The organism is Saccharibacillus endophyticus (genome assembly GCF_013185185.1).
GTDB lineage: Bacteria > Bacillota > Bacilli > Paenibacillales > Paenibacillaceae > Saccharibacillus > Saccharibacillus endophyticus.
Map to the genome: position 1 here is coordinate 173,015 of NZ_JAAZWE010000005.1, position 57,671 is coordinate 230,685.

The following is a 57,671-nucleotide window of genomic DNA, read 5'->3' on the forward strand; positions in this document are numbered from 1 at the left end:
CGCCCGTACGCGCGTTTCCATTCGACGTTCCCCAAGCAAGGATATAAGAGATTCCTGCCGTTGTATCGGATTTGGCCACGCTGACCACTGTTCGGGCTTTTTTGCCGAGCGGAAGCTTATTCACATTCAAATTCAGATAATTGCTGGCGAAATCCAATACCGGATTGAAATTGATATTGTGTGCCGCGTCGTCCCAATAGGTCGGCTGCGCGGCTTGGATCGGCTGGGACGCATCGTTGGCGAAAAGACTGAGGTCTTTCCACTCCGATACCTTTTCGCCGCTGTTTTGTTGAATGCCCCGGTCGGATCTCATCCATAATGTAGGCGAAGCGACGCCTCCCGGATCATGACTCGCGGTACCGGCAAAAGTGAAATACATGCCGTTTTTCAGTTCGTCGCTGTTCAATGTAACCTCACCGTCAGAATTTAACGGAAGCAACAGCTTAAAATCGTTCATATTCGGCGTTTCGGAAGCGACCAGATAATACTGTCGGCCCAACTGTCGATTTCCGCCGTCCAATTTTAAAGTAATGGCCTGATTGGTCCAAGCACCGCTTGCTTCCACTTTATGAATACGCGGCATTTGCTTCAATTCTAGCATGGAAGAATCCTTAGCAAGGTTCAGGTCAAGCAAATAACCGGCGCTTTCTCCGTTATCGCTGAACGTGTAGAACGATTTGTCGGATGCGAAATCCGAAGCATTGGCTGCGTTGGAATCCTCGACCTTATCTCCCAGCGCGATGGTTAAGATCGCGTTCGCATCCTGCGCTTTGGACTGCTTCTGCTCCAACCCGCTCGCGTCGTCTCTGCCGATTCCGGTAATCCGGTATCCGTAGCCCGGGTTCTCGCTTGCATCCCAGATCAGGCCCGAATCGCTGGCAAGATAATCGATGCTCGCTTGAGCGTCATCTTTTAAGGTGATGCCGTATTTGATAGCCAGGTAACTGTTGACCTTTTGTCGATCTTCGTCCGAAAGTTTATGATCGAACACGATCATTTCCGGTGTGGGGGCGTCAAGCACCGAATTATGTCCCGCGCCGAAATAATAGAAATTCGTCGTATTGACCGGACTCACGAGATTTACGCTATTATTGTTATCCTTGAGAACTTGACGGCCGCTGATATTCATGACCCATTCGCCCGAGATGCTCGACATATTGAGTATGTTCGCTTTCTTCAAGTCCACATTGCCGGAAGCATTCGAAAACGTACGGTATGCGGTAGAGCCGAAATAAGAAGATATTTCGGTAGAAAGATATTTACTCGAAGCCGCATACGTGCCCCCAAGTTCCCACGGGTACCCTTTCGTGCCTGCGGCCTGAACAGAAAATACTTCTCTTTCATTAGTTCGATCTGCTGCAAATTCTTCTGTTGCCAAACTTGTAAAGTAATCTGCGCTTGCGGACGGACTTTCATAAGCCGGATTAAAATTTAACGCAGAGGCTTTATAAGTCGCGCTATTACGAACATTCGTCCATGTCCGGTTGATCTGCGGCGCCAAATCCGTCAGCGTCGCGATTTTCTCGCCTTCCTGCTTATCCGTGCTTTTTCCGACGTCCACCCACGAAATCAGTCCTGTTCCGACCCCGCCCGGAACAGGCTCCGGTCCTGCCGCTTCCACGGCTTTCGAGCCTAGCCCCGTCAAACTTCCCAAGGCCAGCATGCTCACCATCGCGAGCTTGAACCCCTTCATGCCCACGCCTTTTCTCATTTTAAACAATTCATTACCCCTCCCGTTAAAATGGTCTGAAGCCTTGCCTGCCATGCCACCTTGGCGACTCTGGAAAAGCATACCAGAGCCGCATCTACAAAAAATATACAAGCCTGCATCTCTTCTCTCGCCCAACAAAAAAAGCCCTTCGCACCCGAGTGCAAAAGACTTTTCGGAACCTGTATGATTCGGGTCAAAACTGTACGCTGAACCTTTCGAACCGATGCCTGCCCGCACCAGAATATCCGGGCGAATCTGTTGAAGCGTCAGGTCCGTGCTCCCTTTTTCCAACCAATCCCGATCCAATTCATGCACGTAAAGACGTTCGAAGCGTCCATGACTGCCGATATGATCGGTATGCACATGCGTCGTCAGCACGTCGATCGGCAGGTCCGTCAACCGATCCGTGATCCGTTTGATATTGTCGATGCCCAGGCCCGTGTCGATCAACGCCGCCTTGTCCTGCCCGAGCAGCAAAAAAGAATGCACCTTCTCCCAGTGCCCGTATTCGCTGATGGCATAAGTCCGGTCGTCGATGCGCTGCACCGTAAACCAATGATCTTGAAGCATGATCGCAAATCCTCCAAATCGTAAACTACTTCTCATTATACCCTTCGCGCCTTTGAAAAAACGAACCGAAAGCCCCTTGCGCCAACCCGTTTAAACCAGAACGCAAAAGGTCGGGTCGGTACGGTCGATTTTTGTTAACTTAAGAAACAAGGAGGGACATGCCGTGGATTCTTTGAAAAAGATGAATGAAGCGATGACTTATATCGAGGAACATTTGAACGATGGCATCGACTTAAAAAAAGCAGCACGGATCGCCGTTTGCTCGGAGCATCATTTCAAGCGAATGTTCTCATTTCTGGCGGGCGTGACGCTGTCCGAATACATTCGGCGCAGAAAGCTGACGTTGGCTGCATTCGAGCTGCAAAGCGGAGCAGAACGTATACTCGATCTCGCGCTCAAGTACGGATACGATTCGGCTGACGCATTCACTCGGGCATTCAGGCAGCTGCATCACGTCACGCCGTCCGAAGCGCGCCGGGGCGGACATCTGCTCAAAGCCTATCCGCCTATGACTTTCCGATTAACGATAGAAGGAGGAAATCAAATGAATTATCGCATTGCGGAAAAGGAAGCTTTTCGGGTTGCGGGGATCATGAAGCGGGTGCCCGTTGTGTTCAATGGGGTTAACCCGGACATTGCGGCGATGTGGCAGAGTCTGGATGCGGAGAAGATCGGGATCATGAAAGAATTGTCGAACACGGATCCGATCGGTCTCGTCAGCGCATCGACGAATTTCTCCGAGGAGCGCATGGAGGAGAAAGGCGGGCTGGATCACTACATCGGAGCCGCCACCACCCTTTCGGCTCCGGACGGATGGGCTTCGCTTGAAGTTCCGGCATCCACCTGGGCGGTATTCGAATCAGTCGGCAAGTTCCCGGATACTTTGCAGGATATTTGGGGCCGCATCTATTCGGAATGGTTCCCGTCGTCTGCTTATCAGCAGGCTGAAGGACCGGAAATGTTGTGGAACGAACAGCGGGATCAGAGCGCGCCGGATTATCGGAGCGAGATTTGGATTCCGGTGTCGAAAAGGTTCTAATCCAAAAGCTGCCCTTCGTCAAAATCCGCTTCATTTAGAGTCTTCGACATACTCCTACAAAAATCATCTTGAAGGTTTACGCCTTTCGGATGATTTTTTGTTGGAATCAAACCTTGAAAACCTTCAAAAAAAGCCAGTTCCGACCGAAGTATACTTTACATTTGTTTCTCTATTTGAATAGGAGGCTTATTCGTTCCCATGTTAATCGGCGTTTACCATCGCAGCGATCCATTCGAATCCGTCGGCCGCAATCGCATCGATGCTCTCATCGCGGAGGCGGAGCGTCAAGGCATCGAACTCTGCTTTTTCGGCGTCAACGGAATCGATACGGAACGAGGGACTGTTACGGCGCTGCACGCCCATAACGGCCAACTCCATCAACGCGAGACGCCGTACCCGGATGTTGTGCTAAACGAATCGCCTGAACTCTCCTCCACACGTCCCGAACAGGAAAAAGTTCTCCGTACCCAGGTCCCGTTCGCCGTTCATTTGATCGGAAACAAAGAGAGCGTCACCACATATCTGCAAACCGAATACGCCGAGTTTTTGCTTCCTACAGAAAAACTCGAATCTCCGGCCGCTGCCGAAAACATGCTGAAGTTGTACGGCGACATCATTCTGAAGCCGTCCGACGGAAGACGGGGCGGCGGAATCGTCCGCGTCAAAACCGAAGCGGGCAGCCGTTATCGCTTCGAAGAAAGCAGCGGCGCTTCCCGTTTGAAGGATTTGCGCGAGCTGCGCAAATCGCTTCGCAGTTTAATCGCCAAGCAAACCTATCTCGTTCAGCCTTACCTTCCGACACTGACCGCTCAAAACGAACCCGTTGATTATCGGGTGCATATCCAGCGTGACGGCAGCGGCGAATTCCAGGTTACGCGTACGTATGCACGAGTCGGGCGTCCGGGCGGATTCGTCAGCAACCTCGGCGCAGGCGGCCGAAGCCCTGATTTGGAAGAAACGCTTCGATCTTTGTACGGAAACGAAGCTGACGCTATGCGGATCAAGCTGGAACAAACGGCTCTTCGGTTGGCGGAAGCCGTCAACCGTCCGTATCCTTTTTTATGCAACGAGTTGGGAATTGACTTGTTAATGAACGAGCAAGGCCGCATTTATTTTCTTGAAGCCAACGCTTCGCCGGAAACCCGCGATCACGAGGAATTGCGCGCGGTGAGGATTTTCCATTTCTGCCGCCATCTGCACGAGGTCCGAAGCGCTCTTGTCCGCAACCGTCGCTCGATCGGAATGCTCGTTGCCGAAAAGGATGAAGATTTCCGTCTGCACGACGCCATGGCTTTTGCCAGCGCCGCCCACGAAACCGACTTCTTCTGGTTCCGTCCCGTCGACGCGGCTTACGATTCTCCGCTGATTCGAGCCACGGGTTTTCAGGGCGGTCGTTGGGCGGCGCAGTATCGGCGTCTGCCGGACGTCGTGTACGATCGCCTCAAAGAGCGCGGATTGCGACGTTCGGAAAAAGCTTATGCCCGACTGCAAGGCATTCCCAACACGCACTCGCGACCTGCCGGGAGTTTCAACAAAGTGAAAGCGTACGAGATGCTGGCAGGCGACCCGGCGGTAGAACCGCACTTGATCCCTTACATGGCGCTGGACTCGGCGGAGCGTGCGTTGGAGTTTATCGCGGCGCACGGTCAAACGGTGATCAAGCCGAGCGGCGGGACGAAAGGCTCCGCCATCATCGTGGTGCAAAAGGAAGGCGAGCATTACCGAGTCGACGATCCGGTGTACAGCCACATGCTCGGCGCCGAGCAATTGTCCGCCCTGCTTGCGGGCTTGGCGGAAAGCAAAGATATGGTTCTGCAAAAATTTATCGACAGCGTCACCCCGGAAGGCTTGCCGTTCCATATACGCGTCCATCTGATTCGCGACGCGGAAGGAGTCTTCCGGATTATCGGTCATATGCCGTACATCTCGACGCAGCAGCGGCATAAAGTCGTGAATCATCATTCCAACCTGCGCGCCTTCACCCAGTGGCACTGGTTCTTGCCCTACCAGTTCCCCGGACGCGAAGAAGAGATGGACGCGAAGATCGATCGCTTTGCCTATGCCGTAGCTGCCCGGATCGAAGAGCGTCTGGAGCATCGCCTGTGGGAGATCGGACTCGATCTCGGGATCGAACAGGACGGTTCCATCTGGTTGTACGAAGCAAACATGAACAAGGTCGGCGTCATCAATCGGGAACTGGAAGCCTCTGCTTTACTGGTTCCTTCCTGCATTCGTCTGATGAATCCGACTCCCTAACTTGAAGATCAGGAGCGTGCCTTATGAGCAAAAAGAAAAATGCAGCCCGCAAAAACAGCAAGAAGAAAGTCATCCTTCGCTCAGCCGTATTGACCACCGGCCTTACTGCACAGCTCCTGTCCGGCGCTCCGGCTATTTCCAATGCCGACCCGGCAGCCTACGACGGCGATTCCTTCACTTATTTGAGCCAGTATTTGGGCATCGGCGCGGCATACGCCGAAACGATCGATAATCCGAACGCCCAGCTTGAAGAGCATGAAGGCGAGACGGGCGGAGGAGGCAGCCCGGGCATCGAGGACCCTGCTTGGCAAAGCCTGAAAGCGCAGGCCGGCGATACCACGGTAACGCTTGATTATACCAAACCCGAAAATATCAATGACGGCGTGCTTGAGATCTCTCAGGACGGCGGGACGACGTTCATTAAGGTGCCGCAATCGAGCATTTCCAAATTTACGCACAGCTCCCTGACCGTGATCGGATTGACCAACGGGCAAACGTACCATTTCCGCTTCAAAGTGACCAAAGGTTCGCATGTGGGCTATTCCAACTTGGTTAAAGCTACTCCGACAGGGCCTTTGGTTTCGGCACCTGCCGATAACTCTTCAGGGAGTTTCGTACCCGCAAATCCGGCGCCTTCGGCAGCCAGTGCCGAAGAATCGATTCAAGTCCTCGCCGTATCCGCGGGCGATCTGACGGGCAGATCGGCCAGCCTGATCCGCTCGACCGGGCAAAACGGCACGCCAAGGGCGGAACTGCGCCTGAACGCGGAAGGCCTTACTCTGGCTTCGCAACAAGCCAAGCGCGGAGAGACTTTGGCCTACCGCCTGCCTCAGTTGAAAGCCGCCGACATGCAAATCGTATTCGACGGCAAAACGCTGGCACCGTTGGCGAACAATACGAATAAGCTCTCCGTCAGTACCGTCGACGTCGGCATCGCGTTCCCGGTTGACCGGCTGCGTTTGGGTCAGGCGGCCGAGCGCTTGGGCGTTTCTTCCGACCAGGTACAAATTCGTATTCAGATCGAAAAGTCGGCGGTTCTAACCGGCGAGGCTGCATGGAGCAAAGTTGCCGGAGCCGTTCCGATAGGCAATGCCTATACCTTCCGCATGCTGGCAAGCAGCGGCACGAAAGCTACCGAAATTACCGGCTACGACAAGCGTTACGGACAACAAATGATTCCGATTCCGGACGGGGCCGATACCAGCCGACTCGGTGCCGTTATGTGGGTCGACGGCAAATATGTACCGATTCCGGTTACCTTCAAGGACGGGCAAGCGGTTCTGCATACGACAGGCGGCAATCCTGTTTTGTTGGTTCGATATGAATTGCCGGCCGCGTCGGGCAAATGGTTCGACAGCGCCTTGGGCGAAGCTTCCGTCAAAGGCATTCTTGAAGAGCGCGAGCCTTCCGCGGCGCTGGACCGCGAATCTTTCGCACGCATGACGGTGAGGGCGCTCGGTCTTGAGGCTTACGGTTCGGGCACTTCGTCGCTTTCGGCGCTGCGCAGTGCCGGTCTGCTGGACGGACTGCCGGATAACGCCCAGACAGGCGGGGCCATTACCCGAGAAGAAATGATCGCGATTCTGGTAAACGCCAGCCGACAATTCGACCTGCCGCTGGATACACCGGGAACATCAAGCGGTAAAAGCGCGCAGGATGCCTTCCCGGATTCCGGAAGCATCTCCGATTGGGCCAGCTCGTATGTCGAAGCCGCGTACGCGGCGGGACTATTCCAAGGCGACCGCGGCCAGATTGTGGCGCAGCGGCAGGGCACGACCGGAGAAGCGGCGGCTTTGTTGGTGAACCTGTTGCACCGTACGGGGTTGGGCGACGTCTCTACGAAGTAGAGTCTTTGATCGACTTAGCTGATTAACATAAAGAAGAAGCGAGGGCGCAATGCCTTCGCTTCTTTTTGTAGTTCCTATTCGTTGATTGGCTTCGCGGACGCTGCGGAAGGAATTCGTTAGCGGATGCTTACGAAGTGCCTTTCTACGAAAGGCTTTAGGTCGCGTGTTGCATTTAAGAAGCTTGATTGGAATTTTTATAGGGGAGCTTCTTAAATACAAAGGCGATCGCTAACGCTCCTGCACTGAATTCCTCCCTCCGCTATGGCTTCGCCTTCAAAATAGAACCTTCTAAAACTTTCATCCTCTGAGATGGAACGCTTGTACTTTAGAGAAACAAAAAGAATCGTCGCTTTGGGTTGGGGTAAGTTGTCGGCTTCTTGTTAGGAAGCCGACCGGGATATTGTTATCCCTTACCGTATCGAGAAAGCCCAACGTAGCTGGAAGCGAGAAGACGGAGAGAGAAATTCAGGTCAAGGCGCCTTTGAACTTGGAAAACTTCAACTAAAAATTTCAATCGACTTTTCCAAGTGAGACAGCGAATTTACCGAATTTCTCTCGCAGTCTTCTCGCTTCCCCCGCCTAAGTGACTTTCTCTACGCCCGCCACTTCATGAAGCGGTGTTCGAACAGGTCGACCAGAACGAACAGCAGGAAGCCGACGCCGCTGAACAGGAGGATTCCGGCGTACATGCCGGGATAGTCGAGTCTTAGCCAAGCATCCATGATAAAGTAGCCCATGCCGTGTTCGGTGCCGTAGATTTCGGTGAAGAACAGGACCGAAAAGGCCGTGCCGAGCGAGATTCGGATGGTGCTTAGTATGGAAGATAATGCGCCGGGCAGGGTGATTTGAGTGAACTTCGCCATGCGGCCCGCGCCCAAGCTGGTCAGGACATCGTACGTGTTAGCCGGGATGGCTTTGACGCCGTCGCGGACAGAGATAATGACCTGGAAAACCAGAATCAGGGCGATCATGACGATCTTCGAAGCTTCTCCGAGTCCCAAGAAGAGCATGGCGACCGGAAGCAGCGCGATCTTCGGGATGGGATAGGTCAGATAGACGACCGGATCAAGCAGCTTGTTCCAACGAGGGGAACGTCCCATGAGCAGGCCCGACAGCAAGCCGACGATCAAGGCCAGCGCGATTCCGGCAAAGACCCGGCCCATGCTGGTTCCGATATTCAGCAGCATTTCTCCGCCGTCCAGCTCCAATAACGCACGATAGACGACCAGCGGAGAAGGCAGCATGTCGCGCTGCAATAGCGCGGCGATCAGTCCCCATAGGACATGCAAAACGATGAAGACCGATAGCAAACGAAGCAGCATCGAGCCTGGGCTGTTTTTTGGGCTGCCGTTTACGCCGGTTTTCCCTGTCTTTTTCTCGGCTTTCACTTCCATCACCGTCTTTCCCGCATGATTCGGCGAATATGACGGGTTTGCTCGTGAAAAGCATCATGGTCGCGCTTGTCTTCATCCGCCAGGGAAAAGACGGCTTCGTTGTCGATCAGCACGGGAGGGCCTGCGGCAGCCGTCAGCATGACGATCTTTCGGCCCAACAATATCGCTTCTTCGACGTCATGCGTGACGAACAGCATGGTCGAAGGCTGCTGACGCCAGCTTTCCAGCAGCAGACGCTGCAGATCTTCGCGCGTGACCGCATCAAGCGCGGAGAACGGCTCATCCAACAGCAGCAAATCCGGCCTGATCGCAAAAGCGCGCGCAATCGCCACACGCTGCTGCTGCCCGCCGCTCAATGCGCGCGGATAGCGTCCTTCCAGTCCGGACAGTCCCGTCAATGCCAGCCAACGAAGCGCCGCGGCTCCACGCCGGGCTCGCGATTCATCCGGTCTGGCGATTTTCAACGCGGTTCGAACATTCGCGATCGCGGTCTGCCACGGAAGCAACCCGTAATTTTGCGGAACAAGACCGATGCGGATATCGGCGCCGGCAACCCCTGCGCTACCGATCGGACGTCCGCCATAACTCAGACTTCCGCCGAAATCCGGCAGCAAGCCTGCCGCCGCCCTCAGCAAGGTCGATTTCCCGCTGCCGGAGGGACCAAGTACGGTATAGATGCCGCGCTCGGGCAGATCAAGATCAAGCGGTCCCAATACCGGCCCTTCTCCGTAGTCGACGGTCAGCGCGCGAGCAACCAGACCTTGACCTTCCTTTTCAGCAGTATGACGGGAATCGATCACAACACCTTTTTCCATTCTTCCCCCTCCTTTTCTAGCCTTATGCCTTGGTGTGCCGGATTATCGATCTTATTTGAATTGCACGTCGGAAATCACATCCGCCGCATGCAGGTCTTTGTTCAACAACCCTTTTTCGCGCGCCCAATCCAAAGCCGAATCGACCTGCGCCGGATCAGCCTGGTTGGCGGGCACATAGTCCGGAACGTCGATTTGATCTTTCAAGGTTTCCGGGTATCCGACTTCCTTGATGATCAGGTCGATGTATTCGGACTGATCATGCGTCTTCATGTACTCGACAGCCTGATCGTACGCCGTGTACATATCGCGGATCGCGTCGGCTTTTTCATCAATCACGCTCTGCGGGAAAGCCAGCACGAACGGGTTGATTTCTGCCGTGTGCGTGGAGCCCAAGATGTTCAGTCCGGCTTCCTTGCCCATCGTTACGAAAGGCTGCGGCAGAACGGCGGCATCCGCCTTGTTGTTTTTGAGCAATTCCAGACGGGTCGGGATTTGCGGAACTTCCGTTACGGTAATATCGTCTTCGGTCAGGCCGGCTTGTTTCAGCATCATGGCCATCGTGTATTGGGTCGAGGTGTTTTTGGACAGAATCACGGTTTTCCCTTTCAGGTCTTCTACGCTCTTCACGTCCGGATTGCCTGTCAATAGATCGAATTCGCCGAAGGTCGTGCTGGTGATTTTCACGTCTTGGCCCGCTTCGTTATAGATCGAAATCGCAACCAGATCGGCGCTCAGGCCTTCGACTTTACCCGCCTGGAACGCGACGTCGCGATCTTTCGCGCTTTTGAACGTCTGGATGTCCAGATTGACGCCTTGCTCGGCATCGAATCCCTGCTCATGCGCCACGATGAACGGAATCGCATCAATCGACGGCAGCAGTCCCAATGTGATCGTCTCGGTGGCCGCGGCATTCTCGGTCTCCGTATGTGCAGCCGCGGTTGTATCGGATTCTGCCGCGTTGCCGCAGCCGGCCAGCGCTACTCCGAAAGCAGCGGTCAGCATCATCCATATAACGGGACGTTTCCCGCGGAAAATCCGTTTGGTTTGGCGAGTGTTCTTCATTTCTTTTCCAGCCCCTATTCTTTTTATCATTCAATTTCTATAGATAAGATTGTTCATTCATTCACAATCTTATTCAACCGTCCTTATTCTACTCTTGTCCTCCCATTTTGTATATTCATAAATTTAAATAAGAGAAACTGCCGTATGACATTTGTCACCCGCGTCATCTGACGTTTATGACTACGCAGCGCAAGCGCTTTTTTCTATACTGGGTATAACAGAGATGCCCGAGCGGCGTCCGCGAAAGGGGATTACATTGATGAACCCGTCCACGAAAACCGCATCCGCCAACCCGATTGCGGAATTGAAAAAACATATGAAGCCTTACGAAAAGACCGATTCCAAAGCCAGCATCCTTCAAATGGTCAATACGCTCGTCCCGCTGATTCTGCTGTGGGTCGGCGGTTATCTGAGTCTGTCCGTCTCGTACTGGCTCGCGCTGCCGCTTCTGCTCGTAGCATCGGGCTTCGTGATCCGAACGTTCATCATTTTCCACGACTGCACGCACGGCTCTTTTTTCAAAAACAAAAAAGCTAACGATATCGTCGGTACGATTACCGGAGTCATCACCATGATGCCGTACCGCAAATGGAAATACAGCCACACCCGCCACCATGCGACCAGCAGCAACCTCGACAAACGCGGCGAAGGCGACATGTGGCTGCTGACGGTCGAAGAGTATGAGGCGGCTTCATTCTGGACGCGCCTGTCGTACCGCTTTTACCGCAATCCCATCGTGATGTTCGGCCTCGGCCCGATCTTCGTGTTCCTGATCGAGTCGCGTTTCAACCGCAAAGGCGCGAAGCGCCAAGAGCGTATCAACACCCACCTGACCACCGTGCTGATCGCGGCGCTTTACGCGGCGCTGATCTGGGCGATCGGCTGGCAGGCGTTCCTGCTGGTTCAGGTGCCTGTCTTCTTCTTCTCGGGACTGTTCGGCATCTGGCTCTTCTACGTGCAGCATCAATTCGAAGACTCGTACTTCGAACACGAAGAAGAGTGGAGCTACGTGAACGCGGCCGTCGAAGGCAGTTCGTACTACAAGCTGCCGAAGCCGCTGCAATGGATCACCGGGAACATCGGCTTCCACCACGTGCATCACCTGAGCCCGAAAGTACCGAACTACAATCTGGCAAAAGCGCACGACTCTTCCGTCCCGCTGCAAAAGGCGACGACGATCACGCTGCGCACCAGTCTTCAATCGTTGAAGTTCCGTCTGTGGGACGAAGAAACGAAAAGCTTTACCGGCTATGGTCGAAAAGTACGCAGCGGCCTGCCGAAGAACGCGGTGCAAGCCGTCGCGCGCGAGTTGAAACCCAAAGCGCCCGCACTGCCGAAAGACTGATATTCCGTTTTCAAAAACCCCGGTTTCCCGCATTCCGGGGTTTTTGGCATGCAGCTTTTACAAAGCCAGGTTTGGGAAAAAGGAGGTTGCGGGTTATAATGGTCACAAAAAATCAAGCGGCGCACGCACCGGGAAGGCTCGTATCGGTTCCGGCAAAAAGCCGCGGAGGTCAGTCGATCATGCAGAAGTGGTATCAGATTTTTCAACGCAGTACCGGGCTCAATCCTTATGTATGGGTCGTCTTTTATATTTTGCCGTTTTATTTCATTTTTCGTTCGTCCACGCCTTTTCATGCCGTGACCGGCATCTTCATGGTCGTCGGGTTCTTCGTATGCTACCTGCTGGCCTTCGCGTCCAAAGGACAACTGCGATATTTTTGGACGAGCATGCAGATCGTGTTCTCGGTGTCGATGACCTTGATGTTCGGCTATATTTATTTCGCGGTATTTCTGGCTTATTTCGTTGGGAACATCCGCAGCAAAAGCGGCTTTTTCACTTTGTATTCCATCCAGCTCGCCGCGGTGCTCGCTTCGGCTTACGTCGGCTACATCCATCTGAATCCGCTGATGCTCAACCAATGGCCGTTCGTCGCGCTCACCGTCATCGCCGTCATCCTGCTGCCGGTCACGACGTATAACCGCAACCGCAGCGAGCGGCTCGAAGGACAGCTTGAAGACGCCAACAAACGCATCTCGGAACTCGTCGTCATGGAAGAACGCCAGCGCATCGCGCGCGACCTGCATGATACGCTCGGTCAGAAATTGGCGCTGATCGGACTCAAAAGCGACCTGGCCGCCAAGCTGGTCACGAAAAATCCGGATCGGGCCGAAGAAGAAATTCGTGACGTTCAGCAGACGGCGCGCGTCGTGTTAAAAGAACTGCGCGAGCTGGTGACCCAGATGCGCGGCACGCATGTGGAGGACGAAATTCACCGACTTCGGCAAATACTGAAAGCGGCGGAGATCGAGTTCACTTTGATCGGCGATCCGGCAGAAACGCGCACGTCGCTGCTCAACGAGAATGTGGTCAGCATGTGCCTCAAGGAAGCGGTCACGAACATCGTGAAGCATAGCGGAGCTACTTCCTGCCTGATCGAGATCGAGCCGCTTCCCGCCGAACTGGTCGTGCGAGTCGCCGACAACGGCAATGGTCTGAAAGACGGCGTGAATGCGCGAGGCAGCGGGCTTCGGGGCATGCGGGAACGGTTGGAGTTCGTGAACGGAAGCCTCGATATCTCCGCGGCTCCTCCGGAAGGACGCGGAACGCTGCTGACGCTGCGCATCCCGAACGTGTTGGCGCAGCGCGAACCTGAGATCGCGGCTGAACCCGCTGCGGACAAGGAGGGATAACGAATGATCAGAATCGTCATTGCGGAAGACCAGCGAATGCTGCTCGGCGCGCTGGCTTCGCTGCTTGACCTGGAGGACGATATGGAAGTGGTCGGACGGGCATCCGATGGCGAGGAAGCCGTACGGCTGGTCAGGCTGCACAAACCGGATATTTGCGTGATGGACATCGAGATGCCGAAGAAGACGGGACTTGAAGCCGCCGAAGAGTTGAAAGGTTCCGGCTGCCGCGTGCTGATTCTGACGACGTTCGCCCGTTCCGGCTATTTCGAAAGAGCGATCAAGGCGGGCGCCCACGGCTACCTGCTGAAAGACAGCCCGAGCGAAGAACTTGGGGAAGCGATCCGCAGCGTCATGTCCGGCCGGCGCATCTACGCGCCCGAGCTGGTCGACGACGCGCCTTATGCCGAAACCAATCCGCTGACCGACCGGGAAAAAGAAGTGCTGCTCCTGATCTCCGAAGGGAAAAACACGAAGGAGATCGCCAGCGAACTGTCGCTGACGAACGGAACGGTGCGCAACTACGTATCCGTCATCCTCGACAAGCTCGGCGTAGGCAATCGGATCGAAGCCATCACGAGGTTCAAGGAGAAAGGCTGGTTCAAGTGAACCGGCCCAACGTGTCGAGAAAGCCTGACATAGCTGGAAGTCAGCAGGCGGAGAGAGAAATTCAGTGAAGGAACGATAGTGATCGCCTTTGAAATCGGGAAAATTCCGCTAAAAATTTAATCCTTTTTCCCGATTTCAACACGCGACCGGAACGAATTTTTCTCGGAGCCTGATGACTTCTCCCGCAACCGTGACTTTCTCGACAGCCTGAGCCAGTTCAAGTGAACCGGCTTTTTGTTTGCGTCTGCAACCTGTACACCCGGCCCCTTTTGCGATATGGTAAACAGAGTATTTTCCCCAACCAGAAAGGTGTGCGTAACCAGTGCGAATTAACAAATATATCGCCGAGTCCGGCTTCACGTCGCGACGCGGGGCGGACAAGATCATCGCGGAAGGCAAAGTCACGATCAACGGCGAAAAAGCCGATCTGGGCAGCCAGGTCGAGCCGGGCGACGACGTTCGGGTAAGCGGCAAGCGGATCAAGGAAAAGGCCGCGCAGGAGAACGTTTATCTGGTGCTCAACAAGCCTGTCGGCATTACCAGTACCACGGAAAAAAGCGTCAAAGGCAATATCGTGGACTTCGTCGGCCACTCGCAGCGGATCTTCCACGTCGGACGGCTGGACAAAGATTCCGAAGGCCTGATCCTGCTGACGAACGACGGCGATATCGTGAACGAGATTCTGCGTGCGGAAAACCGCCACGAAAAAGAATACATCGTCACGGTCGACCGTCCGATTACCCCCGAGTTTTTGAAAAAGATGGCGGCGGGCGTGGAGATTTTGGATACGACGACGCTGCCGTGCGAAGTCGAACAGCTGTCCAAGTTCATTTTCCAGATCACGCTGACGCAAGGCCTGAACCGCCAGATTCGCCGCATGTGCGAAGCGCTGGGGTATAACGTGCGCGCGCTCAAGCGTATTCGTATCATGAACATCCACCTGAACAGCCTTCCGGTCGGCAAATGGCGCGATCTGACGGCGAAGGAGCTGGATCGGTTGTTCAAAGATCTGGACTATACGCCGCGCAACAGCTAAATGATTTCAACGGAAAGACGAACTTTTATCGGTTCGTCTTTTTTGTGTTGGGTAGAAATTTGTGTACCACTCAACAAATTACAAAAAGTAATTGACGAACTTAAGTTAACTAGTTATATTATAATTAGTTAACAACTTACCTTTACATAGAACCTTGCGAGGAGCGATTGAAGATGGCGATGAAGTGGACGGCGACCGGGATGCGGCTTGTGTTGGGGATCATCTTTTTGGGGCATGGAATTTCGAAACTGATCGGAGGAATCGGGAATACGGCGGATTGGTTTGTCGCGCTGGGACTGCCGGGATTCCTCGCTTATATGATTGCGATGCTGGAATTGGTCTGCGGCACGATGATGATTCTCGGTTTGCTAACTCGCTTGTCCGCCGTCGGATTCATCGCGGTGATGATCGGCGCCATCGTCACGGTCAAGCTGCCTGCCGGACTGCTCGGAAATAATGGTTCTCCGGGTTACGAATTGGATCTGGCCCTGATGGCGTTGGCCGCCTACTTTATCGCTTCCAAAGAAATCGGCGTAGGCGTGGATAGCCTGCTCGCTGCCCGCGACGGAGATGCTGAATTGGCTGCCGCCGCTTCGGAGCGTTCCGTGTCTTCGCAAACTTCAAGCGCTGCATGAATTTTGCTTTTCGACAGCATGTAGATTTTAACGATATTTGGGCCGGGAGAAGAACGGGTTCAAGGTTAACGGATCGTATGTCCTTTAGAGCCGCGAAATAACCATTGGCGCGATTTTAACGGATCTCATATCCTTTAGACGCACGATTCGCCTTTTTTCAGACCCAAAAACAGCACGATTTCATGCTAAGCGTCGGCTGAATCCGTTAAAATTTCAAGACTCCTCAAAATGCCCGCTAAGCGCCGCCTCGTTCCGTTAAAATCCGACACGCGATTCGGCACGCACAAAAAAGCCGTGCTTGCTTCGATTCATGACTTTCTCGCCGATCAGACCTCCTAGAAAAGGTCTGATCTTCATAAAACCCGGCTCTCCTTGGAGAACCGGGTTTCCCGAAATTCCGAATTCCGAGACGAACCTTCCAAGGTTCGTCTTTTCGTCTTTCGCCTTTTCCATCTTTATGTTCGCTTTCCTTGTTCGCGTTTCAATCCAAGCACGGACCCGTTTCTACAAGATCCCGAAATAATCGATTGCGTACACCGCTAGAAATATGACAACAACGGTAACCGCAACCGTGATCAAAGTCCGTTTAAGCGATGTGTTTCTCGTTTTCTGCGCCTGATACTCGGCTCTTCGCTTGGCCGCTTCTTCGTCGGCCCCGTTCAAATTTCTGGGTAACATGTCTATCTCCCTCCTTTTCTAATTATTAGTACCCGTTTTTCAAACAAGTGTCCAAGCCTCTCTTCGACATATGAAACAACTTACACACCTTGTCAAAACGTAATCATTACGATATTATAAGATTCGTTGTGTTAATGATAATTGTTACGAATTAGAGAGGGGTATCACCTTTGAATAAAAAAATGTTTCCATTATTGGCGTCTTTGGTTCTTGGAGCCGGACTGCTGAGCGCCTGCGGATCTTCCAACCCGGAAACCGCCGCGCAATCGCCCGATTCCGCCGCCACAGCCAAAAACGTTCACTTCCTATATAATTTCGCCACCAGCTCGCTCGATCCGCATGTCGATTCCAGCTATGTGCCGCTGCGCGCGGGCATCACGGAAACGCTGGTACGTCTCGACGAAGAGAACCTCACCGTCGCGCCGTGGCTGGCCGAGAGCTGGGACAGCGAAGACGGACAGCATTGGACGATCGACCTGCGCGACGACGTAACCTTCCAGAACGGCAAACCGATGACCGGAGACGCCGTAAAAGCTTCGCTGGAACGCGCCTTGACCGAAAGCGTCGCCATCCAAAACGCGCTCAAAATCGATACGATCGAAGCCGACGGCGACAAGCTGTCGATCACGACGACCCAGCCTTTTCCGGAATTCGCTTCCGAGCTGGTCAATCCGAACACGTCGATCATCGACGTGAGCGAGCCGGACATCGTGAACAAGCCGGTCGGTACGGGTCCGTTCTCCCTGACGTCGTTCACGCCGGGCAGCAAACTCGAAGTAAGCCGCTACGACGGGTATTGGGACGGCGCTTCGCCGCTGGATACCGTGACTTTCTCGTTCAACGAAGACGCCAACGCCCGCTCGCTCGCGCTCAAATCCGGACAGGTCGATATCGTGTACCGTCCGGAAGTGGAAAGCCTGGAATCGCTCAAAGCCATCGACGGCATGGTCGTGGAATCCGCCTCGACATTCCGCGTGCATCAGTTGACGATGAACATGGAACGCGAAAGCATCAAAGACCTGAACGTGCGCAAAGCGCTCGACGCGCTGATCGACCGTCAAGGCATCGTCGATACGATCCTGCTCGGCCACGCCGAAGCCGCGATCGGACCGTTCCTGCCTTCCCTGCCGTTCGCGCCGAAGTATGACAACAAGGCGACCGAGTCCGGTTCGGAAGCGGCCGTGAAGCATCTGGAAGCCGCAGGCTACAAGTTGGAGAATGGCGTCATGGCAAAAGACGGCAAGCCGCTGAAGCTTACGCTGCTGACCTATTCCGCCCGCGCCGACCTGCCGCTGATCGCGCAGGTGTTCCAATCGGACGCCAAACAGATCGGCGTCGACGTGGAAATCCGCCAGATCGATACGCCGGAAGAATACATGGCCTCCAATCGGGATTGGGACATCGCGACTTACAGCAACCTGACCGCGCCTCGCGGCGACGCCGGTTACTATCTGAACGCGACGTACCATCCGACGGGCGCCCTCAACTTCAGCGGCTCGGAAGACCCGGAATTGACCGCGATCATCGACGAACTGAACTTGACCGTCGCTCCCGAAAAGCGCGCCGAGCTTGCCGAACAGGCCGCCAACTACGTGCATGACAACGTGTTGAATTCGTTCGTGCTGCACCCGTCCACCATCGTTGCCTACAACGGCAAAAAGGTTAAAAACTGGGTCAGCTCGCTCAGCGAATACTACATGATTACCAATAAGCTGGACGTGATGTAATGTTTCGCATTTTACTTCGCAAGTTTTCGGAAGTGTTCATATTCCTGCTGTTCATCATGTTCGTCAGTTTCCTGTTCATCCGGCTTGCGCCGGGTGATCCGGTGCTGACGATTTTGAACGTTGACGAACTTTCCGTCAGTCAGGAGCAGGTCGAAGCCATGCGGGAAAAAATGGGCTTCAATGACCCGCTCCTCGTCCAGTTCGGCAGCTGGCTGCTTGATTTCGTGCGTCTGGACTTCGGCAATTCCTACTCTACCGGACAGCCTGTGATGCAAACTCTGATGGGCGCGCTACCTGCAACAGTAGAGCTGACGCTTGGCGCCCTGCTGGTTATGCTGTTCATCGCGGTGCCGCTCGGCTCCTTATCCGCCGTCTATCGCGGCAGTTGGATCGATACCGTCAGCCGAATGCTGTCGATCGTCGGCGCGGCCGTTCCGAGCTTCTGGTTGGGTTTGATCCTGATCGACCTGTTCGGCGTCCGCTTCGGCAATCTGCCGACGATGGGCCGCGACGGCTTCGCTTCATTGATTCTGCCCTGCGTTACGTTGGGGCTTGCGATCTCCAGCGTCTACGTGCGTTTGCTCCGCTCCAGTCTGCTCGACTCGCTCAGTCAGGAATTCGTGCGTTCCGCACGGGCGCGCGGACTGTCGGAAGGACGTATCTTTTGGCTGCACGCGCTGCGTCATAGCCTGCCTCCGGTCATCACCGTGTTCGGCGTCAGCCTCGGCAGCCTGATCGGCGGGGTCGTCGTGATCGAAGTGCTGTTCGCGTATCCTGGAATCGGCAAGCTGGTCGTCGACGCGATCCGCCAGCGCGATTATCCGTTGATCCAGGGCTATATCCTGATCATGGCGGTCGTCGTGTTCATCGTGAATACGGCCGTCGACCTGTCGTACCGCTATTTGAATCCCGAAATGAAACTCAAGGAAAAGGAGGCCCACCGATGAAAAGCATGCCTGTGCGCGTTCGCACGCGTCCGTCCAAATCCAAAAAGCACAGCGTCCAGGCGATTGTCGCCGCTTTGTTTGCACTGCTCGTCATCGCGGCCTCCGTTTACACCTTTTTATATTTGAAGCATGATCCGACGTTGACCGACCTGCGCGGGCGTTTGCTCGGCGCGAGCATGCTGCACCCTCTAGGCACCGATCATCTGGGACGCGACGTGCTGACCCGCTTGCTGCTCGGCGGAGGTCAGACACTGGGCTACAGCCTGCTCGCACTGGGCGCGGCATTGGTCATCGGCATTCCGTTCGGCCTTATCGCCGGCTACAAACGCGGCTGGGTCGACAAACTCTTCATGCGCATCGCAGACGGCTTTCTTGCTTTTCCCGATACGATCGTGGCGATCGTGCTCAGTGGTCTTCTCGGCGCGGGTATTAGCAATCTGGTGCTGGCGATCGTCATCGTCAAATGGGTCAGTTATGCCCGACTCGTCCGCAGTACCGTATTATCCGAATCGCAAAAAGACTATATCCGTATTGCCCGCACCAACGGATTGTCCGACGCGCGCATCATGATCAAGCACTTGCTGCCGCATATTGCGGGGCATGTGCTGGTACTCGCCAGCCTCGATCTCGGTAAAATCATCCTGCTCATCTCGTCGCTGTCCTACATCGGACTGGGCGCGCAGCCGCCGACGCCGGAATGGGGCGCCATGCTGAACGACTCGCGTCCTTACTTCCAATCCCGTCCCGAACTGATGGTCTACCCGGGCCTCGCGATCGTATCGGTCGTGCTGCTGGCGAATATGCTGGGCGATTATCTGCGGGATCGGTTCGACGTGAAAAAGGAGGTGCAGCCGTGATCCTGTCCATTGAGGAATTAAGCATAGCCGGACGCGACCGCACCATCGTGGACAACGTCTCCCTAGCGGTACGCGAAGGCGAGTTCATGGCGCTGGTCGGACAAAGCGGCAGCGGGAAAAGCCTGCTGTCGCAGTCGATCGGGCAGCTCTTGCCGCCGAATCTCCATGCGTCCGGGCAAGTCGTATTCGAAGGCAGCAATCTGCTGGAACGTACCCCCAAAGAAATGCGTGCCCTGCGCGGCAGCCGGATCTCTTATATTTTTCAGGACTACCAAGGCGCGTTCACCCCGTTTCGCAGTATCGGCGGACATTTCGACGAATATCAGAAGGTGCATGGCGAAAAATCGGCAAGCGTGCGCAAAACCAAAGCCGCCGCAGCGCTGGAATCGGTCGGGCTGGATGCCGCGCTGCTGCGCCGTTATCCGTTTCAACTGAGCGGAGGGCAGCTGCAGCGGGCAGCGATTGCCACGTCGCTGCTGCTATCGCCTCGCCTGTTGATCGCCGACGAAGCGACCACCGCGCTCGACAGCGTATCGGGTCATCGGGTGCTGGAACTGCTTGTCGCCAAACAAAAAGAAACCGGATGCGCGATTCTGTTCATCACGCACGATTGGCGCCATGTTCGGCGCTACGCCAATCGCTTGTCCGTTATGAAGGAAGGCCGGATCGTCGAATCGGGCGGCAAGCACCGCATCCTCGATCATCCGCAGCATGAATATACCCGTCAGTTGATCGATGCGGCGCCCGTGTTAAGCCGTTCGTTGAAGTCGGGGCTTGAGGAGGAGACGCCATGATCGGACAAACCTTGAATCGAATATTATTTTCGGGAGGAAACGGCACTTCGGCAGATCTTTCCCATACGAAACCGACCTCGGCCACCCTGTCCGACGCCGCCGCGCTGCATTCAGCGACAAAACGCGGATCTGACGGCACGCCGACGTTGCCGCAAAACTCGCCCGTCCTGAGCGTTAGTCAACTCTCCCGCACTTACGCAGGCGCCGATCTCCCTGCGGTCGACAGTGTGAGCTTCGATCTGGAACGCGGCGAATGCCTCGGCCTTGTCGGCGAAAGCGGCTGCGGGAAAAGCACGCTGTCCCGCTGCCTGCTGCGCATCGAGGATGCGGATAGCGGCTCAATCGTGCTCGACGGTCAGGATATCGCCCGCCTGAACGCCCGTAAATTGCGACCGCATCGCCGCAGTATCCAGATCGTTTTTCAAAACCCGTCAGCCGCGCTGAATCCCAAGCTCAAGATCGCCGACTCCTTGATCGACCCGTATGAGCAGCTTGCTGGCGGCGCTCAATTGAAGCACTTTTCTTACACATCGCGCGAAGCCTATATCCGGCAGCTGCTCGAGGCCGTCGAGCTCCCTGCCGAGCTGGCGAGTCGCTATCCGCATGAACTCAGCGGCGGGCAGCGCCAACGCGTCACGATTGCGCGCGCGATCGGCATCGAGCCGGACGTCGTCGTGCTCGACGAGCCGACGGCAAGCCTGGACGTCATATCGCAAGGCGCGGTACTCGGCCTGCTGACCAAGCTGCGAACCTCGCTCGGCTTGTCTTACCTGTTCATCTCCCACGACCTGGCTGCCGTTCACCGGATGAGCCAGCAGATCATGGTGATGCAAGAAGGCCGGATCGTGGATCGCTTCCGCGCCGATGAACTCATGGCCGAAAACCGGCATGCGTACACGAAGGAATTGATTTCGATTTTTTGAGCCGTCTCAGGATGTGCCGTTCATCGCTTTACCACAAAAAGAAGCCGCCCCGTGCCGAGGCGGCTTCTTTGCTTTTAGGCTCTATGCGGCTTAGCCTTTTATTAACCTTTGAAAACCGCTCCCGCCGCACTCTTCAGCGGCGTATAAGCATCTCCGATCAGGTCAACCAGATCGTTCGAAGGATGGGCGAATTCGCCGCGTTCGATCGCGCCGTCGATCACGTGGATCAGGAAGCCAGCGCCGCCTTCCGGCACGCCTGCGGATACCAGCGTGCTGACGGCTTCAGCAGCAGGCAAGGCTTTATGAGCGACCGGCTTGCCGGATACTTCGGACAATACGGCTGCATACTCGTCGTACGAGAACGGCTGAGGAGCCGTCAGCTCGTAGATTTTGTTGGCGTGGCCTTCCTTCGTCAGCACGACAGCGGCCGCACGGGCCAGGTTGTCGCGAGTCACGTAGTTCAGCTTGCCTGTCGGCGCAGCGGAAATGACCGCGCCGCTTGCAGCGATCCCCGGCGTACCTTCGTTCACCAGCAGCTCCAGATAGAAACCGTTGCGCAGGAACGTATAATCGGCACCTGTCGTGCGAATCATGTATTCGGTCGCCAGGTGGACGTTTTCCAATCCGATCGTCATGCGCTCGCCGAACGCGATGCCCGTGTACGCGATATGCTTGATTCCCGCGTTGCGTGCCGCTTCGACAACCGTCGCATGCTGGCGAATACGCAGCGTGTTATCCATCGAAGACGCCGAAACGAACAGCAGCTTTTCCCCGCCTTCGAATGCTGCCGGCAGCGAAGCCGCATTGTCGTAATCGCCAAGACGAAGCTCTACGCCCAGCTCGGCGAGAGGCGCCGCTTTTTCTTTGTCGCGCACGATGCCGACAATGTCTCCTGCCTGCACGCCCAGATCGATCAGATGACGGATAGCCGCCGAACCCAGATGACCGGAAGCTCCGGTAACGATAATTTTGCCCATGTATATTCGCTCCTTCGAGAATAAGGTTAAGTAAAACATTGAATTGTAACCATTATAGTTTCAGGAAAGAACGAAGTCAACTCTCTTTTTGTTAGCGCTTAGTTCCCATCAGTTCCAGGACCGCATCCGCGACGGCTTGAGGATCGTACGCTTGAATGGAGTGAGCGGAATTTTGCACGACGGACGTCTGGGATTGCGTCGACCATGACTCTCCGAATGCGCGCTGCGCATCCAGCCAATCTTCGGCCACCTCGCCGAATCGGTCAGCGACAAGCTGGGTCATCGGGATGTCGAGCCGTGTTTTGTCGTCGATGACTTTTTGCGCGTTGACGTGCACGTTTCGGATCTCGTCCGTCACGTTGTCGTTGATCGCGACAAGCAGCGTGGCCAGCCGGTCCTGTTCTTTCATCTCGGGCGACAGCAGGCGAAGACCGTTGCGCTGTCCGTTCAGATATTCCGCGAAACCGTTCACGTGATACAGCGCGCGCACGATACCGGACTTGATCGCAACACGTTGCAACTGCATGTTCCGCTCGGGGAAAGTCAGGTAAAACTCCGGCGAACCCGAATCGATCGTCACGATCCCGGCGACTTCGTCCGGATATCGTTGCGCGAACCTAATCGCTTCCAGACTGCCCAGCGAGTGCGCCGTCAGGACGTAAGGCGGCTTCACCTCGGCTTGAATCAACGCTTCGCGAAGCTCTTCGGTAATCCGGTCGATATTGCGCTTCTCGTCGGTGACGTCGCTATACCCGTAACCGAACCGCTCCACGACTGCAAATGATGCCTGTTCCCGCAGCAGGGCATACAGCGGCGAGAAGTCCGCGTACGGACTCGCCGTACCCCATCCCGAGATCAACACGACCGTCGGTTCGCTTACTCCTTTTCCCGGCTTGTCTTCCTTGTAGACGTGCATGCGATGCCCTTCCACGTCCACCAAAGCTCCCGGCGCGACGTAAGCGGCACGATCGTTATGCTCGCCGACCGCTTGATAAACGAATCCGGCCAGCAGCACGCCCAAAATCGCGATCAGAAGCCAGCCCATACCGGAAAAGATCCGCCGGAACATGCTTTTCTTTTTTCGTGCAGGTTTCCCCGGTTTCTCAGGACCTTCCGCACCTTCCGTTTCTCCGGGATCGACCGGCTGCGCCGGCAGCCCGGCATCGGCCTGGGCAAGAATCTGCTCCATCGCAGCCCGTCTTTTTGCGCGTTCGTCTTGATCCATCGTCGATTTTCCTCCATCCTTATTGGTTGATCATCGGCTGCCGACTTCGCTTGATTCGGCGAGCTCGCGCACCATATCAAGCATCGCGTCGGCTATGGCCCGAGGCTGATAAGCAGCCATGGAGTGGCCGCTGCCTTGCACGAGCAGCACCTGCGTTCGGGAATCGCCCGACCATGATTCGCCGAACTGCCGCTGAACGTCCATGCGTCCTTCGCCGACTTCCCCGAGGTGATCCGCGACGAGAATCGTCATCGGCAGATCAAGCTTCGCTTTGCGTTGGACCACTTTGCGGGCATTGGCATGCATCTCGCGCATTTCGTCCGTCACGTTTCGGTTGTTTGCCACGAGCAGCGTAGCCAGGCGGTCTTGTTCTTTCATTTCAGGCGTCAAAAGTTTGAGCCCGTTTCGCCCTGCAGCCACCTTTTCGGCAAATCCGTTCACATGGTAAAGCGCACGCGCGATCCCCGACTTGATCGCGATCCGCTGCAGCTGCGACTGCATCGCGCGCGAAGGGAACGTCTCGTAAAATTCCGGCGAGCCGGTATCGATCATGACCATGCCTTTGACTTCGCCGGGATACAATTGGGCAAAACGTATCGATTCCAGCACCCCTAGCGAATGCGGCGCAAGCACGTAAGGCGGTTTCACGCCCGCTTTGTCCAATGCCTCATGCAGTTCTTCCGCGATCCGGTCGACGTCCCGCTTTTCGTCCGTCACGTCGCTGTACCCGTACCCGAACCGTTCCACCACGGCGAAGCTGGCTTTTCCTCCGATTTCTTCGTAAATCGGAGAAAAATTCGCGTACGGATTCGGCGTTCCCCAGCCCGCGATCAGCACGACCGTCGGTTCCCCGGCGCTTTTGCCCGGCTTTTCTTCGCTGTACACATGCATCCGATGTCCGTCCACGTCCACCAGCATTCCCGGGGCCGCATAGGCCGCGCGATCGCTCCGTTCGCCGACCGCCTGATAAATAAAGCCGATCAGCAGCAGCGCCAACAGCACGATCAAAAACCAGCCCGCGCCCGACAAAGTCCGCCGGAACGCGCTTTTCTTTTTTCGCGCGGGCAGCCCCTTTTCCGCTTGGGCCGTTAGCTGCTCCGTCTCCGCTCGCCTTTCGGCCCTTTCGTCTTGATCCATCTTCGCTTTCCCTCCATCTATAACGAAAACGAAAAAGCGCGTTTTTCGCGCAAAACTTTGCCGATTCCCCGCTGATCGCGTACCTCTGCAAATTTTTCGCGAAAACGCGCTTTTCGAACATTTCCGTTCTTTGATCGACGTCGTGCTTGCTTCGAACCCTGCAGGTCGCAGAGTTCGGTTTAGTCTTCGTAACCTGCCAGACCTTTATCGATCAGGTAAGCCATTTCGGCATCAAGCACGTTCTCGACTTCGAGTTCGTTCAGCTTGACGTCCTTTTTGCCCACCACGTAATCCACCAGCTCGTCTCCGTCGAATTCGATCGTGTCGCCCGGCTTTTTCGCCGCGGCCGCGATAAAGTCCTGCTCGTGCTTCAGCACGGTTTTGATGCCTGCCTCGCCGGCTCCCGTTTTATCCGCGATATAGGCGATCATTTCGCTCTCGTTCACTTGTTGTTCGCTCATTTTCGTCATCCTTTCACTTGCCGTCGTCCCGGCGAATGTAACGTTCCCATTGTAACACAAGCGATTTGCGGAGTGGACATCGAAGCGCGCTTCCCGGCCTTGAAAAGTTGTTTAGAATTTGTTCAGAACAAGAGTGTATAATAAAAAAACTTTCGACGAAAACAAACATTATTCGTCAAGAGACAATTGATCATGAGGAGACGCGCCACCGAAGATGAATACCACCAGATCAAGATTAAAAAAAGCCGGCTTCGCGCTGGCATGGCTGTCTACGCTCGGCGCTTTATGGCTCGGAACGGGACATGACGCCCATGCCGAAGGAAGCCGGGATCTCGTCGAAAGCGGAAAAGGAGAACGCCCGTTCATGGAATGGGCGCCGGGTACGCATCTGGCCGGGATCGAACGAATAACGTCGCTGCAAACGTACGTTAAAGCAGGAGAAACGATTTATCTCGGGTCCAGCGTGCCGGCGTCTTACGCTGAAAGCGGCGGGGATATCGTCGTGACCAAGCCGGACGGCAGCAAGCTCAGCTTGGACGTGCTCGCAGACGGAACGGGACTGATCGATACCGTTGCCAAGGAACGACTGGGTCCGTCTTCGCCTTCCAATACGGGCGGATACCAGCCGCTGACCGTACAGGCCGAGCAGACCGGATGGTGGACCGTCCAATTTCATGGCCCCATGGCCAAAGACAATCCTCTCCCGGTCGCTGTGGATTCAAACAATTTTTACAGTTCAACGTCCTCCGCGAATGCCACCAACCAGAAAGGGACCGTAGCCGCTTGGGACATCACCGTCAAAAACGCGGCCGGCGAGATCAAGGACGGGCGGACGTACACGAATTATTTGTCGCTCAACATGGGAGGCGGCTCCAAGTACGCGTACTCCAAGCTGTACGTCCTGACCAAAGACGGGTATCAGTACGAAACGGACCTCAACGGCATAGACCCTTTCGGTTTCGGCTTTTTCTCGAATAACCGCGGATTTCTGGACGGATCGAACGCTACGCTGTATCGGTCCGTCAATTTGGTCAACAACCTTCCGGTCGGCGGCGTAACGGTACAAAATCCGACCAAACCGGATACGGCGACGGATCAGACGCACCGAATCTTTTTCAACAAACCGAGCTCGGACCTTCCGGCGGACGTTCCGACCGAGCCGCGACCGCTGGCGCAGCTTCAAAAAGACAGCTTTAAATTCGTCGGCGCCGGCAGTTCGAATTCGACGGCCGCTCCGGCGGCGGGCGGCACGTTCTCGTTCACGGCCGATAAAGCCGGCAGCTACCAGCTCGTCATCGATACCGACCTGAACGGCAAGTTCGACGCCGCGGTCGATCGCGTGCTGGAAAATACGTTCGTAATCGGGAATAACGCAGTCGTTTGGAACGGTCTCGACCGTTCCGGAGCCGTTTTGCCCGAAGGCCATTATCCGGCCAAGCTGACGGTCAAAGGCGGCGAATACCATTTCCCGATGTTGGATATCGAGAGCGCGCCGAACGGTATCAAGATTAAAGCGCTGAACCAACCGGACGAGCCGGCGCTGCCGAACGGCGTCACCGTCAGTACCATCTATTGGAACGACAGCAATTACAAAACGTCCAACGGCACGAGCATCTCGCTCGATCCGGCCAACGGCGAGACGCCGCCGAATCCGCGCGACGCGTCCGGCGGCATCGACAGTTCCGCGGGAGCTCGCGGCTTCAACAACAACTACGGCAACGACAAGGGCATCGATACATGGACGTACTTCCCGGGACCGTCGTACACGACGACGCTGAACGTGAAGCCGAACGCGTCCGGCACGGTATTCCTTGATAAGGACGGCAACGGCCAAAAAGGCGCCGGCGAACCGTTTTACGAAAACGTCATGTTGACCGTTACCGACGACAGCCTGATGGAATACAAGGTATGGACCGATTCCGAAGGACGGTTTTCCTGGCCTTCCGGTTCGGGCAAAGTTACCGTTCGCCTGGATCGGGCTTCGTCTTACGAGGTCACGACCCATAACGCCGTCCAGACGATCACGGTAGCGGCGAACGCGTCCGGAACATTCGCTCCGATCGGACTGAATCCCAAAACGACGGCAACGCCGACCATCCTTCGTTTATCGCCGGCAAGCGACTCGGGTCCTTCTTCCACGGACGCTATCACCAACGCGAGGACTCCGCAATTGATCGGCACGGCGGAAGCGTATAGCCAGGTCACCCTTTACGACAGCGACGGAACTACCGTACTGGCTAAAACAGATGCCGACCAGCAAGGAACTTGGGCGGCAACCTTAAGCGCGCTCTCCGAAGGTTCGCATACGCTGACCGCCAAAGCTTCGGCTCCGCCGAAAGAAACCAGCCCGGCTTCGAGCCGCTTTTCGCTCGTGATCGACAGAACCCCTCCGGCGAACCCAACCGTTTCGACGCCGCAGGACGGTTCCGAAATCCAACGCGATTCGCAGCCGATCGTATTCGAAGGAACGGCCGAAGCCGGAAGCCAAATCGAATTTTCGATCGACAACGGTAACACTTACACGTCTGTCGCTGCAAACGGCTCGAGCGGCGCCTGGAAGTACGAGCTTCCTCCCGTACTGGAACCGGGAACCCACGGCTTCCTGATCGCGGCTTCGGACCTCGCCGGCAACCGCAGCGCGGCACGCACGATCTCGATTAAGGTCACAACTCCTCCTTCCTTCGGAGAACTGGACGTGTACGGAGCTTCGTCCGTGACGATCCCGGGCACGAACGAGCCGGAAGCGACGACGGTGTACCAAGCCGTTTACGGCGAAGAAAACTGGCCGGTATCCGAACCTGTCTCCTGGAGCATCGATCCTGCATCGCCGCAGGGCGTATCAATCGATCCCGATACGGGCGAGCTGAAGGTGTCGCCGGCGGCTTCCGAAGGGTTCGTGAACGTCAAAGCGACGCTGGCAAGCGATCCGACGATATCGGGCAGCAAATCGGTGGAACTGAAAAAGACGCCGGTTCCCGTCGTGACCGGTTCCGTCGAAGGCATCGTCTACAGCCCGACCGGCGAAGCTTTGCCCGACGTTACGGTCTGGGCGGGAACGGTAGGCGACGAGCAGGCCTACAACGTATCGTCCGACGGACAAGGACATTACCGCTTCGATGCCCTTCCGGCAGGCAGCTATGTCATATCCGTACGCTCTTCCGAGCGCGTGCTGGACAGCGGCGGCGTCGCGATCTCGGCGGAGCTCAAGCAGTTCGACCTGCATCTGGCCGAAGTCGCCAAGATCGTGCTGTCGGCCGATCCCGACCGCTTGATCGGCGACGGGCAATCAACAGCCAAACTTAACGTTCGCGTCGTCGACAGCTTAACGGGGCAGCCGATCGAAGGCGTGCGCGCCGTTATTTCGGCGGACGCCGGCAAACTGAACGAAACCGAAATTCGGACGGATGCGGACGGCACCGCCGAAGCAATATATACCGCGCCGAAAATCGACAGCGACCAAGCCGTGCAGGAAACGGTAACGCTGATCGTCCGCGAACCGAAGTCTGGCATCTATGCGGAAAAACGGCTCACGATCGCGCTGCTGCCTCCTTCGATCAACGGCGTCGTGACAAGCGGCGGCAAAGCGATCGCCGGCGCGGTCGTCAAAATCGCCGAAGACTTCGACGGGGACGGCATAGTCGATTTCACGGCCGAAGTCCGCACGGCGGCCGACGGCACGTATCATATTCCGGTTCCGCGCGGCAATCGGACGTACACGCTGCACGTGGAAGCGCCGATCGAAATCGGCGGCGTCGTGCGCACCGTCAAGATGACGCAGCGCAGCGAAGTCGGCGCGTTGAACCGCCCGGGCGAAGAAGTGGCGGCGATCCGCCAGATCAGCGGTCAGCTGTTCGTCCAAAAAGACGAAAACGTCAGCTCGCCGTTCGAGCATTTCGTGCGTGACGGAAGCGTCAGCGGAACGCTGCTCGACGTCTCCGGCCATACGCTTTCTTCGGAAGTAAAAATCGATGCCGAAGGCGGTTATCAGGTGGACGACGTGCAGCCGGGAACGTACCGCCTGCTGTTCACGTTCCAAGGACCGTCCGGCGAAAAGCTGGCGGGCGTGTTCAAAGACGTGACCGTCGATCAGGAAGGCCAATTGACGATCGAACCGGTGCTGATCGACCCTTACGGCATCGTGAGCGACTCGGCGACCGGAAAAGCGATCGAAGGCGTCGATATGCGGCTGTACTGGGCCGATACCGCTTTGAACCGCACGCAAGGCCGCGTGCCGGACACGGAAGTATCGCTGCCGGAGCTGGCGGACTTTGCGCCGAACCGCAACCGCAACCCGCAGATCACGGTTGCCGACGGCAGCTACGCGTGGATGGTTTACGCCAACGGCGACTACTATATCAAAGCCTTCAAATCGGGATACGACGCGTACGACAGCCGTATCGAAAAGCGCAATCGCGCCGTCATTCCGGGAGAAGACAGCTGGATCGACAACGGCATCATCCATGTCGGCAGCGCGATCGTCGAATACGATCTCAGCATGAAGCGAATCGCGTCCGAACCCGCGCCGACTCCGGTTCCGTCCGCTCCCGTCGCTACGGTTCAACCGCCGGCGACGGCAACCGTCGTTCCTTCGGTTCCGTCCGAACCGTCGGTCGCCAACGCGACGATCGGCGGCTATAAGCTGACTTGGAAACCTTCGACCGGAGCGGCATCGTACCGCGTCTATATCGACGGCCGCCTCGTCGCTTCCGACGTCAAGCTGAACGAATACTGGTTGAGCGGCCTGCAAGCCGGAAGCGGCTATCGCCTTCAGGTTTCCGCCGTATCCGCCGCGGGAGAATCGGCGCTCAGCGAAGCGGTCGAATGGACCTCGCCGGAGCAGGGAACGCATATCCATTATATTTTCGGCTATCCCGACGGCACGTTCCGGCCGGAACGTTCCATCTCCCGCGCCGAAATGGCCGCGATCATGACGCGGATCATGATCGGCAATGACGTACCGCAAGCGGCAAGCAGCCGCTACTCCGACGTTCCGTCCTCCCATTGGGCGGCGGGATACGCCGATAAAGCAGCCGAATTGGGCGTCATGAACGGCACGCAGGGCGGCAAGTTCCAGCCGGAGCGAGCCATCACGCGCGGCGAGCTGGCCGTCATCATGGCCCGGTTCCGCAACCTGGAGCCGATCGCCGGAGCGGGCTTCTCCGATACGCAAGGCCATTGGGCCGATGGTTATATCCGCGCCGCCGCCGAAGCCGGCCTGCTCAAAGGCTACGTCAACGGCACGTTCCGTCCCGACGAGCCGATCGCCCGCGCCGAACTGGTAACGGCGGTCAACCGCATGCTGGGTCGCGGCCCGCTGCTGGGCGAATTGAACGTTCGCTGGCCGGACGCTCCCGCAAGCTACTGGGCGTTCCGCGACATTATGGAAGCTTCCGTCGATCACGATTACGTTCGCGACGACGGCGGCGAATACTGGACCGAGCGTTAAGCGCGGTCCTCGGCCCGAAACAAAAAGACTGTCCCGAACGCCGCTACCCGGCTTCGGGACAGTCTTTTTTTATATGCAAACCGTTTGTCTCAAACGACTCCTTAATGATACTGAACCATCTTGATCCGCGCCTCTTCCTGATACGTGATCGGGCTCGGAACCTGCGGCGTGTGCAGGTGGCGTTCGACCGAGAACTCCAGTCTGCGATATTCGTCGTCCCCGAGAGTCTTCTCCGATTGGCGCGCGCCGGTGACCCAATTTTTGAATTCTTTCAATGCTGCTGCCATGTCTGCCATCCTCCTTGGATGATAAAACTAAGTGCGATTTGCGATAATTGGTTACGCTTACATTATATCGGTTTTCAAATGTGCTGAATATAGTGTCCGCCTTGAAAAGGCATGATTTCATCGTGAACATTGTGTGTCATTGCGTTTTCGTATGCACAAAGAAGATCGCAGTCTCCCCTATGCGGACATACCTGAAATTTGATCTGTTTTTGCCCATAAAAGCTGTGTTACACTCCTCTCATCACGAATCGGAGGTGCTTCATGTTCGCTGCCGCCATGACCCTGCTCGGAATGTTGGCGTATGCCGCCGGAATCGGAAGTTACGTCGGCGCTGGACGGATCGGACTTGGCGGCGTTTGCGTCAAGACCCGATCCGTCGCGCAAAAAACCGCCGAACCTGTTCGTTTCAGCCGATCGGCCGAAGCGCACGGATTCAAGCGGTTTTTTCGATGCGGCAAATTTCTTTTTAATACGTCGGCTTTACCGGTTCTCGCCCCGTACCACCTTCCGAATGTCCTCCAACGGCACTTTCGGCACCCGATCGTAGGTCACCAGTCCGTTGATCTCCTGCTCCACGTCGGTCAGCTGGGTGTAGCAGAAGCCCTGCACGACGCCGGAAACGGTCAGCGGACGGATCACGGCGCCGAGGCGGGCCAGGAAGTCCTCGTCGTTGTCCGCGCCGGAGTAGCCCCAACCTTCCTGCTCGCTTTTTTTGTAGGCGATGCCGCCGAATTCGGTCACGAGAATCGGCTGGCCTTCGTAGGCGCCGTCCCCGACGAAAATGCGCCGGTTGGCCGGCATGGCGTTCGTCGCTTTTTCCGCGGACGAATAACGCTCGGTCAGGATCTCTTCCCTCCACTCGTAATCATGGATCGCGACGATGTCCGTCTTCACCATCTCCCAACCGTCGTTGTAGATGACCGGGCGGGTCTCGTCGAGCGAACGCGTCAGATGATACAGCGTCAAGCCGTGCTCCTGCTGGCGGCGGTCGATCTGCACGTTCGGAATGCCCCAGCTTTCGTTCATCGGCACCCAGGCCACGATGCACGGATGGTTGTAATCGCGGTCCACCGCTTCCTGCCATTCACGGGTGAACTTGCGGACGTACTCTTCGGAATACGCGTAAGCGTTCGCCGCTTCGCCCCAGACGAGCAGTCCCATCCGGTCGCACCAGTGCAGAAAACGCGGATCTTCCATTTTCTGATGCTTGCGCACGCCGTCGAAGCCCATTTCTTTGGTCAGCCGGATATCGCGCACGAAATCTTCGTCCGACGGGGCGGTCAGGATGCCTTCCGGGAAATAGCCTTGATCCAGCACCAGACGCATATAATACGGACGGTTGTTCAAGCTCAGCCGGCCGTTTTCGATCGAAACCTTGCGCATGCCGAAGTAGCTGCTCACGACATCCACCGTCTGACCGCCTCGGATCAGTTCCAGCTCGACATCGTACAGATTCGGCTTCTCCGGCGTCCACCAGCGGCCCAGCCCGTGATCGTTGAAATCGTTCAGTCCGATCGCGCGCGCTTCTTCGGCATGCAGCACGGGGAACCGGTCTTCCGCGATCGTTTTTCCGTCAAAAGAAATCCGCAGCACGGCCGTGACAGGCTCCTGTCCCGCATCCGCTTCGTACGCGCCGCGCGAGAAGAACGCCCGCACGCGCACTTCGTTCCGGTCGATATCGGGCGTGAACTTCACCTTTTCCGCATGCGCGTCTTCTACCGGCTCCAGCCATACGGTCTGCCAAATCCCGGTCGTTCGCGTGTAAAAGATGCTTTCCGAGCCTTCTTTCCAAAACTGTTTGCCGCGGGGCAGCGTCACGTCGCGGCTGAAATCCTCGGCGCGCACGGTCAGCGTGTTGCCGCCTTCCGTATTCAACAGGTCGGTAATATCGGCGTGAAAAGGGGTATGTCCGCCTTCGTGCGACGCCGCCCAGCGGCCGTTGACCCAAACGGTGGAGGCATAATCGCACGCGCCGATATGTAACACGACGCGGCGGCCCGTCCACTCTTCGGGCACGTCGAAGCCGCGGCGGTACCAGACCGCATCATGGAAACCCGGATCGCCGATGCCGCTGAGTTTGCTTTGAAAAGCGAACGGAACATGAATGCGCCGATCGAAGGCTTCCCCGCCGCCTTCGAACCAACGCTCGCGGTCGCCGCGGCGCGCGCCGTCGAACGCGAAATCCCATTCGCCGTTCAGGTTCAGCCATTCGTCGCGCCGGAACTGCGGACGCGGATACTCGGGGCGGGGCAGATGGTTTTCGTTTGAAATCGTCATAAATCCTCCTTGGACGGAATCGACGGCGAGTGCTTCCCGCGATTGCTCGACGGGAGCGCCGGCGCGTCGTCCTTTTTACATGATTAACCTGAGCGGCAAGCGTAACGTGCACTTTGCTACATTTCTTTGCCGCCCGTGAACGCGATGCCTTTGATGATCTGCTTTTGGAAAATCAGGAACACGATCAGCACCGGAATGGCGGCGAGCGCGTTGGCGGTCATCGGCAGGGCGTATTCCTGATTGTACGAACTTTGGAACATCGGCAGGCCGAGCGTGATCGTCATATACGCTTTGTCCGAGATGGAGATCAGCGGCCAGACGTAATCGTTCCACGAACCGATAAAGGTGAAGATGCCGAGCGCGGCAAGCGCCGGACGCGACAGCGGCAGGAAGATGCGGTACCAGATTTTGAAAAAGCCCGCTCCGTCGATCCGCGCCGCTTCTTCCAAGTCTTTGGGCAGTCCGTCGAAAAATTGCTTGAGGATGAAAATGCCCATCGGACCCGCGATCGCGGGCAGGATCAGCGAAACTCTCGTGCCGAGCAGGTCGACGTCGCGCATCAGCAGGTACAGCGGGATCAGCGTCGCTTCGCCGGGAATCATCATCGCCGACAAGAACAGGATGAACAGCACCTTGCTGCCGGGAAACCGGATACGGGAAAAGGAATACGCCGCCATGGACGCGAGCAGCAGCACCAGCGCCGTCGTGACGACCGACACGACCAGGCTGTTGCCCATCCAACCGAAGATCGGGGCGCGGCTCAGCACGGTCTTGTAGTTGTCGAGCGAGACGTTGAACCCGCCTGCGAACAGGCTGCCGCCTTCGGGCGTCAGCGAGAGCGACAGCATCCAGAAGATCGGCGTCAGGAACATGAGCGCGAACAACAAGGCCGCGATGCGGACGACATACGGATAAATGCGATCAAGCATGGGAACTCCCTCCTTTTTCTTTTCCGATTATTCGCCGAATCTGCGCATCAGCAGCGTTTGCAGCAGCGAGATGACCAGAATGACCAGCATCAGCACGAACGCGATCGCCGAAGCGTAGCCCATCTGGAACGTCTGAAAGCCGTTTTCGTAGATCGAGAACACGACCGTTTTGGTCGCGCCCGCCGGTCCGCCGCCGGTGATCAGCTTGGATTGGCCGAAAATTTTGAACGAAGCGATGGTCTGGAGCACGACGACCAGCACGGTTACCCGCGAGAGCGACGGGAACGTGATATAGCGGAACGTCTGCCAGCGGTTGGCGCCTTCCAGCCCGGCCGCTTCGTAATACGATTCCGGAATGTCCTGAAGACCGGCGAGGAACAGCACGAACACGAAGCCGATCGTCCACCAGAGCGTCGCCATAATGATCGAAGCCCAGGCCAGCGTCGAATCGGACAGCCAGAAGATTTCGCTGTTGATCAATCCGATGCCGCGCAGAACCCGGTTCAGCAGACCCGTGTACGGCTGAAGAAAGATGACCCAGATGCTGGAGATGACGGATACCGACAGCACGTAGGGCATGAAGAACGAAATGCGCAGGAACGCCTGCCCTTTGCGGATGCCGTTCACCATCACCGCCAGCAAAAGGCCTACCCCGGTAATCAGCGGCACGCTGACGACGGTGAACAGCACCGTGTTCAGCAGATTGGTGCGGAACTCTTCGTCCTGCATCAGGTTGACGTAGTTTTGCAGGCCGATAAACGTCTTGTCGCCGAGCAGCGACCAATCGTAGAAGCTGACGCCGAATCCGTACAGGATCGGAATCATCGAAAACAGCAGGAAAAAGATCGTGTACGGCAGCACCATCAGGACGCCGGTGACCCAGCCCTGCCGACGCAGCGAGCTTCGCGGCGCACGGGCGCTCGCCCCCGTGTTTTTGCCGCCCGTCAATGTTTTGGTAGCCATGATGTCGCCCCTTTCGGATACGGATGATACGAACGGAAAACCCGGTAACGGGAAAAGCGAAGATGATGCGGCATAGTCCCGACGGATCTCGAACGGAAGCTTCGGCTGCCGCACCGCGGGACCGTTCTTCGAAACAAGGAAGGCGGTCCGCGGCGGGACCGCCTTTTCGCTTGCTTTTCTTCGTGATCCGCCGTTTATTGGCCCGTCGTTTTATCGATCGCCGCGTTCGCTTTTTCGAGCGTCGTTTTCGCGTCCTGCTTGCCGGCCATCATTTTCTCGAATTCTTTGACCACGTTGTCGTTGACCTGGCCCTGCTTTTCGTTGCGCGGCCAGTATTTGACGAAGTCCGCCGAAGCCGCGTAATCGCTGCGGTACGGCATGTCTTTGAAGGCTTGGGATTCCAGCACGTTGGTCACGCTCGGGATATGGCCGGCTTTCGCCCACAGCTCGCCGTTGTCGGCCAGCCACTTGGCGAAGATAAGCGCGGCTTTTTGCTTGGCCGGATCTTCCGTGCCGTGCTTCGGCAGCGCCAGCGTATGCGAATCGCCCCAAGTCGCAGGTTGGTCGTAAATCTGCGGCATCGGTACGACGCCGAAGTCCAATCCTTCGACGCTTTCGAAAGCGCCCGTGCTCCATACGCCGGTGATCAGCACCGCCGCGCGTTTGTCCTGGAACAGCTTGACGGCATCGTTGATTTTCGGCGGGATCAGTCCCGACTTGTACAGGCCGTCGACGTATTCCAGCGCTTGCAGCGCCTGCGGATTATTCAGCGCGGCTTTGCCGCCGTCGTCGTAGAACATGCCGCCTTCGGCCAATTGGTTGTAGAAGGCCCAGAACATCCAGTAGGAGTCGATCCGCACGTCCGGCTGCGCCAGCGGCGCGACGTCGGCGGGCACCGCGTCTTTGATCTTGGTCAGGAACTCGGTGAAGCCTTCCGGCGATTGGTCGTAGACCGGTTTGCCGTCTTCGCCGAGCACGCCCGCTTTCTCCAGATGTTCTTTGTTGTAATACATGACGATCGCGTGCGTATCGAGCGGAACGGAATAATGCTTCTCGTCGTACACGGTCGATTCCAGGATCGTCGGGTTGAACTCGCCCCAATCGAGCTGGGCTTCGGCGGCCAAGTCGTCGAGCGGCGTCACGAAGCCGGACGGGACGAACTGCGGCATCCGCGAGGAATGCAGCACCATAAGATCCGGCGCCTGATCCGACGCGATCGCCGTTTGCAGCTTGGTGTAATAATCCGCTGCCGGATTCGCGAGTTGTTCCACGTGAATCTCTTGGTTCTCCGCGTTGAACTTCTCGATCATCTGGGTCATGAACTCGCCGTCTCCGCCGCTGAACGGCGTCCAGTACGAGATGGTCGTTTTGCCGGCCGGCGCTTCGCCGCCCTCGCCTCCGGCGTCGGTCGTTCCGGTCGTGCCCGAACTTGTGCCGGCGCCTCCCGCCGCGCAGGCGCTGAGCAGCAGCATGAGCGTCAACGCGAATGCGGCGGTTTGGAACAGATGTCTTTTTCTCATCGTAAAACCTCCCTTATGGATATGCTTTTGAATCTTTGTCGAACTTTTTGAAGTGCCGACCGATTCGAGTGCCCACTAACCCCGCGACATTTATTGATTACGCTTACAAATCAATCATAAGGCTGAACGACGCGGGACTGAATGACGCTTCTTTAGGGGAAGTGGACATATGTTTGGGTTTCGTTCCGACAAGCCGTGCCGATATAAGGTAGCGCTGCCGTTCCCGGGCTTCCGCGAACATTTAACGGATTCAGGCGGTGCTTAGAAGCCTTTTTCGGGGACTTTGAACGGCTAACGGATTCAGGCGGCGCTTAAAGCGAATGAAGGTGATTTTAGAGCGCAAAAAAGCCTGTTTCGGCATTTTAACGGACATGCGATCCGTTAAAATCCAAAACAGGCTGGATTGACGCGTTTAAAGGATATGCGATCCGTTAGAGACTTTGTGCACGCTCCAGGTACGAAATCTCAGACAAGCGTAACCTTACTTTTAGCGCTGACAAGGTACGAGTCCCGCTGCACCCGATTCCCCGCTTTGCCGCCTGAGCGATAGCTTCCGTCCTGCTCGCCTTTTTCATCCGACCGGATTCCGTTCACGCCTTCGCCCGATCCGGCCGCAGCGTCTCGCGGAATTCTTTGGGCGTGCGTCCGGTTTCCGTTTTGAACACGCGGTTGAAATGACGGATATTGGAGAACCCGGTCTCGTAGGCGATCGAAGCGATCTTGTCGTCGGTATGCAGCAGTCTTTTCGACGCTTCGCGTACCCGAACGGCGGTGAGAATCTCGACGAAAGAGCGGCCGAGCCGGGTTTTGAACAGGCTGCTCAAGTACGAAGCGTTGAGATACACCAGCTCCGCCATGCTGCCGAGCGTGATCGGCTCCGCGTAATGCTCCTCGATATGCCGGACGACCTTGTCCACGGCGTGCATCCCGCCGCCTTCGTCGCTGCGGCGGATCAGCGCTTGCAGCGAACGGAGCAGTCCGGCGCAGTAGGCGGCCAGCTCCGTTCGCGAGCTGATCGCGAGCGCGCCTTGCAGCGCTCCGCCGATATCGCGGCCTTCCGGCCAATCGCTTTGCAATCCGCGGTCGACGGCCAAGCCGTATGCTTCGAGCAGCATCCGGCAGACCTGCTCGTGAATGACGCCGGGACTGGCGGCGGAACCGCACAACTGCTCGATGCCTTCGCGGACCCGTTCGCCGAGATCGTCGTCGCCGCCTTCGAGCAGCGCCTGCTCCAGATAGCCGCGGTGGGTCAGCGGCGTTTTGGCCGACGACGCTTCCTGGCGCGGCGGATCTTCGTACAGCAGCACCCGGTTGCCCCCGGACGTCAGCCGGTACAATAATGCGATCTTTGCTTCGCCGTACGACTTCGACGCTTCTTCGATGCCGTGCACGCCTCCGCCGATCCCGATCGTGATCGTCAGATTGCCTTCGCGGCGGATCTTCGCCGCGATATGCCGGGACAATCCCGCGATCTCTTCGCGGGATTCCGCCGAGACTTCGGCGTCGAGCAGCGCCACGACGCTTTCGCCGCGGCGGAACACAAAGCCCGCTCGGACGCCGGCCAGCGCTTCCTCGACGAATTGGCGGATATACAGCGAGAACAGCTCCGCTTCCTGCCGTTCGTAACGGGTCCGCTCGACCGAGTCTTTGTCCAGCTCGACGACGAGGCAGTAGATGCCGCGCTCGAATTCGATGCCGGCTCTCCGCAGTTCGCCCGGACGCGCGTGCGGCAGTTCGCCGCGCACCAGCCCGTCCAGCAGCCGTTCGCGTTCTTCGGAAGAAGCGGCGGCGATTTGCGCGGGCAGGCGTTTTTCCTGCTGCATTTCTTTTTGCAGCAGCTCGCGCTCCACCTGATCCAGCACCCGGTACAGCTCTTCCTTGTCTACCGGTTTAAGCAGGTAATCCCGGGCGCCGTAACGCAGCGAGCTTTGCGCGTAACGAAAATCGTTGTAACCGCTCAGCACGAAGCAGCGAATATTCGGGTGACGCTCGCGGATCTGCTCCTGCAGACCGATCCCGTCCAAGCGCGGCATGCGGATATCCGTGATGACCAGCTCCGGCTTCAGGCGCTCGATCTCCTCCAACGCTTCGAGGCCGTCTTTCGCTTCCCCGACCACTTCCCAATCTTTGCCCGACGTGCCGATCAGATGGCGCAGTCCTCTGCGAAAGATCGCTTCGTCGTCGACGACCAATACCGTTCGTTTATCCATGGCCCTCTCTCCCTTCTTCCGATTCTTCTTCCGCTGCGCGCGGCAGCATGATGTTCGCGCGGATACCGCCGCTTGCCGAACGTTCCAACCGAACGCCGAACCCCCGGCCGTACTTGAGCGCCAGCCTGCGGTGCACGTTGACCAGCCCGTGACCGCCGGGCCCGTCCGGCAGCAGCCCCTCCTCCATCTTGGCGTTCTGCCGCCGCAGCGCCTCGTCGTCCATGCCCGGACCGTTATCTTCGACCGCGATGAACACCTGTCCGTTCTCCGCCGATATCGCGATCCCGATTGCCACTTCGCCGCTTCCGCGCTCCAGCCCGTGCACGATCGCGTTCTCCACCACCGGCTGAAGCGTCAGCCGGATGATCGGCTGCTCCAGCAGCCCCGGCCGGGCTTCGATCTTGTAGCGCAGCCGTTCCTCGTAACGGATGCTCTGGATCGCCAGATAGCCGCGGATATGCTCGATTTCTTCGCGGATCGTCACTTCCGAACGTCCTCCGCCCATGCTGTAGCGCAGCAGGGCGCTCAGATGGTTGGTCATGCTGACGACTTCCCGGTTGCCTTCAAGCTCCGCGTACATGCTGATCGAACCCAGCGTGTTGTACAAAAAGTGGGGATTGATCTGGCTTTGCAGCGACGCGATCTCCGCGTTTTTCTCGCGAATCTCCGTTTCGTACAGCCGGTACGTCAAGCTGCCGAGCCGGGAGACCATCAGGTTGAAGGTGCGGCTGAGGTGGCCAATCTCGTCTTCGCTTTCGACCGGGATCGAAAGCCCGAACTCGCCTTTTTCCACACGCTTCATCGAACGCCGCAGCACGCTAAGCGGCCGCGTGATGCGCAGCGAATAGAGCACGGATACGAAGATCGACGCGGCCAGGCAGACCAGCCCGACCAGCAGCATCTGCCGGTTGACCGTCTCGGCATCCTTGAGCAGCACGCTCAGCGGCACCGCCTGAAGCACCGTCCAGCCCGTCACCGGCGACGTCACATAGGTCATCAGCACGGCGGAGCGGCCGCTGCCCAGCGTGACCGTGCCTTCGCCCCGATACGCGCCCAGATTGCCGGTAGAGTCGGGAAAGTTTCCGTTTTCGTAGATCGGAGTGCCTTTGCCGTCCAGCACCGCGACCGAGCGTTCCCCGCTGCCCGACAGATTGGCGATCCGTTCGTTCAGATCGTTCGCCGGCACGTCGATTTTCAAAATGGCGAGCGGTTCGCCGCTTTCCAGACTGCGAATCACGCGCACCGCGGAGAATACTTCGTAGGTCGAGCCGTTGTCCGACAGCACGGCGTGCGGCCTGACGAACACGGCAAGGCCGGACGAAGCCTGCGACAAAAAGGCGCTCAGATCGGGATCGTATCCTTCGGTGAAACGCCCCGGGCTGTCCGGCGGCTCCACGTAGGAACGCACCTTTTCCGCCTGAAGCGTGATCCCGATCGTGTCTACCCGGCCGTTCACGCGGATGCGCCGCATGAAATCTTCCAACAGCTTCCGTTCCTCGTACAGCGTCGACTGCTCCGCGTCCCGGCGTTCCAGGTAATCAAGCAGATCCGGCGTCTGGTAAGGCAGCGTCGTGAGCAGCGCCAGCTCGTTCATATAGATGTCCAGATTGGCGCTGAATTCCCGCACGGCATCCGCTTGGTAAGTGCCTACGTTGCGCTGCGTGGACTTGGAGTACCCGATCCCACTCAGCAGCGAGGACAACAGCAGCGGCACGGCAATGAGCACCAGATTGATCCAGATCAGCTTGAACGCGAGACCCCGGTCTTTCCAATATCGGTCTCTCCAATAAGCCGCGATCTTCCGCATAGGCTACTCCTCCAAAATCCGGTCGATTTTCGGCCCGATCCGCTTCAGCAGGCCGTCGACCGTCAGGCTGCCCGACCACAGCCGTTCCAGCTCGGCGACCAATTCGTCGTTGATCCTCCCCTGCTTGGGATGGTCCGGGAAATAAGCGACGTCGTCGGCCGCGTTCACGTAATCTTCGCGGCGGGGCAGTGCCAGGAATTCCGGCGAATTCGCGGCCGCTTCGTACGCCGGAATATGCCCCGCCTGCGCCCAAACGTCGCCGTGCTGCGTCAGCCAGTCCGCGAACTTGAGCGCGGCCTGCCTTTTTGCCGGATCGGCGTCCGCCCGGGCCGGCAGCGCAAGCGTGTGCGCGTCGCCCCATGAAGCGGGATGGTCGTAAATTTGCGGCAGCGGCATCACGCCGAAGTCCAGATCGTCGGCCTGCTCGAACAAGCCGATCGACCACACGCCGAGAAACAGCGTGGCCGCGCGTCCCCGGGCGAACTGGCTGGTCGCGTCGTTGATGTCCGGCGGAATCAAGCCTTGGCGATACAAGGAGTCGACGTAATCGAGCGAACGCTTCGCCGCCTGTTCGTTCAGCTGGGCACGCGTGCCCGTTTCGTCATACAGCTTGCCGCCTCCGTCGATCTGGCTGTACAGCGACCACCAGAGCCACAGCGAGTCGATGCGGATGTTGGGCACGGCGAGCGGGGCCACGTCCTCGGGCACTTCGTCGCGAAGCTTTTTCAAAAAAACGGCAAAGCCTTCTTCGCCCGGTCCCATCTTGACGATCCCGTCCTCGTATAACCCCGCCTGCTCCAGCCATTTTTTGTTGTAATAGAGCACGCCGAAATGGGCATCCAGCGGCACGCCGTAATGTTTGCCGTCCACGACCGTTTTGCGCAGGATGTTCGGATTGTAGCCGTCCCAGTCCACGCCCGCTTCCTCCGCTTCCTTTTCCCCGACGACCGATACGAATTCCGCGGGCACGTACTGCGCATACTTCGACACGTGCACGATCGCGATATCCGGCGCTTCGCCCGTCACGATGGCCGTGGACAGCTTCGCGTAGTAGTCGTCCAGCTTGTTGTTGTTCATGCGCACCGCCACCCCGTCTTGATTCTCTTCGTTGTACTTCGCCACGAGCGCGTTCATGAACGAGCTGTCTCCTCCGCTGAACGGCGTCCAGAACTCGATCGACACCTTTTCTTCCGCGGCGGCCGGCCTTTCGTATCCGCTTTCATTTTCGCCCGTCAACCACAGCCCGAGCAGCAGCACCCCGACGATCAGCACGGGCACCAGCCACAGCGGCGTCCTTTTCCCATACCAAAAATCCGAACGGCGCATCGCGTTTCTCCTCTCCGTTATCCGATCCGTTCCCGCTTTTTCTCCATTGTAAATCCAAATGCCGCGAAAGCGACGCTTTTCGACTTTTTCCCCAAAATACCGTCTATACCTAAAAATATGTCCATTCCCTCGCAAAAGAAAGCTTTTTTCAAAAAATAAGACAGGTCGCTCCAAAGATCCGTCCTGTTCAAGGCGTTGCGGCTGCGTTACGGTGAAGACGTACTTTTCCGCACCATGCACGAAGAGGCTTTTGTAAGCGCTTATCTATGGAAGACTACTCGAGGGGAGACGGAGAAATGAAGAGCAAAACGTGGATTAAGGGAGGGCTGGCGCTCATGCTGCTCGGCACGACGCTCAGCGGCGGCACTTTCGATACGGCAAAAGCCGCTTCGACGACGAAAACCGACTTTTACAACGTCATCATGCAGGACGGCGCGGACCCGTTCATGTACCGGCACGCCGACGGCTACTACTATTACACCAAAACGACCGGAAACAACGTCACGCTGTGGAAATCGAAAACGATGACCGGCATCGACGCGGGCGAGACGACGGTGATCGAAACGGGCGGGCACAACGTATGGGCGCCCGAGCTGCATCATATCGACGGAGCCTGGTATATCTATTACGCGAAAGACGACGGCGACAACGCCAACCATCGCATGTACGTGATGGAGAACCGTTCGCTCGACCCGACGAAAGGCACGTGGACGGACAAAGGGCCGATCGCCGATTCCACCAACCGCTGGGCGATCGACGGCACCGTGCTGAAAGCCCGCGGCGAGCTGTATTTTATCTGGTCGGGCTGGGAAGGCACGGAAAACGTGCAGCAAATCCTGTACATCGCGCATATGAGCAACCCGTGGACGATCGATTCGCCGAGAGTCGAGATCGCGCGTCCGGAACATAATTGGGAAACCAACCATACGCCGTTCGTCAACGAAGGACCGCAGATTCTGACCAAAGGCAACGATATCAGCGTGGTCTACTCCGCCAGCGGCAGCTGGACCGACGATTATTCGCTCGGCCTGCTGACGTCCAAAAAAAGCGCCGACCTGCTGGACCCGGCTTCGTGGACCAAGCGGCCCGACCAGGTATTCAAAAGCGGCAACGGCGTTTACGGACCCGGCCACGCCAGCTTCACCGAATCGCCGGACGGACGCGAAGATTGGATCGTCTACCATGCGGCCAAACGTCAGGGCTCCGGCTGGGATCGCGAAGTCCGGGCGCAGCGCTTCACGTGGAATGCGGACAAAACGCCGAACTTCGGCGAACCGGTGAATCCGAACGCGCCGATCGAATTGCCGAGCGGCGAGCCGGAGCGCGACCGGTACGAAGCGGAAAACGGACGGCTGGCCGGAACGGCGAAAGTGTCGCAGCATCCGGACAGCTCGGGCGGCGCGAAGGTGGGCTATATCGATACGCCGGACAGCTATGTGGAGATCGACGTGGACGTGCCTAAAAACGGCACGTACGTCCTCTATGCGCGCACGGGCAACGGCACGGCGGGCGGCAATTGGTCGACGCTGAAGCTGTCCGTGGACGGCGGGACGCCGAGCGACTTCTACGTGACCAACCAGGGCTGGGACAACTGGGGAACTTCCACGCAAAAAATGAGCCTGACCAAAGGCAAGCATACGATCCGGTTCTCCAAAGGGGACGGCTACGCGGAAATCGACGGGTTCGATCTGTTCCGGATCGGGAAGTAAGGCGGCGCGGCGGCAGGTTGAAAAACAACCTTCAGCCCAAGCACGGAGCTATTGCAGTTACGGCGCAAACGAATGATAAGCGGATCTCGGAAGTCATTCCGGGATTCGCTTTTTTGATGCGCAAACAGGTGAGGGCGTCTTTTCGTAAGCGCGCGCAGGTCAAATCGAGCATTCGCCTTCGAGCGGCGGCTTGCGTAGGCGTGACGTACGCCGTTGCATCCCCGGCGGCGATCGACGATAATACCCCTGTTCGCATCATTGCAAAGCAGGGGGTACGTTTACGGCATGAAACCGATTATTGAAGTGGCCGCAAGAGCCGGCATCGACGAAGAGCATCTGGAACTCTACGGCAAGTACAAAGCGAAGATGAATCCTTCGCTGACTCAAGAACGGAAGAACCGTCCGGACGGCAAGCTGGTGCTGGTCACCGCGGTCAATCCGACGCCGGCCGGCGAAGGCAAAACGCTGACCACCATCGGGCTGACGCAGGCGCTGCAAGCGCTGGACGTGAACGCGGTCGCCGCGCTGCGCGAGCCGTCGCTCGGACCGTGCTTCGGCATGAAAGGAGGCTCGACAGGAGGCGGCAAGGCGCAGATCGTGCCGGCGGAAGACATCAATCTGCATTTCACGGGCGATCTGCATGCCGTTTCGTCCGCGCATAATCTTTTGTCGGCCCTGATCGACAATCATATCTACCAAGGCAACGCGCTGCGCCTCGATCCGAAAAAGGTCGTCTGGAAACGCGCCGTCGACATGAACGACCGCGGCCTGCGCAGCATCGTGACGGGCTTGGGCGCGGGCAACGGACTGCCGCAGGAGAGCGGGTTCCTGATCACGTCCGCTTCGGAGGTCATGGCCGTGCTCTGCCTGAGCGAGAACGCCGCGGACCTCAAAAAGCGGTTGGAACGAATCGTGGTCGGCTATACGTCGGAAGGCGAGGCAGTTACGGCGGCTATGCTGGACGCGGCGGAAGGCATGGCGATTCTGCTCAAAGACGCGATCAAGCCGAATCTTGTCCAGACGCTGGACGGAACGCCGGTGATCGTGCACGGCGGGCCGTTCGCCAATATCGCGCACGGATGCAGCAGCGTGATCGGAACGAAGACGGCGCTCAAACTGGGCGACGTGGTCGTGACGGAAGCGGGTTTCGGGGCCGAACTGGGCGCGGAGAAATTTTTCGATATTAAATGCCGCCAGGCCGGTCTTCGACCGGATGCTGCCGTATTGGTCGTGACCGCGAAGGCGCTCAAATATAACGGCGGCGTGCCGGCGAAGGAGCTTGGCGAAGAAAATACGCGGGCTTTGGCGGCAGGCATGGACAACCTGAATCGGCATCTGCGCAATCTTCAAGCTTTCGGCGTGCCGGTGCTGGTCGCGGTCAACCATTTTGCCGCCGATTACGAGAGCGAGCTGCACTTGATTTTCGACGCCTGCCGCGAACTCGGCGTCGCGGCCGAGCTGTCCGACGTTTGGGCCGAAGGCGCTGCGGGCGGCGCAGCGCTTGCCCGAAGTCTCATGCGGATCCTGGAGCAGCAGCCTTCGCGGCACGCGCCGCTGTACGAAGCTTCGCTGAGTCTCAAAGACAAAATCAAAACGATCGTGACCCGGCTGTACGGCGGAAGCGACGTCTCTTACGCGCCGGCCGCTTCGAAAGCGTTGGCTGATTTTGAACGGCGCGGCTTCGGCGAACTGCCGGTGTGCATGGCGAAAACGCCGTATTCGTTCTCCGACCGGGCGTCTCTGCTCGGCGCGCCGGAAGGCTTTACCGTCAGCGTGTCGCGCGTATCGCTATCCGCCGGCGCCGGCTTCGTGGTCGTCGAGACGGGCAATACGATGACCATGCCGGGTTTGCCGAAGGTTCCGGCGGCTTCGCGGATGCGGTTGGAGACGGACGGCACGATCGAGGGATTGTTGTAGCTTCGGACAAGGTTACAAAACTGCTGCTCCCGGTAACAGAAAGGCGGTTGAACGGTCTGCCCTGAAGCTTGAAAATGAAGAGGATGATTTTTCCAACCGAACCGTTTTTACGACAAGGAGCTGAACCGATGAAAAAGCCAAACCGCAAGACCCTATTCCCTCTGCTCGCAAGCAGTCTTTTGATCGCGGCTGCTGCCGCGGGAAGCGGGCTGCCGCCCGGTCACACGGCAGAAGCCGCACATGCAAACGAAGCACGTACCCTTACGAGTACAGGGTCGGAGTCTTTCTCCGCTTCATCCTCTGCCCAACCGAGCACAACGATAGATTCCCGGATCGATACGACGGCAGAAACGGCAGAGTCGACGGAATTCATGCAGCTGCAGCAAATAAAATTTCTGAGCGCGACAACCGGTTGGGTCGTTCGCGCCGGCAATTCTCGAACGCAGAAGCAGCCGCTTCGTCTGCTCGTTACCCGGGACGGCAGCCGTTCTTGGACCAAGCAGAAATTGCCCGGACAATATGCGGCAGGACTTGGTTTATCCAGCGCAGATAGCGGTTGGGCCCTCGTCTACGACGGATCGAAAAAAACGTCAGGAACCGTCGCTTATTCGCGTGCCCGCCTGCTGCATACGGCAGACGGCGGGAAAAGCTGGCAAACCCAATGGAGCCGTGCCGGGACGTATACGGATTCTTTTCCTCCGCAAAACAATGTCGTGGTCACGGGGAACAAGAGCGCCTACGCGATCGTAGGCAACCAACTTCTTTTGACCCGGGACGGACGCACTTGGTCCGGTTCCGCTTGGAATCAACCCGGATTCGTGCCGGAACACCTCTCCTTCTCCGATGCGCAAAACGGCTGGGCTGCAGGCACGATGCCGTCCCATACAGGAGCTATCGATGATCATGTCGTCGCTGTGCTGCATACCGCGGACGGAGGTCGCAGCTGGAACAGACAGCTTGCGGCCGGCCCGACCGATGAAGACAACAGCGACAGCAGCTCGCTTCGCAGCGCGGCCATCGACTTCGCGGACGCGAAAAACGGCTTTGTGCTCACCGACGATATCAGCATGATGGCCGGCGATCTGTACCGAACAACGGACGGCGGACACACGTGGACCAAAATGTACGCAAAGCTTCGCAGTCATCGCCCTACGTTGGTCGGACTTTCTTTTATTGACGGAAAAAAAGGCTGGATCTATGCTTCCCCGGGAGCCGGGCCGATCGACGGCGGGCTGATGATCACCCGGGACGGAGGCAAGTCGTTCGCCTCCGAACCGGATGCGGGGTACGATCTAAGCTTCGCCGAGTACTTTGCGAGCGGCAACGGCTATGCCGTCGGCCGCACGGCGAACGGGCAAGATTATCTGTCACGCACGCGGGACGGCGGCGATACGTGGAAAGTCGTGTACCCGGCAAAATAAGCCGATACTTGATCCTTGAGCGGCCGACCGAAGCGAAAATGATCAGACTAGTATCTTGTCTTGAATAAATTGCAGTTTTACGTTCGTTTGAAACGCGCATGGTTCTAGTGGGTTTCAGGCGGGCATAACCTTACTTGTAGCATTGACAAGGTACTGGATTTATATCGAATCAGGTAAAAAATAAAGGAGGATGCCGTATCGTGGCATCCTCCTTTATCGGTGCTGTCGCAAATGCTCCCTATCGCGAACATGGTCAACACATTCGGGATTTATCTCCGGCAGGCGTAAAATTACGTTCGTTTGATTCGATTCAGGAATTTCCGTCGCTTTTAACGGATCGCATATCCGTTAAAAGCGTGAATCGGCCTTTTCCAAAACTCTAACGGATCGCATATCCTTTAGACGCTCAAAAGCAGGGTTTTTCAGCCAAAAAACAAGAAAATCCCGCTTTAAGCGTCGTCTCGTTCCGTTACATATTCAAACACGCCTAAATGACTCTCTAAGAGCCTCCTCGTTCCGTTAAAATTTGCTGGAGCGAATTATACATGGCTTGTGCCTGCCAAAATGCCACCTACCGCCACTCCACCACTTCATCCGTCCGCTGCCGCGTTTTCGGCGTCGGCGAATCGCCTGCCCGATAGCCGAAAGCGGCCATGCAAGCCAATCCGAAGCGGCTGTCGTCCATCAGGCCTTCTTCGGCCAACACGCGTTCCACCTCGTGCTTCACGAAGCCTTCCATCGGGCAGGAGTCGATCCGGAGCATGGCGGCAGCCGTCATCATATTGCCGAGAGCCAGATACGTCTGGCGGCAGGCCCATTCGAACATCGCGCGCTCGTTGTCTTGCAGCGCGAAGCCGGTACGCAAGAAAGCATCGTAGGTGCTTCGCTTCATCTTCGCGATTTCTTCCGGCAGACGCTGCACGTCGCTGAGCATATGCGAGATGTATTCGGAGTCCGCGACCATTTCGTGCGGAAGCCGCGCCAAAACGAGAATCGCGTGACTGGCGGATGCCAATTGGCGGCGCGCGCCGCCTGCATGTACGGCAATCTTGTCACGCAGCTCGGGACTTTGCACGACGACGAATTTCCACGGCTCGAAGCCGTATGAGCTCGGCGACAAGCGGCCCGCTTCCAAAATAAAGTCGAAGTCCCCCTTCGTGACTTTACGCTCAGGGTCGAAGTCTTTTACCGCGTGGCGAAACTTGTAGGCGTTCAGCAGTTGGGTTTTGATTGCTTCTTTCGATGATTCCAGGGTGTTTTGGGTTTGATCGGTCATCTTTTCTCCTCCTCCGTATCTTTGCATCTATCTTACCGCAGTTTGACCTTACGCTTCATCCCTCATCCCGATTCTGAGTTCTGCGACCATTTTGGCATATAAAAAGAGATTCGGCCCGCAAAAGCCAAATCTCTTCTTCCGCGCGCTATTTGATTTTACGCGAATTCAAAGGCTTTCCATGCTCAAATCCTCCGCCTCGATGCGAAGTTCGACGAAAGATCCGACTTCGCCGCGCGTTTGTTCTAACAGAATCGAAACCGCGAAGCCTCCGTCGATCAACTCGAACTCCTGCATGTACCAATCCGCCGGTTCGAGATTTTGCGGAAGATCCGCAAAGCGGACGCCGGTGAACAACAAACGAATCTTTACCTCATCGCCTTCACCCGCTCCGGATTGCCCGAACGTCAATTGCAGATGCTCCGTTGCCGGACGCTCGCACGATACAAAATGCGCGTCATGCAGCGAGCGTTCACTCAGTTCGACGGCGCCGGACGGAAGCCGATCTTTGATCGACTCGTAAGCTTCGCTCCATTTCCGTGCTCGTTCGCGATTGCGATCCCGCAGTTCCTGATTCCAATTTGCAATCAGGTTTGCCAAATCCGGCGGCGTATACGGGCGATTGATCGTTCCGTCGTGAATATAAGGATGCAAGCTCGAAGGCAACAAAGCCAGCATGTTCCCTCGGTTGCGTTCAAGACTTGCTTTGGCCTGGACTTCGTAGTCGACCCCGATCTCGCGCATAAATTCCAAATGCTCGTCCCAACCTTCGCGGCTCAGCGGGAACGCCAACATGCCGCCGATTTGCGTCTTGCGGTAATCTTCTTCCGAAAAGAACTTCATTTCTTCTTCAACTTCTTCCCTAAAAATACGATCAACACCAAAGCAACCGCGACCAAAACCAAGTTGAACGTAATCTGAAGCGAAGCGCTCGCACCGACCTTCGGGCCGTCTCCGGTGTCCGTTCCCGATATGTTTTCCTCGGTTGCGGCAGGCGGCACGAACTGCGACGCGTTTTCTTTGCCGAGCGTCGCTTCGCCCGGGCCGGATTGTTCGATCTGTGTGCGGAAAGCCGAGATGTCGTATTGGGGCGTCTCTTGTCTTTCCGCACCGTAAACCAGACGGTAAGGACCTGTTCCCGTATCCTCGAATACCAATCGGTCGACCCGGTATCCGATCTCGATCGAAGCGATGTCCAAAGGCGGATTTTCGCCGTTGTTGATCACGACCATCGGCTTTTCATTGCGGATCGGATCGGCCAACCATATTTCCGTATCGTCGACCGTCGATCCTGCAAGCTCAAGCCGATTGAGTCGGCCGGGCGATAAAATCCGGGTGTTGGCTCCGGTTCCTTTTTCCCGGTTCACGTAGAATGCGCGGCTGAATCCGCTGGAACCGTCGGAAGCGGCGGCATTCAGCTTGATCCGATCGATCCGGAGCTTGTCCGCGTTGTACATCACGACTTCCGACATGCCCGACGAAGACTCCACATTGAAAGGAATCTCCTTCGTCCGACGGAAGTCTTCCCCGCTCACTGCGGTTCCCACGTCGATCAGCGCCATGCCTTCCAGATCAAACGGCTCCGGTCCTTTCGGTACCTTCACCCGATAATACCCGTATTTGGCCGGCTCGTTCAATTCAATGACATTGCGGAACGCGCCTTCGCCCGTCGAATACAGCTCGCCCGTGGTCACGGCTTCCCAACGCTGCCCGTCGTAGCTGCCGTCCAAGCTGACCTTTTTGAGAAACGAAGCCTGCGGCAGCGAGAACGTTAACCGACTGCCGCGAACGTCTTCGTTGTCCGCTGCCTGAACGACGCGAAAGTCGAATCGGATTTCTTTTTCCCCGTCTGCGCGATCGATCAGCTCCAGCGGGTATTCGCGATCCAAGCCCCGCTCGCCTTCCTCGCCGGAGTCCATATAGTAAGGCATGAATTGCCCCGACGCATTGACGATACGCACATCGCCCAAATTCTCTTCAGCCCGTCCGTAAATGTCGGGGTCCAAGAACAGCGCCTGATATTGCGCGCCTTGCGCGACTTGAATTTCTTTGGCGAATGCCCAGCTGTCCGACGCTTCCGCGTTGTTTTCGGCGGGTCTGGCCTGCATGGTCGATACGGTCGCAGCCGCGGCTTTCACCGTGCGCACGTGCGCATTCGCCGCAGAAGCGTTTCCTCCGAAGTCGGGCGTCCCCGGCAATGCAAGCGAGCCCAGCAGGACAAGCATCGCGCTTGCGGCAGCCGGTCCTTTTTTCATCCACGGACTCCCGACGCTTCTTGCTCTGCTCCGGCTTCGATCAGTTCTCCCCTTCCGCATCGTCCTTCTCCTTCCCTGCCGCCTCCTCTTCCAGACGGTTCGATACGCGCTGGTACATATACGAGATGCCCAGCAGTATAAATCCGGCAGCGAAAAACGCGATAATGCGGCTGCCCGTGCTATTGAGTCCAAGGTCGAAGACCAGCAGCTTGGCCGTACACAGCAGCGTGAGCGCAAGGCCCATGCGCCGGATGTACACATAACGGCGGCGGAACCCGTATACGATACACGCCAGCGCCACGAGCAGATACGCCAGACTGTAAACCATGCCCGCGTTTTCCACGTGCAGCTGTACGCCGAGCAATGCGCTGAGCATGATCAGACCATAGACCGCGATCCCGACCGGATACCATTCTCCGTTTTCCGGGTGGCGCCGCACGACATGCTGCAATCGTCGGCTGACGCTCCAGAAAATCAGGACGTTCACCGCCAGCAGCACCGACAAGGCGATATAGTCGGCTGCTCCGTTCAGACTCCGATCCCGATGCAGTACCGGAACCGTCAGCATGAGCGCGATCCCGATAAAACAGCTTACGCCGTACTGAATCTGCGCATATGCTCTCGTAATCCGATCCTGGATCAGCGGGAAACGGGCGATGCCCAGCGACAGCAGCGCCGTGACGCCTGCCGCCAGCAGCGCTTTGTAGAACAGATAATGGGTGTCCGAAGACGAGCGCAGCAGATCATAGAAGTAAAAGGCTTCATACAGCCCGTAGAACCACGTGTTCAGGATCGCCGCATACCGGATAAACATGAGCAGATAGCGTTCTTCGGACGAGTAGCTTCCGCGCGGCGCGCGGCCGTCGGATACGGCAGCTGCGTCGCCCTCCGCTCTGCCGTTCTTGCGCCATTCCCATACGTAGAACAGCGACAGGCCGAGCGTTCCCAGCGTAATGAGCGTGTATTTGATCATGAAGACGCCCGAATTCTCGCTTGCTGCCATCAGAAGGCTCAGACCGTGCTGCGGAAGATCAACCAGTACGAAGGCCAGCATGCAGAGCAGAAGCACCGCCCAACCCGCTCTTTCCAGCATTTTCGAACCGCTTCGGCTTCCGTAGATGCAGAGCGCCAACGCTTCCGCCAACCAGCCGAGCGCCGCCCATTCCCATTGGAGCTGGAACGGTACGATCAAGACGGCGAAAATCAACGCGGTCACGTAAAACAACAGCCGCGTATTCTTTTCCTCCGGCACGAACTTCTCCGCAAGGCGTCCGAGTCCTGCATACAGCAGACCGAACAGCAGGGCGAGCAGTCCGCGGAACTCGATCGCTCCCGAAGACTCGAGCAGCGCGTACATCACGCCGCAGCCGACGAACGTATTGACGCCGAGCAGCACGACATCCCATTCCGACAGCTTTTGCTTGAAGCGCAGCGGATAAACCAGCGTCGAGCCGAGATACATCAAGAACGTGAGGAACGCGTATCCGGCGCCGATCCAACGGCTGTCCGCCAGCCAGACGAGCAGCAGCATGGCCGGCGTATTCAAAATAAAGCTGACGTAAGCGACCGACGTCCAGCGTTTGTGCAGCGACACCAGAAGCAGCAGCAGGTTGAGCAGGAACAGATACACCATCGCCGCGTACACGGCAGGTCCTTCCAACCCTTCCGCCAAACCGTAAGACAACAGAGGCAGATAACCGCCCACGAGTCCCAACGCGCCGATCGTTTTCGAATCATAGCGCAGGGCGAGCAGGACGGTGGTCAGCGTGACCAGCACGGACAGACCCAATGCCGCGAACATACCGATGATTCCTAACAGGAAGTAACTGTAGAATATGGATCCGTACAACACCGCCGTCCCGCCTCCGAGCAGCCCGAGCGCGAAGGTCCGGCGGTTTTTCCGATACAGAAACTCTCCGGCTCCGAGCAGCAGCGCACCGAACGCGAAGAAAGCGATGCCGCGCGCATAATCGTTGAACCAGTTGGAGTAACCGTAGCTGAACGCCAATCCCACCGCGATCAGAATCAGCAGAATCGCCAGCTTGTTGATCCAGTTCAGACCGATTTTCATTTCGAGGCGGTTTTGCCGGATACGGCGCTGGATCGTCGCTTCGTCGACCCCTTCGTCCGTCATCCGATTATATTCTTCGTTAAGCGGTCCCAGCGTGCGCCGATCCGCTTCTTCCTGCATTCTTCGCTGGTGCTCCAAACTGCGTTCCAAATGCATGGACAGCTCGTCCAATCTGGCCCGGAACTCCTGCTGCTCCCCGTCGGTCAATTTACGCGAAGCCTGCATCATTTTATGTATCCGCTCGCGCGTCGTCTCTTCGAACTGCCGCAGGCGATTTTTGCGCAAACTGTCTTCGCCGGCAAAATACGTTTCCAACTTGCGGTTCGACAAGCGCAAAATATTCAGTTTCTCGTCCAAAATCTGTTCGCTGAGCGATACCCGCAGATCCGCGTTTTCTTTTTTCAACTTTGCGGATTCCTGCCGAAGTTCGTTCAGCTTGCACCTGTCTTCCTCGGTTTCGCGGCGAAGCCTTTCGTTCTCGTGGATCAAATCGCTCGATTCGTACTCCTTGAGCAGTTCCTGCGTTTCGCGAAGCAAATTCCGCTGGTTCTGTTCAATGGTAAGGAGCCGTGTTTTGAATTCGTTCATCCTGGCAGCCTCCCGCGTCTCTTTTTTTCAAAAAGCTGGATTATGCATCTACTATATCGAGATTGCTCCGTGAATAGGTATACTTCCTGTTACCCTTTTTGTCATATTTTCCACTAAAAATCTTGAATTTGATGACATTTACTTCTTTGAAAAAAAGGAGTATGCTAATCAAGCTCATAATAGTTACACACTGTAAACCATATAAAAGGAGCTTGTCCCATGTCTTCTTCCACCCTTTCGCCTCGACAATCAAACAAGATCGGACTTCCCATGTTCGTGCTGATGCTCAACTTGTTCATCGCGCTGCTGGGACAAGGGATGGTCATTCCCATCCTGCCCGATTACCTGAAGCAGTTCGGTGCTGCCGGAACGGCCGCCGGTTACCTCGTGGCGGCTTTCGGAGCCGCGCAATTTATTTTCTCCCCGATCGGCGGGCAGCTATCGGATCGATTCGGCCGGAAAAAGTTGATTATCGCCGGGTTGTTCCTCACCGTCATCTCCGATTATTTGTTCGCTATCGGACATACGCTAACCCTCCTCTATATCGCCCGTTTCATCGGAGGAATGGGTCTGGGCCTGATGGTTCCTTCGGTCATGGCCTACGTCGCCGACAGCACCACGACCGAGACCCGGGCCAAAGGCATGGGCTATCTCGGCGCGTCGATGAACCTCGGCATGGTGCTCGGTCCCGGTCTCGGCGGCCTGATCGCCGAATTCGGCATCCGCATGCCTTATTACTGCGCCGCCGGACTCGGACTGCTGGCGACGCTGCTCTCGCTGCTGCTGCGCGAGACGCTTCCTCCCGAGCATCGAACAGCAGCCGGACGCCGCAAACGACAACCTTTTGTCCGCCAAATCACCGACTCGTTCCGCACGCCTTATTTCCGGTATCTGCTGTTGGTGCTGGTCATGACGTTCGGATTGGTCAACTACGAGACGGTCTACGCGCTGTTCGTCCAGCAAAAGTACGGCTTCGACGCCCGCAGCATCTCCATCGTCATTACGTTAGGAGCGGTTATCGGGATCATCTGCCAGGTCTGGCTGCTGGATCGCATGGTTCGTCGCTTCGGCGAAATGAAGTTGATCCGCATTTCGTTGGTCATGACCGCGGTCGCCCTGCTGCTGATGCTCGTCAAGTTCAACCTGATCTATCTGCTGGCCGTATCGGCATTATTTTTCGCGTTCAACGCGTTCCTGCGCCCGACGGCAGGCACGTTGATTGCCAACGCTGCCGGAGACCGTCAAGGCTATGCAGCCGGGCTGAATACCACCTACATGAGCTTGGGCAGCATGATCGGTCCGTTATTCGCCGGATGGCTGTTTGACGTCCAACTGAATTTACCTTATATTTTGGGGGCTTTGATTCTGCTGGCCGCGCTTGCCTTGACGATGGGACGCAGCATGCGGTCGGCGCAGGAACGGGAGATTGCCCATGAGTGAGACCTGGCACCAGCATCGCAAACACCAAAACCATGAAGATTTGATCGACGCCGGACGGGAGTTGTTTTTACTGCACGGCTTTCCGGGCATCGCGGTCAAAGACGTCTGCGAACGGGCAGGCGTAAGCCGCGTGACGTATTACAAGCACTTCGAGTCGATCGAAGATCTCGTATTCGCCGTTCAAATGCGGGCGTTGGAGCATATGTCCGACTTTGTGCAGGCTGCTGACGATCCGCAAGCAAACGGAATCTCGCGGCTCCGCCGAATGCTTGAAGCCTGGAGCCTGTACGCAGCGGAAAACAAGGCTTATATGAAGTTCATCCTGCTGTTCGACCTCCATTACGACGCGTACCCGCCCGAGCAGAAGCTGCTGGACCGATACGAGACTTTTATCCGATCCAAAAAAGAACATCACTTCCTGAACGCCGCGCTTGAAGCCGGTATCCGCGACGGTTCTCTGCGCGCCGACCTCGACCTATACGAAACCGGAGAATTCGTCTTCACCGCCATGATGGGATTGCTGCAAAAGCTCAGCCTCGCGCGCGGAATCAATCAGGAGTCTGGCGTCCCGAGCACACCCGCCGAATCCGAACTTCCATATACTCACGAACAAGCGCCTACGACGACCTTCATCGATGCCCCTCGCCAAAGCATCTCGCAGCGCTTCATCGATATGATCCTCGGCTCCCTGCGCAATCAGGCGTAAGTCAACTCTTCTTCCTACTACAAGCAACCGAAAAGACCCTTTACTTTTGGAAAATGGGTTAGGTGCCGAGAACGTTCGCCGCGCCTGGAAGCGAGAAGACGGAGAGAGAAATTCAGTGCAGGTGAAGGCTTTCGAAGAAAGCCACTTCGGGAGCATATGCTTAGTGATCGCCTTTGAAATCGGGAAAATACAAATAAAACTTCAATCCTTTTTCCCGATTTCAACACGCGACCGGAACGAATTTCTCTCGCAGTCTTCGCGCTTCCCACGCACCAACAACTTTCTCGAAAACCTAAACCCCTTTCCTAAAGGAACGGGTATTTTTTGCTCGCACAAAAATTATTTTAAATTTAATCTATACTTTGTGATATAAATCACATTTAAAATTTTATATTTAATTTATGATTAAGCCATGGAAGAGATCACTTACCAAAAACAAAAAGAGCCGCTGCAAAAAGCGACCAAATAAAACTCTAGGAGAGTGGCAAAAATGAACAACTGGCTGAGAAATAACAAAGTGGCAATGTGGTTACTGACTGCGCTTCGCATCTTTATCGGCTTCAAATGGATCGAAGGCGGATGGGGCAAATTGACCGGCGGCGGCTTCGACGCTTCGGGCTTCCTGCAAGGCGCGCTCGCTCAAGCGGGCGGCGACCATCCGGCGGTACAGCCGATGTGGGCAAGCTTCCTTGAACACTTCGCCATCCCGAACGTCGGACTGTTCAACGTATTGGTTCCGATCGGCGAATTCGCCGTCGGCCTGGGACTCATCCTCGGTACTTTCACCACTTTCGCCGCTCTGATGGGCATGGTCATGAACTTCGCTTTCCTCTTCTCGGGAACGGTCAGCACTAACCCGTACCTGATCATCGCCGAAATCCTGATCGTCGTCGCCGCACTCAACGCCGGCAAAATCGGTCTGGACCGTTGGGTCATCCCTTACCTCAGAGCTCATGTCTGGGGCCGCAAAAACAAAAACGAAGTACCAAACAGCAACAACATCCCTACAAAAGCAAACGCGGCATAAATAAAAAAACTCATTAGGAGAGTGGAGAAAATGAACAACTGGCTGAGAAATAACAAAGTGGCAATGTGGTTACTGACTGCGCTTCGCATCTTTATCGGCTTCAAATGGATCGAAGGCGGATGGGGCAAATTGACCGGCGGCGGCTTCGACGCTTCGGGCTTCCTGCAAGGCGCGCTCGCTCAAGCGGGCGGCGACCATCCGGCGGTACAGCCGATGTGGGCAAGCTTCCTTGAACACTTCGCCATCCCGAACGTCGGACTGTTCAACGTATTGGTTCCGATCGGCGAATTCGCCGTCGGCCTGGGACTCATCCTCGGTACTTTCACCACTTTCGCCGCTCTGATGGGCATGGTCATGAACTTCGCTTTCCTCTTCTCGGGAACGGTCAGCACTAACCCGTACTTGATCATCGCCGAAATCCTGATCGTGGTCGCCGCTCTCAACGCCGGCAAGATCGGTCTGGACCGTTGGGTCATTCCTTACCTCAGAGCTCATGTCTGGGGCCGCAAAAACAAAACCGTCGACGTCATCGGCAGCACCTACGGCAAAAACAAAGCCGGTGCAGCGTAACCTCCGAACAAACATTCAAAAGCAAGACAAGCCATGCGCATGAAATACCGCCTCCGACATTCACAACGAATGCGGAAGGCGGTATTTTTGTTCCTATAAAAAAACCAGGCAATACGATTCATTTCGAGGCAAAAATAGGTAAATAACAGTCTTTAGAACCAATTTACCTTATAATGAATCCAAGCAACCAAGCTTGAGGACTGTTCGGGAGCGGTCATTAGGGTCGGGTGCTATTTTCATCGGAGGGGATAACATACATATGGAAAAATCAAAATTAGGAATTTCGGTAGGTTTGCTGGCTGCGGGGATGTATTTTCTGGGGATGGTCAGCCTTCTGGCTTTGATCGTTGTCGCGGGTTATGTACTGCTCAAGGAAGATAACGCTTGGTTGAAAAGAAGTGCCGTCAAAGCCTCGTCCATCGCTATCGTATTCGCTTTGTTGGGACTGATCTCGCCGCTGCTTACCGGTGTAATCAGCTCGTTGATCACGCTTAGTTCTTCGTACAGCACTTGGCCGCTGGGGCTTTCTACGCTGTTC

The 57,671-nt window shown here is 56.8% G+C and carries 44 protein-coding genes and 1 pseudogene (2 of these 45 running past the window's edge); 23 read left to right on the forward strand and 22 right to left on the reverse strand.

Going from position 1 to position 57,671, the window contains the following annotated elements; translation table 11 throughout:
• Both HRQ63_RS26305 and HRQ63_RS26035 read right to left on the reverse strand, forming a co-directional pair.
• Positions 1-1,792, reverse strand: the 5' portion of a protein-coding gene (locus tag HRQ63_RS26305; RefSeq protein WP_342355261.1) for a DUF8202 domain-containing protein. The gene continues 3,428 nt to the left of window position 1, outside the view; the window shows 1,792 of its 5,220 coding nt (coding positions 1-1,792); it begins with the start codon at positions 1,790-1,792; its stop codon lies off the left edge, out of view.
• A 159-nt stretch (positions 1,793-1,951) separates the two neighbouring features.
• A pseudogene (locus HRQ63_RS26035) lies at positions 1,952-2,281 on the reverse strand (MBL fold metallo-hydrolase); the annotation flags it as partial.
• A gap of 163 nt (positions 2,282-2,444) precedes the next feature.
• On the opposite strand from HRQ63_RS26035, the gene HRQ63_RS18180 reads away from it, so the two are divergent.
• From HRQ63_RS18180 to HRQ63_RS18190, 3 genes are all read left to right on the forward strand, one after another.
• Positions 2,445-3,320, forward strand: coding sequence for an AraC family transcriptional regulator (locus HRQ63_RS18180; RefSeq protein ID WP_172246417.1), 876 nt, complete (start codon positions 2,445-2,447; stop codon positions 3,318-3,320).
• A gap of 198 nt (positions 3,321-3,518) precedes the next feature.
• On the forward strand, positions 3,519-5,576 hold the full coding sequence (locus tag HRQ63_RS18185; protein WP_172246419.1) for a YheC/YheD family protein: 2,058 nt from the start codon (positions 3,519-3,521) through the stop codon (positions 5,574-5,576).
• A gap of 23 nt (positions 5,577-5,599) precedes the next feature.
• Complete coding sequence (locus HRQ63_RS18190) at positions 5,600-7,423, forward strand: S-layer homology domain-containing protein (RefSeq protein ID WP_172246421.1); 1,824 nt, start codon at positions 5,600-5,602, stop codon at positions 7,421-7,423.
• A 593-nt stretch (positions 7,424-8,016) separates the two neighbouring features.
• Here HRQ63_RS18190 and HRQ63_RS18195 read toward each other — a convergent pair.
• Genes HRQ63_RS18195 through HRQ63_RS18205 form a run of 3 tightly spaced genes read right to left on the reverse strand, consistent with a single transcriptional unit; the run spans position 8,017 to position 10,694 of the window.
• Positions 8,017-8,817 (reverse strand): ABC transporter permease, encoded by an 801-nt coding sequence (locus HRQ63_RS18195; RefSeq protein ID WP_229714319.1) that lies wholly within the window; start codon positions 8,815-8,817, stop codon positions 8,017-8,019.
• On the reverse strand, positions 8,817-9,632 hold the full coding sequence (locus tag HRQ63_RS18200) for an ABC transporter ATP-binding protein (RefSeq protein WP_172246423.1): 816 nt from the start codon (positions 9,630-9,632) through the stop codon (positions 8,817-8,819). The genes HRQ63_RS18195 and HRQ63_RS18200 overlap by 1 nt, the downstream gene beginning before the upstream one ends.
• Positions 9,633-9,683: 51 nt before the next feature.
• A complete protein-coding gene (locus tag HRQ63_RS18205; protein ID WP_172246425.1) occupies positions 9,684-10,694 on the reverse strand; it encodes an ABC transporter substrate-binding protein in 1,011 nt (336 codons plus the stop codon).
• Between the two features lie 259 nt (positions 10,695-10,953).
• Between HRQ63_RS18205 and desA the strand changes: the two genes are divergently transcribed.
• The 5 genes from desA (at position 10,954) to HRQ63_RS18230 (ending at position 15,665) form a co-directional block, all read left to right on the forward strand.
• Positions 10,954-12,039, forward strand: coding sequence for a Delta(5) desaturase DesA (gene desA / locus HRQ63_RS18210; RefSeq protein WP_172246427.1), 1,086 nt, complete (start codon positions 10,954-10,956; stop codon positions 12,037-12,039).
• A gap of 179 nt (positions 12,040-12,218) precedes the next feature.
• The gene (locus HRQ63_RS18215) at positions 12,219-13,388 is read left to right on the forward strand and encodes a sensor histidine kinase (protein WP_172246901.1); all 1,170 of its coding nucleotides are present in this window, start codon (positions 12,219-12,221) and stop codon (positions 13,386-13,388) included.
• Positions 13,389-13,391: 3 nt separating this feature from the next.
• Positions 13,392-13,994, forward strand: coding sequence for a response regulator transcription factor (locus HRQ63_RS18220; RefSeq protein WP_172246429.1), 603 nt, complete (start codon positions 13,392-13,394; stop codon positions 13,992-13,994).
• Positions 13,995-14,316: 322 nt separating this feature from the next.
• Positions 14,317-15,030, forward strand: a complete 714-nt coding sequence (gene rluF / locus HRQ63_RS18225) for a 23S rRNA pseudouridine(2604) synthase RluF (protein WP_172246431.1) — start codon at positions 14,317-14,319, stop codon at positions 15,028-15,030.
• 173 nt (positions 15,031-15,203) lie between these two features.
• Positions 15,204-15,665: a DoxX family protein gene (locus HRQ63_RS18230; protein WP_172246432.1), complete on the forward strand. Its 462-nt coding sequence runs from the start codon at positions 15,204-15,206 to the stop codon at positions 15,663-15,665.
• A 504-nt stretch (positions 15,666-16,169) separates the two neighbouring features.
• Here HRQ63_RS18230 and HRQ63_RS18235 read toward each other — a convergent pair.
• Positions 16,170-16,343: a hypothetical protein gene (locus HRQ63_RS18235; protein WP_172246434.1), complete on the reverse strand. Its 174-nt coding sequence runs from the start codon at positions 16,341-16,343 to the stop codon at positions 16,170-16,172.
• Positions 16,344-16,525: 182 nt separating this feature from the next.
• On the opposite strand from HRQ63_RS18235, the gene nikA reads away from it, so the two are divergent.
• The 5 genes from nikA to HRQ63_RS18260 are packed head-to-tail and all read left to right on the forward strand — an operon-like array spanning position 16,526 to position 21,591.
• Positions 16,526-18,070: a nickel ABC transporter substrate-binding protein gene (gene nikA, locus HRQ63_RS18240; RefSeq protein ID WP_172246902.1), complete on the forward strand. Its 1,545-nt coding sequence runs from the start codon at positions 16,526-16,528 to the stop codon at positions 18,068-18,070.
• On the forward strand, positions 18,070-19,017 hold the full coding sequence (gene nikB / locus HRQ63_RS18245; RefSeq protein WP_172246436.1) for a nickel ABC transporter permease: 948 nt from the start codon (positions 18,070-18,072) through the stop codon (positions 19,015-19,017). Before nikA ends, nikB begins: the two co-directional genes overlap by 1 nt.
• Positions 19,014-19,874 carry a nickel transporter permease gene (nikC, locus tag HRQ63_RS18250; RefSeq protein ID WP_172246438.1) on the forward strand — a complete coding sequence of 287 codons (861 nt, stop codon included), beginning with the start codon at positions 19,014-19,016 and terminating at the stop codon, positions 19,872-19,874. Before nikB ends, nikC begins: the two co-directional genes overlap by 4 nt.
• The gene (locus HRQ63_RS18255; protein ID WP_172246440.1) at positions 19,871-20,668 is read left to right on the forward strand and encodes an ABC transporter ATP-binding protein; all 798 of its coding nucleotides are present in this window, start codon (positions 19,871-19,873) and stop codon (positions 20,666-20,668) included. The genes nikC and HRQ63_RS18255 overlap by 4 nt, the downstream gene beginning before the upstream one ends.
• Positions 20,665-21,591: an ABC transporter ATP-binding protein gene (locus HRQ63_RS18260; RefSeq protein ID WP_172246442.1), complete on the forward strand. Its 927-nt coding sequence runs from the start codon at positions 20,665-20,667 to the stop codon at positions 21,589-21,591. Before HRQ63_RS18255 ends, HRQ63_RS18260 begins: the two co-directional genes overlap by 4 nt.
• A gap of 101 nt (positions 21,592-21,692) precedes the next feature.
• Here HRQ63_RS18260 and HRQ63_RS18265 read toward each other — a convergent pair whose 3' ends face one another.
• From HRQ63_RS18265 to HRQ63_RS18280, 4 genes are all read right to left on the reverse strand, one after another.
• Positions 21,693-22,568: an SDR family oxidoreductase gene (locus HRQ63_RS18265; protein WP_172246444.1), complete on the reverse strand. Its 876-nt coding sequence runs from the start codon at positions 22,566-22,568 to the stop codon at positions 21,693-21,695.
• A 91-nt stretch (positions 22,569-22,659) separates the two neighbouring features.
• Positions 22,660-23,793 carry an alpha/beta hydrolase gene (locus tag HRQ63_RS18270; RefSeq protein WP_172246445.1) on the reverse strand — a complete coding sequence of 378 codons (1,134 nt, stop codon included), beginning with the start codon at positions 23,791-23,793 and terminating at the stop codon, positions 22,660-22,662.
• A gap of 30 nt (positions 23,794-23,823) precedes the next feature.
• Positions 23,824-24,930, reverse strand: coding sequence for an alpha/beta fold hydrolase (locus tag HRQ63_RS18275; protein WP_172246446.1), 1,107 nt, complete (start codon positions 24,928-24,930; stop codon positions 23,824-23,826).
• A 179-nt stretch (positions 24,931-25,109) separates the two neighbouring features.
• Positions 25,110-25,391, reverse strand: a complete 282-nt coding sequence (locus HRQ63_RS18280; protein WP_172246448.1) for a hypothetical protein — start codon at positions 25,389-25,391, stop codon at positions 25,110-25,112.
• A gap of 214 nt (positions 25,392-25,605) precedes the next feature.
• On the opposite strand from HRQ63_RS18280, the gene HRQ63_RS18285 reads away from it, so the two are divergent.
• Positions 25,606-30,837: an S-layer homology domain-containing protein gene (locus HRQ63_RS18285; RefSeq protein WP_172246450.1), complete on the forward strand. Its 5,232-nt coding sequence runs from the start codon at positions 25,606-25,608 to the stop codon at positions 30,835-30,837.
• A 101-nt stretch (positions 30,838-30,938) separates the two neighbouring features.
• On the opposite strand, the gene HRQ63_RS18290 is transcribed toward HRQ63_RS18285, so the two are convergent.
• The 8 genes from HRQ63_RS18290 to HRQ63_RS18325 form a co-directional block, all read right to left on the reverse strand.
• Entirely contained in the window at positions 30,939-31,124 is a 186-nt protein-coding gene (locus HRQ63_RS18290) for a hypothetical protein (protein ID WP_037286726.1), read from the reverse strand.
• A gap of 480 nt (positions 31,125-31,604) precedes the next feature.
• The gene (locus HRQ63_RS18295) at positions 31,605-33,401 is read right to left on the reverse strand and encodes a glycoside hydrolase family 2 protein (protein ID WP_172246452.1); all 1,797 of its coding nucleotides are present in this window, start codon (positions 33,399-33,401) and stop codon (positions 31,605-31,607) included.
• A 116-nt stretch (positions 33,402-33,517) separates the two neighbouring features.
• Positions 33,518-34,330, reverse strand: coding sequence for a carbohydrate ABC transporter permease (locus HRQ63_RS18300; RefSeq protein WP_172246454.1), 813 nt, complete (start codon positions 34,328-34,330; stop codon positions 33,518-33,520).
• A gap of 27 nt (positions 34,331-34,357) precedes the next feature.
• Positions 34,358-35,293: a carbohydrate ABC transporter permease gene (locus HRQ63_RS18305; RefSeq protein ID WP_172246456.1), complete on the reverse strand. Its 936-nt coding sequence runs from the start codon at positions 35,291-35,293 to the stop codon at positions 34,358-34,360.
• Between the two features lie 194 nt (positions 35,294-35,487).
• A complete protein-coding gene (locus HRQ63_RS18310) occupies positions 35,488-36,813 on the reverse strand; it encodes an ABC transporter substrate-binding protein (RefSeq protein WP_172246457.1) in 1,326 nt (441 codons plus the stop codon).
• 590 nt (positions 36,814-37,403) lie between these two features.
• Positions 37,404-39,023, reverse strand: a complete 1,620-nt coding sequence (locus tag HRQ63_RS18315; protein WP_172246459.1) for a response regulator — start codon at positions 39,021-39,023, stop codon at positions 37,404-37,406.
• Entirely contained in the window at positions 39,016-40,830 is a 1,815-nt protein-coding gene (locus HRQ63_RS18320; RefSeq protein ID WP_172246461.1) for a cache domain-containing sensor histidine kinase, read from the reverse strand. Before HRQ63_RS18320 ends, HRQ63_RS18315 begins: the two co-directional genes overlap by 8 nt.
• A gap of 3 nt (positions 40,831-40,833) precedes the next feature.
• Positions 40,834-42,156, reverse strand: a complete 1,323-nt coding sequence (locus tag HRQ63_RS18325) for an extracellular solute-binding protein (RefSeq protein ID WP_172246463.1) — start codon at positions 42,154-42,156, stop codon at positions 40,834-40,836.
• Between the two features lie 296 nt (positions 42,157-42,452).
• Between HRQ63_RS18325 and HRQ63_RS18330 the strand changes: the two genes are divergently transcribed.
• The 4 genes from HRQ63_RS18330 to HRQ63_RS18345 all read left to right on the forward strand — a co-directional run bounded on the left by HRQ63_RS18330 (position 42,453) and on the right by HRQ63_RS18345 (position 47,203).
• A complete protein-coding gene (locus HRQ63_RS18330; protein ID WP_037286703.1) occupies positions 42,453-43,865 on the forward strand; it encodes a family 43 glycosylhydrolase in 1,413 nt (470 codons plus the stop codon).
• A gap of 17 nt (positions 43,866-43,882) precedes the next feature.
• Positions 43,883-44,167: a hypothetical protein gene (locus tag HRQ63_RS18335; protein ID WP_172246465.1), complete on the forward strand. Its 285-nt coding sequence runs from the start codon at positions 43,883-43,885 to the stop codon at positions 44,165-44,167.
• A complete protein-coding gene (locus tag HRQ63_RS18340) occupies positions 44,151-45,782 on the forward strand; it encodes a formate--tetrahydrofolate ligase (RefSeq protein WP_172246467.1) in 1,632 nt (543 codons plus the stop codon). The genes HRQ63_RS18335 and HRQ63_RS18340 overlap by 17 nt, the downstream gene beginning before the upstream one ends.
• A gap of 128 nt (positions 45,783-45,910) precedes the next feature.
• Positions 45,911-47,203, forward strand: a complete 1,293-nt coding sequence (locus HRQ63_RS18345; RefSeq protein ID WP_172246469.1) for a WD40/YVTN/BNR-like repeat-containing protein — start codon at positions 45,911-45,913, stop codon at positions 47,201-47,203.
• Positions 47,204-47,774: 571 nt separating this feature from the next.
• Here HRQ63_RS18345 and HRQ63_RS18350 read toward each other — a convergent pair.
• The 4 genes from HRQ63_RS18350 to HRQ63_RS18365 all read right to left on the reverse strand — a co-directional run bounded on the left by HRQ63_RS18350 (position 47,775) and on the right by HRQ63_RS18365 (position 53,390).
• A complete protein-coding gene (locus tag HRQ63_RS18350) occupies positions 47,775-48,479 on the reverse strand; it encodes an NAD(P)H-dependent oxidoreductase (RefSeq protein WP_172246471.1) in 705 nt (234 codons plus the stop codon).
• Positions 48,480-48,644: 165 nt separating this feature from the next.
• Positions 48,645-49,319, reverse strand: coding sequence for a DUF4085 family protein (locus tag HRQ63_RS18355; protein WP_172246473.1), 675 nt, complete (start codon positions 49,317-49,319; stop codon positions 48,645-48,647).
• Complete coding sequence (locus tag HRQ63_RS18360) at positions 49,316-50,731, reverse strand: DUF3999 family protein (RefSeq protein WP_172246475.1); 1,416 nt, start codon at positions 50,729-50,731, stop codon at positions 49,316-49,318. Before HRQ63_RS18360 ends, HRQ63_RS18355 begins: the two co-directional genes overlap by 4 nt.
• A gap of 40 nt (positions 50,732-50,771) precedes the next feature.
• Positions 50,772-53,390 (reverse strand): DUF2339 domain-containing protein, encoded by a 2,619-nt coding sequence (locus HRQ63_RS18365; RefSeq protein ID WP_172246477.1) that lies wholly within the window; start codon positions 53,388-53,390, stop codon positions 50,772-50,774.
• Positions 53,391-53,609: 219 nt separating this feature from the next.
• Between HRQ63_RS18365 and HRQ63_RS18370 the strand changes: the two genes are divergently transcribed.
• The 5 genes from HRQ63_RS18370 to HRQ63_RS18390 all read left to right on the forward strand — a co-directional run.
• Positions 53,610-54,830 (forward strand): MFS transporter, encoded by a 1,221-nt coding sequence (locus tag HRQ63_RS18370; protein WP_172246479.1) that lies wholly within the window; start codon positions 53,610-53,612, stop codon positions 54,828-54,830.
• A complete protein-coding gene (locus tag HRQ63_RS18375; protein ID WP_172246480.1) occupies positions 54,823-55,536 on the forward strand; it encodes a TetR/AcrR family transcriptional regulator in 714 nt (237 codons plus the stop codon). Before HRQ63_RS18370 ends, HRQ63_RS18375 begins: the two co-directional genes overlap by 8 nt.
• Positions 55,537-56,026: 490 nt before the next feature.
• A complete protein-coding gene (locus HRQ63_RS18380; protein ID WP_172246482.1) occupies positions 56,027-56,563 on the forward strand; it encodes a DoxX family protein in 537 nt (178 codons plus the stop codon).
• Positions 56,564-56,593: 30 nt separating this feature from the next.
• Positions 56,594-57,133 carry a DoxX family protein gene (locus HRQ63_RS18385; protein ID WP_172246484.1) on the forward strand — a complete coding sequence of 180 codons (540 nt, stop codon included), beginning with the start codon at positions 56,594-56,596 and terminating at the stop codon, positions 57,131-57,133.
• A gap of 259 nt (positions 57,134-57,392) precedes the next feature.
• Positions 57,393-57,671: the 5' portion of a hypothetical protein gene (locus tag HRQ63_RS18390; RefSeq protein WP_172246486.1), read on the forward strand. Its footprint extends 120 nt past the window's final position; only the first 279 of its 399 coding nucleotides appear in the window; its start codon is at positions 57,393-57,395; the stop codon falls past the right edge of the window.

Bases quoted from the DNA above. Each gene is read 5' to 3' on its own strand.
- HRQ63_RS18185 (WP_172246419.1), top strand. From the start codon at position 3,519: ATGTTAATCGGCGTTTACCATCGCAGCGATCCATTCGAATCCGTCGGC.
- HRQ63_RS18190 (WP_172246421.1), top strand. From the start codon at position 5,600: ATGAGCAAAAAGAAAAATGCAGCCCGCAAAAACAGCAAGAAGAAAGTC.
- HRQ63_RS18195 (WP_229714319.1), bottom strand. From the start codon at position 8,817: ATGGAAGTGAAAGCCGAGAAAAAGACAGGGAAAACCGGCGTAAACGGC.
- HRQ63_RS18200 (WP_172246423.1), bottom strand. From the start codon at position 9,632: ATGGAAAAAGGTGTTGTGATCGATTCCCGTCATACTGCTGAAAAGGAA.
- HRQ63_RS18205 (WP_172246425.1), bottom strand. From the start codon at position 10,694: ATGAAGAACACTCGCCAAACCAAACGGATTTTCCGCGGGAAACGTCCC.
- desA (WP_172246427.1), top strand. From the start codon at position 10,954: ATGAACCCGTCCACGAAAACCGCATCCGCCAACCCGATTGCGGAATTG.
- HRQ63_RS18215 (WP_172246901.1), top strand. From the start codon at position 12,219: ATGCAGAAGTGGTATCAGATTTTTCAACGCAGTACCGGGCTCAATCCT.
- HRQ63_RS18220 (WP_172246429.1), top strand. From the start codon at position 13,392: ATGATCAGAATCGTCATTGCGGAAGACCAGCGAATGCTGCTCGGCGCG.
- HRQ63_RS18230 (WP_172246432.1), top strand. From the start codon at position 15,204: ATGGCGATGAAGTGGACGGCGACCGGGATGCGGCTTGTGTTGGGGATC.
- HRQ63_RS18235 (WP_172246434.1), bottom strand. From the start codon at position 16,343: ATGTTACCCAGAAATTTGAACGGGGCCGACGAAGAAGCGGCCAAGCGA.
- nikA (WP_172246902.1), top strand. From the start codon at position 16,526: ATGTTTCCATTATTGGCGTCTTTGGTTCTTGGAGCCGGACTGCTGAGC.
- nikB (WP_172246436.1), top strand. From the start codon at position 18,070: ATGTTTCGCATTTTACTTCGCAAGTTTTCGGAAGTGTTCATATTCCTG.
- nikC (WP_172246438.1), top strand. From the start codon at position 19,014: ATGAAAAGCATGCCTGTGCGCGTTCGCACGCGTCCGTCCAAATCCAAA.
- HRQ63_RS18260 (WP_172246442.1), top strand. From the start codon at position 20,665: ATGATCGGACAAACCTTGAATCGAATATTATTTTCGGGAGGAAACGGC.
- HRQ63_RS18265 (WP_172246444.1), bottom strand. From the start codon at position 22,568: ATGGGCAAAATTATCGTTACCGGAGCTTCCGGTCATCTGGGTTCGGCG.
- HRQ63_RS18270 (WP_172246445.1), bottom strand. From the start codon at position 23,793: ATGGATCAAGACGAACGCGCAAAAAGACGGGCTGCGATGGAGCAGATT.
- HRQ63_RS18275 (WP_172246446.1), bottom strand. From the start codon at position 24,930: ATGGATCAAGACGAAAGGGCCGAAAGGCGAGCGGAGACGGAGCAGCTA.
- HRQ63_RS18280 (WP_172246448.1), bottom strand. From the start codon at position 25,391: ATGAGCGAACAACAAGTGAACGAGAGCGAAATGATCGCCTATATCGCG.
- HRQ63_RS18285 (WP_172246450.1), top strand. From the start codon at position 25,606: ATGAATACCACCAGATCAAGATTAAAAAAAGCCGGCTTCGCGCTGGCA.
- HRQ63_RS18290 (WP_037286726.1), bottom strand. From the start codon at position 31,124: ATGGCAGCAGCATTGAAAGAATTCAAAAATTGGGTCACCGGCGCGCGC.
- HRQ63_RS18295 (WP_172246452.1), bottom strand. From the start codon at position 33,401: ATGACGATTTCAAACGAAAACCATCTGCCCCGCCCCGAGTATCCGCGT.
- HRQ63_RS18300 (WP_172246454.1), bottom strand. From the start codon at position 34,330: ATGCTTGATCGCATTTATCCGTATGTCGTCCGCATCGCGGCCTTGTTG.
- HRQ63_RS18305 (WP_172246456.1), bottom strand. From the start codon at position 35,293: ATGGCTACCAAAACATTGACGGGCGGCAAAAACACGGGGGCGAGCGCC.
- HRQ63_RS18310 (WP_172246457.1), bottom strand. From the start codon at position 36,813: ATGAGAAAAAGACATCTGTTCCAAACCGCCGCATTCGCGTTGACGCTC.
- HRQ63_RS18315 (WP_172246459.1), bottom strand. From the start codon at position 39,023: ATGGATAAACGAACGGTATTGGTCGTCGACGACGAAGCGATCTTTCGC.
- HRQ63_RS18320 (WP_172246461.1), bottom strand. From the start codon at position 40,830: ATGCGGAAGATCGCGGCTTATTGGAGAGACCGATATTGGAAAGACCGG.
- HRQ63_RS18325 (WP_172246463.1), bottom strand. From the start codon at position 42,156: ATGCGCCGTTCGGATTTTTGGTATGGGAAAAGGACGCCGCTGTGGCTG.
- HRQ63_RS18330 (WP_037286703.1), top strand. From the start codon at position 42,453: ATGAAGAGCAAAACGTGGATTAAGGGAGGGCTGGCGCTCATGCTGCTC.
- HRQ63_RS18340 (WP_172246467.1), top strand. From the start codon at position 44,151: ATGAAACCGATTATTGAAGTGGCCGCAAGAGCCGGCATCGACGAAGAG.
- HRQ63_RS18345 (WP_172246469.1), top strand. From the start codon at position 45,911: ATGAAAAAGCCAAACCGCAAGACCCTATTCCCTCTGCTCGCAAGCAGT.
- HRQ63_RS18350 (WP_172246471.1), bottom strand. From the start codon at position 48,479: ATGACCGATCAAACCCAAAACACCCTGGAATCATCGAAAGAAGCAATC.
- HRQ63_RS18355 (WP_172246473.1), bottom strand. From the start codon at position 49,319: ATGAAGTTCTTTTCGGAAGAAGATTACCGCAAGACGCAAATCGGCGGC.
- HRQ63_RS18360 (WP_172246475.1), bottom strand. From the start codon at position 50,731: ATGAAAAAAGGACCGGCTGCCGCAAGCGCGATGCTTGTCCTGCTGGGC.
- HRQ63_RS18365 (WP_172246477.1), bottom strand. From the start codon at position 53,390: ATGAACGAATTCAAAACACGGCTCCTTACCATTGAACAGAACCAGCGG.
- HRQ63_RS18370 (WP_172246479.1), top strand. From the start codon at position 53,610: ATGTCTTCTTCCACCCTTTCGCCTCGACAATCAAACAAGATCGGACTT.
- HRQ63_RS18375 (WP_172246480.1), top strand. From the start codon at position 54,823: ATGAGTGAGACCTGGCACCAGCATCGCAAACACCAAAACCATGAAGAT.
- HRQ63_RS18380 (WP_172246482.1), top strand. From the start codon at position 56,027: ATGAACAACTGGCTGAGAAATAACAAAGTGGCAATGTGGTTACTGACT.
- HRQ63_RS18385 (WP_172246484.1), top strand. From the start codon at position 56,594: ATGAACAACTGGCTGAGAAATAACAAAGTGGCAATGTGGTTACTGACT.